59 protein-coding genes and 1 tRNA gene (1 of these 60 running past the window's edge) are annotated in these 56,462 nt (G+C 57.6%); 40 read left to right on the plus strand and 20 right to left on the minus strand.

Annotation, left to right across the window (positions count from 1 at the left end; translation table 11 throughout):
• Positions 1–173 precede the first annotated feature (173 nt).
• Positions 174–261, minus strand: a tRNA-Ser gene (locus tag AS136_RS21390).
• Between the two features lie 268 nt (positions 262–529).
• Here AS136_RS21390 and ghrA point away from each other — a divergent pair.
• The 6 genes from ghrA (at position 530) to AS136_RS21420 (ending at position 4,797) form a co-directional block, all read left to right on the plus strand.
• The gene (ghrA, locus tag AS136_RS21395; protein WP_008805955.1) at positions 530–1,468 is read left to right on the plus strand and encodes a glyoxylate/hydroxypyruvate reductase GhrA; all 939 of its coding nucleotides are present in this window, start codon (positions 530–532) and stop codon (positions 1,466–1,468) included.
• 88 nt (positions 1,469–1,556) lie between these two features.
• Complete coding sequence (locus AS136_RS21400; protein WP_008805956.1) at positions 1,557–2,294, plus strand: phosphatase; 738 nt, start codon at positions 1,557–1,559, stop codon at positions 2,292–2,294.
• A 22-nt stretch (positions 2,295–2,316) separates the two neighbouring features.
• On the plus strand, positions 2,317–2,871 hold the full coding sequence (locus tag AS136_RS21405; protein ID WP_008805957.1) for a TorD/DmsD family molecular chaperone: 555 nt from the start codon (positions 2,317–2,319) through the stop codon (positions 2,869–2,871).
• 103 nt (positions 2,872–2,974) lie between these two features.
• A complete protein-coding gene (locus AS136_RS21410) occupies positions 2,975–3,457 on the plus strand; it encodes a DUF1097 domain-containing protein (protein WP_008805958.1) in 483 nt (160 codons plus the stop codon).
• Positions 3,458–3,609: 152 nt separating this feature from the next.
• Entirely contained in the window at positions 3,610–4,137 is a 528-nt protein-coding gene (gene ymdB / locus AS136_RS21415; RefSeq protein ID WP_008805959.1) for an O-acetyl-ADP-ribose deacetylase, read from the plus strand.
• Between the two features lie 66 nt (positions 4,138–4,203).
• Positions 4,204–4,797: a TetR/AcrR family transcriptional regulator gene (locus AS136_RS21420; protein WP_008805960.1), complete on the plus strand. Its 594-nt coding sequence runs from the start codon at positions 4,204–4,206 to the stop codon at positions 4,795–4,797.
• 34 nt (positions 4,798–4,831) lie between these two features.
• Here AS136_RS21420 and mdoC read toward each other — a convergent pair whose 3' ends face one another.
• Positions 4,832–5,992, minus strand: a complete 1,161-nt coding sequence (gene mdoC, locus AS136_RS21425) for a glucans biosynthesis protein MdoC (protein WP_012968581.1) — start codon at positions 5,990–5,992, stop codon at positions 4,832–4,834.
• Positions 5,993–6,243: 251 nt separating this feature from the next.
• Here mdoC and mdoG point away from each other — a divergent pair, with 251 nt between their 5' ends.
• The 3 genes from mdoG (at position 6,244) to AS136_RS21440 (ending at position 10,612) form a co-directional block, all read left to right on the plus strand.
• On the plus strand, positions 6,244–7,797 hold the full coding sequence (gene mdoG, locus AS136_RS21430; protein WP_012968580.1) for a glucans biosynthesis protein MdoG: 1,554 nt from the start codon (positions 6,244–6,246) through the stop codon (positions 7,795–7,797).
• Positions 7,790–10,318, plus strand: a complete 2,529-nt coding sequence (gene mdoH, locus AS136_RS21435; RefSeq protein ID WP_008805963.1) for a glucans biosynthesis glucosyltransferase MdoH — start codon at positions 7,790–7,792, stop codon at positions 10,316–10,318. The genes mdoG and mdoH overlap by 8 nt, the downstream gene beginning before the upstream one ends.
• A gap of 66 nt (positions 10,319–10,384) precedes the next feature.
• Positions 10,385–10,612 carry a YceK/YidQ family lipoprotein gene (locus AS136_RS21440; RefSeq protein ID WP_008805964.1) on the plus strand — a complete coding sequence of 76 codons (228 nt, stop codon included), beginning with the start codon at positions 10,385–10,387 and terminating at the stop codon, positions 10,610–10,612.
• Here the strand turns inward: AS136_RS21440 and AS136_RS21445 are convergent, their stop codons facing one another.
• From AS136_RS21445 to AS136_RS21455, 3 genes are all read right to left on the minus strand, one after another.
• Positions 10,613–10,999: a MysB family protein gene (locus tag AS136_RS21445; RefSeq protein ID WP_012542251.1), complete on the minus strand. Its 387-nt coding sequence runs from the start codon at positions 10,997–10,999 to the stop codon at positions 10,613–10,615.
• A 91-nt stretch (positions 11,000–11,090) separates the two neighbouring features.
• On the minus strand, positions 11,091–12,329 hold the full coding sequence (gene mdtG, locus AS136_RS21450; RefSeq protein WP_008805966.1) for a multidrug efflux MFS transporter MdtG: 1,239 nt from the start codon (positions 12,327–12,329) through the stop codon (positions 11,091–11,093).
• Positions 12,330–12,499: 170 nt separating this feature from the next.
• Positions 12,500–13,420, minus strand: a complete 921-nt coding sequence (locus tag AS136_RS21455; protein ID WP_023297357.1) for a Kdo(2)-lipid IV(A) acyltransferase — start codon at positions 13,418–13,420, stop codon at positions 12,500–12,502.
• Positions 13,421–13,625: 205 nt separating this feature from the next.
• Between AS136_RS21455 and trhO the strand changes: the two genes are divergently transcribed.
• Entirely contained in the window at positions 13,626–14,690 is a 1,065-nt protein-coding gene (trhO, locus tag AS136_RS21460; RefSeq protein WP_008805967.1) for an oxygen-dependent tRNA uridine(34) hydroxylase TrhO, read from the plus strand.
• On the opposite strand, the gene AS136_RS26030 is transcribed toward trhO, so the two are convergent.
• The 7 genes from AS136_RS26030 to mdtH all read right to left on the minus strand — a co-directional run bounded on the left by AS136_RS26030 (position 14,676) and on the right by mdtH (position 20,047).
• A complete protein-coding gene (locus AS136_RS26030) occupies positions 14,676–14,789 on the minus strand; it encodes a DUF2770 family protein (RefSeq protein WP_002898988.1) in 114 nt (37 codons plus the stop codon). The two genes, trhO and AS136_RS26030, sit on opposite strands and share 15 nt — an antisense overlap.
• Positions 14,790–14,861: 72 nt before the next feature.
• Positions 14,862–15,980 (minus strand): N-methyl-L-tryptophan oxidase, encoded by a 1,119-nt coding sequence (gene solA / locus AS136_RS21465; protein ID WP_008805968.1) that lies wholly within the window; start codon positions 15,978–15,980, stop codon positions 14,862–14,864.
• 126 nt (positions 15,981–16,106) lie between these two features.
• The gene (bssS, locus tag AS136_RS21470) at positions 16,107–16,361 is read right to left on the minus strand and encodes a biofilm formation regulator BssS (protein WP_008805969.1); all 255 of its coding nucleotides are present in this window, start codon (positions 16,359–16,361) and stop codon (positions 16,107–16,109) included.
• A 304-nt stretch (positions 16,362–16,665) separates the two neighbouring features.
• Positions 16,666–16,917 carry a DNA damage-inducible protein I gene (gene dinI, locus AS136_RS21475; protein ID WP_002898994.1) on the minus strand — a complete coding sequence of 84 codons (252 nt, stop codon included), beginning with the start codon at positions 16,915–16,917 and terminating at the stop codon, positions 16,666–16,668.
• 73 nt (positions 16,918–16,990) lie between these two features.
• The gene (gene pyrC / locus AS136_RS21480; protein WP_008805970.1) at positions 16,991–18,037 is read right to left on the minus strand and encodes a dihydroorotase; all 1,047 of its coding nucleotides are present in this window, start codon (positions 18,035–18,037) and stop codon (positions 16,991–16,993) included.
• 125 nt (positions 18,038–18,162) lie between these two features.
• Entirely contained in the window at positions 18,163–18,723 is a 561-nt protein-coding gene (locus AS136_RS21485) for a lipoprotein (protein WP_063266964.1), read from the minus strand.
• 115 nt (positions 18,724–18,838) lie between these two features.
• Entirely contained in the window at positions 18,839–20,047 is a 1,209-nt protein-coding gene (mdtH, locus tag AS136_RS21490; RefSeq protein ID WP_012542248.1) for a multidrug efflux MFS transporter MdtH, read from the minus strand.
• 228 nt (positions 20,048–20,275) lie between these two features.
• Between mdtH and rimJ the strand changes: the two genes are divergently transcribed.
• From rimJ to murJ, 4 genes are all read left to right on the plus strand, one after another.
• A complete protein-coding gene (gene rimJ, locus AS136_RS21495; protein WP_008805973.1) occupies positions 20,276–20,860 on the plus strand; it encodes a ribosomal protein S5-alanine N-acetyltransferase in 585 nt (194 codons plus the stop codon).
• A 9-nt stretch (positions 20,861–20,869) separates the two neighbouring features.
• Complete coding sequence (locus tag AS136_RS21500; protein WP_063266965.1) at positions 20,870–21,523, plus strand: YceH family protein; 654 nt, start codon at positions 20,870–20,872, stop codon at positions 21,521–21,523.
• A 14-nt stretch (positions 21,524–21,537) separates the two neighbouring features.
• Positions 21,538–22,449: a Gfo/Idh/MocA family protein gene (locus tag AS136_RS21505; protein ID WP_155870612.1), complete on the plus strand. Its 912-nt coding sequence runs from the start codon at positions 21,538–21,540 to the stop codon at positions 22,447–22,449.
• Between the two features lie 111 nt (positions 22,450–22,560).
• Positions 22,561–24,096: a murein biosynthesis integral membrane protein MurJ gene (gene murJ / locus AS136_RS21510; protein WP_063266966.1), complete on the plus strand. Its 1,536-nt coding sequence runs from the start codon at positions 22,561–22,563 to the stop codon at positions 24,094–24,096.
• A gap of 53 nt (positions 24,097–24,149) precedes the next feature.
• Here the strand turns inward: murJ and AS136_RS21515 are convergent, their stop codons facing one another.
• On the minus strand, positions 24,150–25,364 hold the full coding sequence (locus AS136_RS21515) for an MFS transporter (protein ID WP_063266967.1): 1,215 nt from the start codon (positions 25,362–25,364) through the stop codon (positions 24,150–24,152).
• Between the two features lie 16 nt (positions 25,365–25,380).
• Here AS136_RS21515 and AS136_RS21520 point away from each other — a divergent pair, with 16 nt between their 5' ends.
• On the plus strand, positions 25,381–26,409 hold the full coding sequence (locus AS136_RS21520) for a LysR family transcriptional regulator (protein WP_008805978.1): 1,029 nt from the start codon (positions 25,381–25,383) through the stop codon (positions 26,407–26,409).
• Between the two features lie 38 nt (positions 26,410–26,447).
• On the opposite strand, the gene rne is transcribed toward AS136_RS21520, so the two are convergent.
• Positions 26,448–29,696: a ribonuclease E gene (rne, locus tag AS136_RS21525; protein ID WP_063266968.1), complete on the minus strand. Its 3,249-nt coding sequence runs from the start codon at positions 29,694–29,696 to the stop codon at positions 26,448–26,450.
• 699 nt (positions 29,697–30,395) lie between these two features.
• Between rne and rluC the strand changes: the two genes are divergently transcribed.
• Positions 30,396–31,349 carry a 23S rRNA pseudouridine(955/2504/2580) synthase RluC gene (gene rluC, locus AS136_RS21530; protein ID WP_012542245.1) on the plus strand — a complete coding sequence of 318 codons (954 nt, stop codon included), beginning with the start codon at positions 30,396–30,398 and terminating at the stop codon, positions 31,347–31,349.
• Between the two features lie 37 nt (positions 31,350–31,386).
• Here the strand turns inward: rluC and AS136_RS21535 are convergent, their stop codons facing one another.
• A complete protein-coding gene (locus AS136_RS21535; protein ID WP_008805982.1) occupies positions 31,387–31,971 on the minus strand; it encodes a Maf family protein in 585 nt (194 codons plus the stop codon).
• Between the two features lie 141 nt (positions 31,972–32,112).
• On the opposite strand from AS136_RS21535, the gene yceD reads away from it, so the two are divergent.
• The 22 genes from yceD to AS136_RS21645 all read left to right on the plus strand — a co-directional run bounded on the left by yceD (position 32,113) and on the right by AS136_RS21645 (position 51,087).
• On the plus strand, positions 32,113–32,634 hold the full coding sequence (gene yceD, locus AS136_RS21540; RefSeq protein WP_008805983.1) for a 23S rRNA accumulation protein YceD: 522 nt from the start codon (positions 32,113–32,115) through the stop codon (positions 32,632–32,634).
• Positions 32,635–32,650: 16 nt separating this feature from the next.
• The gene (gene rpmF, locus AS136_RS21545) at positions 32,651–32,824 is read left to right on the plus strand and encodes a 50S ribosomal protein L32 (protein WP_000290724.1); all 174 of its coding nucleotides are present in this window, start codon (positions 32,651–32,653) and stop codon (positions 32,822–32,824) included.
• Positions 32,825–33,027: 203 nt separating this feature from the next.
• A complete protein-coding gene (plsX, locus tag AS136_RS21550) occupies positions 33,028–34,125 on the plus strand; it encodes a phosphate acyltransferase PlsX (protein ID WP_012542244.1) in 1,098 nt (365 codons plus the stop codon).
• Between the two features lie 54 nt (positions 34,126–34,179).
• On the plus strand, positions 34,180–35,133 hold the full coding sequence (locus AS136_RS21555; protein ID WP_008805985.1) for a beta-ketoacyl-ACP synthase III: 954 nt from the start codon (positions 34,180–34,182) through the stop codon (positions 35,131–35,133).
• Between the two features lie 15 nt (positions 35,134–35,148).
• On the plus strand, positions 35,149–36,078 hold the full coding sequence (gene fabD / locus AS136_RS21560) for an ACP S-malonyltransferase (protein WP_012542242.1): 930 nt from the start codon (positions 35,149–35,151) through the stop codon (positions 36,076–36,078).
• Between the two features lie 12 nt (positions 36,079–36,090).
• Complete coding sequence (gene fabG, locus AS136_RS21565; RefSeq protein WP_002899294.1) at positions 36,091–36,825, plus strand: 3-oxoacyl-ACP reductase FabG; 735 nt, start codon at positions 36,091–36,093, stop codon at positions 36,823–36,825.
• A gap of 210 nt (positions 36,826–37,035) precedes the next feature.
• Entirely contained in the window at positions 37,036–37,272 is a 237-nt protein-coding gene (gene acpP / locus AS136_RS21570) for an acyl carrier protein (protein ID WP_000103754.1), read from the plus strand.
• An 89-nt stretch (positions 37,273–37,361) separates the two neighbouring features.
• The gene (fabF, locus tag AS136_RS21575) at positions 37,362–38,603 is read left to right on the plus strand and encodes a beta-ketoacyl-ACP synthase II (protein ID WP_012542241.1); all 1,242 of its coding nucleotides are present in this window, start codon (positions 37,362–37,364) and stop codon (positions 38,601–38,603) included.
• Positions 38,604–38,728: 125 nt separating this feature from the next.
• The gene (pabC, locus tag AS136_RS21580) at positions 38,729–39,538 is read left to right on the plus strand and encodes an aminodeoxychorismate lyase (RefSeq protein ID WP_063266969.1); all 810 of its coding nucleotides are present in this window, start codon (positions 38,729–38,731) and stop codon (positions 39,536–39,538) included.
• 1 nt (position 39,539) lies between these two features.
• Complete coding sequence (gene yceG / locus AS136_RS21585) at positions 39,540–40,562, plus strand: cell division protein YceG (RefSeq protein ID WP_063266970.1); 1,023 nt, start codon at positions 39,540–39,542, stop codon at positions 40,560–40,562.
• Positions 40,552–41,193: a dTMP kinase gene (tmk, locus tag AS136_RS21590; protein ID WP_008805990.1), complete on the plus strand. Its 642-nt coding sequence runs from the start codon at positions 40,552–40,554 to the stop codon at positions 41,191–41,193. The genes yceG and tmk overlap by 11 nt, the downstream gene beginning before the upstream one ends.
• Positions 41,190–42,194, plus strand: coding sequence for a DNA polymerase III subunit delta' (gene holB, locus AS136_RS21595; protein ID WP_012968571.1), 1,005 nt, complete (start codon positions 41,190–41,192; stop codon positions 42,192–42,194). Before tmk ends, holB begins: the two co-directional genes overlap by 4 nt.
• A gap of 10 nt (positions 42,195–42,204) precedes the next feature.
• On the plus strand, positions 42,205–42,999 hold the full coding sequence (locus tag AS136_RS21600; protein ID WP_008805992.1) for a metal-dependent hydrolase: 795 nt from the start codon (positions 42,205–42,207) through the stop codon (positions 42,997–42,999).
• 296 nt (positions 43,000–43,295) lie between these two features.
• Positions 43,296–44,729, plus strand: a complete 1,434-nt coding sequence (gene ptsG, locus AS136_RS21605) for a PTS glucose transporter subunit IIBC (protein WP_008805993.1) — start codon at positions 43,296–43,298, stop codon at positions 44,727–44,729.
• A 261-nt stretch (positions 44,730–44,990) separates the two neighbouring features.
• Entirely contained in the window at positions 44,991–45,347 is a 357-nt protein-coding gene (gene hinT, locus AS136_RS21610) for a purine nucleoside phosphoramidase (RefSeq protein ID WP_004204571.1), read from the plus strand.
• Between the two features lie 4 nt (positions 45,348–45,351).
• Positions 45,352–45,726, plus strand: coding sequence for a YcfL family putative periplasmic lipoprotein (locus AS136_RS21615; RefSeq protein ID WP_023322316.1), 375 nt, complete (start codon positions 45,352–45,354; stop codon positions 45,724–45,726).
• Between the two features lie 21 nt (positions 45,727–45,747).
• The gene (lpoB, locus tag AS136_RS21620) at positions 45,748–46,386 is read left to right on the plus strand and encodes a penicillin-binding protein activator LpoB (protein WP_162493324.1); all 639 of its coding nucleotides are present in this window, start codon (positions 45,748–45,750) and stop codon (positions 46,384–46,386) included.
• A complete protein-coding gene (gene thiK / locus AS136_RS21625; protein WP_016160619.1) occupies positions 46,367–47,194 on the plus strand; it encodes a thiamine kinase in 828 nt (275 codons plus the stop codon). Before lpoB ends, thiK begins: the two co-directional genes overlap by 20 nt.
• Before the next feature lie 23 nt (positions 47,195–47,217).
• Positions 47,218–48,228, plus strand: coding sequence for a beta-N-acetylhexosaminidase (gene nagZ, locus AS136_RS21630; RefSeq protein ID WP_162494430.1), 1,011 nt, complete (start codon positions 47,218–47,220; stop codon positions 48,226–48,228).
• A gap of 35 nt (positions 48,229–48,263) precedes the next feature.
• A complete protein-coding gene (ycfP, locus tag AS136_RS21635) occupies positions 48,264–48,806 on the plus strand; it encodes an alpha/beta hydrolase YcfP (protein WP_002900775.1) in 543 nt (180 codons plus the stop codon).
• Positions 48,807–49,050: 244 nt separating this feature from the next.
• Entirely contained in the window at positions 49,051–50,355 is a 1,305-nt protein-coding gene (locus tag AS136_RS21640; RefSeq protein WP_008805997.1) for an NAD(P)/FAD-dependent oxidoreductase, read from the plus strand.
• A 192-nt stretch (positions 50,356–50,547) separates the two neighbouring features.
• Positions 50,548–51,087 carry a glycine zipper 2TM domain-containing protein gene (locus AS136_RS21645; protein WP_008805999.1) on the plus strand — a complete coding sequence of 180 codons (540 nt, stop codon included), beginning with the start codon at positions 50,548–50,550 and terminating at the stop codon, positions 51,085–51,087.
• 57 nt (positions 51,088–51,144) lie between these two features.
• Here the strand turns inward: AS136_RS21645 and AS136_RS21650 are convergent, their stop codons facing one another.
• Positions 51,145–53,334 carry a TonB-dependent siderophore receptor gene (locus tag AS136_RS21650; protein WP_022065355.1) on the minus strand — a complete coding sequence of 730 codons (2,190 nt, stop codon included), beginning with the start codon at positions 53,332–53,334 and terminating at the stop codon, positions 51,145–51,147.
• A 69-nt stretch (positions 53,335–53,403) separates the two neighbouring features.
• Here AS136_RS21650 and AS136_RS28840 point away from each other — a divergent pair, with 69 nt between their 5' ends.
• Positions 53,404–53,526 (plus strand): hypothetical protein, encoded by a 123-nt coding sequence (locus AS136_RS28840; protein WP_012542233.1) that lies wholly within the window; start codon positions 53,404–53,406, stop codon positions 53,524–53,526.
• Between the two features lie 52 nt (positions 53,527–53,578).
• On the opposite strand, the gene AS136_RS21655 is transcribed toward AS136_RS28840, so the two are convergent.
• Together AS136_RS21655 and AS136_RS28845 are read right to left on the minus strand one after the other, a co-directional pair.
• Positions 53,579–54,214: a TetR/AcrR family transcriptional regulator gene (locus AS136_RS21655; RefSeq protein ID WP_008806001.1), complete on the minus strand. Its 636-nt coding sequence runs from the start codon at positions 54,212–54,214 to the stop codon at positions 53,579–53,581.
• Positions 54,211–54,330, minus strand: coding sequence for a hypothetical protein (locus AS136_RS28845; RefSeq protein ID WP_046622381.1), 120 nt, complete (start codon positions 54,328–54,330; stop codon positions 54,211–54,213). Before AS136_RS28845 ends, AS136_RS21655 begins: the two co-directional genes overlap by 4 nt.
• Before the next feature lie 133 nt (positions 54,331–54,463).
• On the opposite strand from AS136_RS28845, the gene bhsA reads away from it, so the two are divergent.
• On the plus strand, positions 54,464–54,721 hold the full coding sequence (gene bhsA / locus AS136_RS21660) for a multiple stress resistance protein BhsA (RefSeq protein WP_022065354.1): 258 nt from the start codon (positions 54,464–54,466) through the stop codon (positions 54,719–54,721).
• A gap of 128 nt (positions 54,722–54,849) precedes the next feature.
• On the opposite strand, the gene ldtC is transcribed toward bhsA, so the two are convergent.
• Both ldtC and mfd read right to left on the minus strand, forming a co-directional pair.
• Positions 54,850–55,809, minus strand: coding sequence for a L,D-transpeptidase LdtC (gene ldtC / locus AS136_RS21665; RefSeq protein WP_012542231.1), 960 nt, complete (start codon positions 55,807–55,809; stop codon positions 54,850–54,852).
• 163 nt (positions 55,810–55,972) lie between these two features.
• Positions 55,973–56,462, minus strand: partial view of a transcription-repair coupling factor gene (gene mfd, locus AS136_RS21670; protein WP_012542229.1) — the end only. The gene runs 2,957 nt beyond the window's last position; only the last 490 of its 3,447 coding nucleotides appear in the window; the start codon falls outside the window, past its right edge; its stop codon occupies positions 55,973–55,975.

Raw genomic sequence — 56,462 nt, forward strand, 5'->3', positions numbered from 1 at the left:
AGGGGGGGATTGACTCGCTTCGCTCGCCCCTGCGGGGCAGCCCGCTCGCGGGCTCGCGGTCTGTCCAACTGGCTGCGCCAGTTGTCGAACCCCGGTCGGGGGTTCTCATCCCCCCCGGCGGAGAATATAAAAGAAAAGAGCCCGTACTTGCGTACAGGCTCTCATCTCGAATATGGCGGTGAGGGGGGGATTCGAACCCCCGATACGTTGCCGTATACACACTTTCCAGGCGTGCTCCTTCAGCCACTCGGACACCTCACCATATTGTCTTTCCCGTTGTTGTCGGGAACGGGCGCTAATGTAGGGAAATACGTATCGCCCGTCAATCAACTTTTTGCAAAAAAAGCGCGTTTAGACAAACTTCGAGCAACTTGCTCCTTAAACGTGCGAAATCCGTTTTTTTTGTCGCCAGTGCCTTTTCCCTTTTCGCTCGGGGGAAATTTGTTATGCTGGCAAACCAATAGAAAACAATGAGTAAAATAAGACGCCAGCGTCAATCGGCCAAAGGCGTCTGCTATCAGGAGCCCCTATGGAGATTATTTTTTACCATCAGACCTTTGATACCCCATTCTGGATCCGTGAGCTGGAAAAACAGTTACCCGGGGCGCGGGTGCGCGAGTGGAAAGCGGGTGACAACCAGCCGGCGGACTATGCCCTGGTCTGGCATCCGCCGGTAGAGATGCTGCAGGGCCGGGCGCTGAAGGCCGTGTTTGCCCTCGGGGCGGGGGTAGATTCTATTCTCAGCAAGCTGCGTGACCATCCGGATATGCTGCCGCTGTCGATCCCGCTGTTTCGCCTCGAAGATACCGGTATGGGACGGCAGATGCAGGAGTATGCCGTGAGCCAGGTGCTGCACTGGTTCCGCCGCTTTGATGACTATCAGGCGCTGAAGCTGGCTTCCCGCTGGCAGCCGCTGCCCGAGTATCGCGCCGACGAATTCACTGTCGGGATTATGGGCGCCGGCGTGTTGGGGGCGAAGGTTGCGGAAAGTCTGCAACCCTGGGGGTTCCCGCTTCGCGTCTGGAGCCGTAGCCGCAAATCCTGGCCACAGGTACAGAGCTTCGCCGGTCAGGCCGAACTGGGCGAATTCCTGCAGGGCACTCGCGTGCTGATCAACCTGCTGCCGAATACCGCCGAAACCGCCGGTATTATTAACCAAACGCTGCTGGCGCAGTTGCCGGATGAGAGCTATGTCCTCAACCTTGCTCGCGGCGTGCATGTCGTTGAAGAGGATCTGCTGGCGGCGCTGAACAGCGGTAAGCTCAAAGGGGCGATGCTCGATGTCTTCAGTCGCGAACCGCTGCCGCAGGAGAGCCCGCTATGGGCACATCCGCGGGTGGCCATGACCCCCCATGTGGCGGCAGTGACCCGTCCAATGGAAGCTATCACCTACATTGCGGAGACCATTAGCCGGCTTGAGCGAGGGGAACCGGTAAGCGGTCAGGTTGACCGCCAGCGCGGTTATTAAGACGAGAGAACCCCGCCACGGCGGGGTTTTTGCTAATCAATAGCCCGGTTTCCTGCTATTCTTGCGGCAAACAGAAGAGGAGAATGTGATGTATCCCGTTGACCTGCACATGCATACCGTCGCCAGCACCCACGCCTACAGCACCCTGCACGATTATATTGCGGAAGCAAAGCGTAAAGGGATCAAACTCTTCGCCATCACCGACCATGGCCCGGATATGGCGGATGCCCCGCACTACTGGCACTTCGTTAATATGCGCATCTGGCCTCGCCTGGTAGACGGGGTGGGGATCCTGCGCGGTATTGAGTCGAATATTAAAAATATCGAAGGTGAGATCGACTGCTCCGGGCCGATGTTAACCTCGCTTGATCTGATCATTGCCGGATTCCATGAGCCGGTGTTCCCGCCGCAGGATCGAGACACCCATACGCAGGCGATGATTGCCGCGATGGCCAGCGGTAAGGTGCATATGATTAGCCATCCGGGTAATCCGAAATTCCCGGTGGATATCCCGGCCATTGCCGAAGCGGCGGCCCGCTATCAGGTGGCGCTGGAGATTAATAACTCCTCTTTTATTTCATCGCGCGTGGGCAGTGAAGATAACTGTCGAGCTATCGCAGCGGCGGTGCGTGATGCCGGGGGATGGGTGGCGCTGGGCTCTGACTCTCACACTGCCTTTACCCTCGGGGAATTTACCGAATGCCGCAAGATCCTTGATGCGGTCGATTTCCCGGAGGAGAGGATCCTCAACGTTTCTCCGCGTCGCCTGCTCAACTTCCTCGAGTCGCGGGGCATGCCGGCGATCCCGGAATTTGCTGACCTTTAATTTGTATAACTGGAATAACTGAATGAACGAGTTTTCAATCCTCTGCCGCGTGCTGGGTTCGCTGTATTACCGTCAACCGCAGGACCCGCTGCTGGTGCCGCTGTTTACCCTGATCCGTGAGGGCAAACTGGCTGCCAGCTGGCCGCTTGAGCAGGATGAACTGCTGGCGCGTCTGCAGAAAAGCTGTGAGATGCAGTCCCTGGCGACGGACTATAATGCGCTGTTCGTCGGTGAAGCCTGCAGCGTGCCGCCGTACCGTAGCGCGTGGGTGGAGGGTTCCTCGGAAGCAGAAGTACGGGCTTTTATGAGCGAACACGGTATCCCGACAGGGGAAGGTCCGGCGGATCATCTCGGATCGCTGCTGTTGGCCGCCTCCTGGCTGGAGGATCATGCTACAGAAGACCAGAGCGAGACGCTGGAGCTCCTGTTTGCTGACTATATCCTGCCATGGTGCGGGACGATGCTGGGCAAAGTCGAAGCCCATGCGCACACGCCATTCTGGCGCACCATGGCGCCATTGACCCGCGACGCCATCGCCGCGATGTGGGACGAGCTTCAGGAAGAAGATGAGCAATAATATGTGATGTTAATCACTATTTGAATGCAACTGAAATTAGGTTCATTCATATACTGTGTTTTAGATCTCATTCTTCCGGCGCGTATCTGCTAGGATACGCGCCATGAACATACTCTTCGCAATCGCATTAACGACGGGCATTCTCTCCGGAATTTGGGGATGGGTGGCGGTCGCTCTCGGCCTGCTGAGCTGGGCCGGTTTCCTCGGCTGTACGGCCTATTTCGCCTGCCCGCAGGGCGGTCTGAAAGGTCTGGCCATCTCCTCGTGCACGGTAATGAGCGGCGTGGTCTGGGCATTAGTGATTATCCACGGTAGCGCACTGGCCCCGCAGCTGCAGATCCTCAGCTATATGATGACCGGTATCGTCGCCTTCCTGATGTGCATTCAGGCGCGACAGACATTGCTGTCGTTTGTACCGGGCACCTTTATCGGCGCCTGCGCGACTTTTGCGGCAGACGGCGACTGGCGCCTGGTGGTGCCCTCCCTGGCGTTGGGTCTGGTTTTTGGCTATGCCATGAAGAATAGTGGCCTGTGGCTGGCGGCCCGCGCGGGCAAACATAAATCGTTCGCTAATGACAACGCCTGACTGGCGAAACAGCAGACTCAACAGGACCCTTAGGGTCCTGTTTTTTTTAGCTTCCCGTCGCCTGGGCTGAGGGATAATCTTGCTCCCGGGGGCGGGAATGCCCTAGTATCGGCAGAAAGCCGTATCCACGCGCTATGCCGACAGGAGGAGAAATGGCTGTTCAACCTGAGGTAATTCTCGGCGATATTACGACGCTTGAAGTCGATGTGATTGTTAATGCGGCAAACCCCTCGCTGCTGGGCGGCGGCGGGGTAGATGGCGCGATCCACCGGGCGGCCGGCCCGGCGCTGCTGGCGGCTTGCAAACAGGTATTGCAGCAGCAGGGCGAATGTCCTCCCGGTCACGCGGTGATCACTATTGCGGGCGATCTTCCCGCCAGCGCGGTGATCCACACCGTGGGCCCGGTCTGGCACGGCGGCGACCGCATGGAAGCGCAAACCCTGGCGGATGCTTACAAAAACAGTCTGCAGCTGGCCGCGGCAAACAACTATCGCTCCATTGCGTTTCCGGCGATCAGCACCGGCGTGTATGGCTATCCAAAAGAGGAAGCGGCGGAGATCGCCGTGCGCACCGTCACCGCGTTTCTCACTCGCTATAACCCCCTTGAGCGCGTCCTGTTCGTCTGTTTTGATGAGGAAACGGCGGCTATCTATCGCCGCCTGCTGGCGTCATACCCCTGATCCAGCAGAATAGGCTATGATAACCGCCGGTATTGACGGGAAAGATGGATAGCAGGAGGGAGCAGGGTGTCAGAAGGAAAAGTACAGCAGAAGCAGCAGGCGCGCCGCGCAGAGATCGTTGCCGCTGCGCAAAGGTGTTTTGCTGAAAAGGGGCTGCATGGCGCTTCCGTTGCCGATATTGCCCGCGAGGCGGGCCTGAGCGTTGGTCAGCTGTATCGTATTTTTGCCAGCAAAGAGGCGATCATCGAAGCGATTGTCAGCGAAATCGTCCACGCCAGGGTCGGGGAGATGATCGATGAGAACCACAATCTGGCGCGCAAAGCGGCGGTGCTGGCCGGCAGGATCCCGACGTCGGCAGCCACCAAAAGCGACAATTATCTGCTGATGGAGATCAACGCCGAAGCCTCGCGTAACCCACGCTTGCGCGAGATCCTGGTGCAGGCCGATCGGCGTTTGAAAGAGGAAGGAGGGCGTCTGTCGCAGCGCTACCATCCCGGGCTCAGCGATGCGCGACGCAATGCCGCATCAGAGCTCATCGCCGTTCTGACCGAGGGGGCCGCCTATCGCTGTGAGCTCTGCGCCTCGACCCCGGTCGATAAGGCAGATTTAGAAGCTCTGTATAATATGATTTTCGACCGGCTTTTTGACGAGCAGGCGTAATGCGACACGCCTGGCGTGCCGCACCCGCGGCAAATTAGCTGGCCGAAGCCGGGGTTTTGGCCGGTTTGTTCATCGGTTTACCGGAGAACAGGAAACGCAGCAGCGGAATGCGCAGATGAATTTCATACAGGATCAGCGCGATACCCACCACAAAAACCAGCCCGACAATAAAGCCTAAGGTATTGGACTTGATGGCCGGGGTGATCCACGCCCCGTACAGTAGCGTCAGCGGGTGGTGCACCAGGTAAATAAACAGCGAGGCATTGACGAAATAGGTCACGCGCGCTGACTGGAAGTTCAGCAGTCGATGGCCGAGCGAAAAGACCACATTGACCATCCACAGCCCCAACACCATAGTAATCACCGATTCGGTTTCATACATCCAGCCGTCGCCGGACCCATACTGCTGATTCAGTCGATAGGCGATAAACCCGAGCAGCGCTGCGGCGCAGCACCACGGCGACGGAGTGGTGAACATGGTCTTTAAGCGTGGGTTAATAAAGGTCTGCGCGCCCAGCACAAAGAAGGGCAGATAGAACAGCGTCTGCATCACCACAAAGTTAAACAGACCATTGCTCAGCAGGGGCGGATAGAGCAGGAACAAGGACCGGCGGATCAGCGCATAAAAGACCCCCAGCGCGAGGAAAATCATCGTCAGCTGGCCCATGGTGACAGTGTCACTGAAGGCGAGGCCGTGGCCAGCCGGACGGCGCGTCAGCCATTTAAACAGCACCACCCCCAGCGAGGTCAGCACCACCAGAACCAGTAAAAACCACAGGTGGGAAATGAGCTCCCAGGCCAGGGTATTAAATTTGTCGTACATCGAAAGGGTATGCCAGTTTTCCGCCTTGCCGTTGACGTATTGCAGCATAATAAATTGCGGCAGCGTCAGCAGTGGGATGGCGGTCAGCATCGGAATACCGACCCGTTCAACGCGCACTTTCCACCATTTTTTCAGCGGGTAGCGCAGGAACAGCATGTAGGAGAAATAGCCGGAGATGACGAAAAAGACCTGCATGCGAAAGGCATGGATGAAGTCATTAAACAGCGTCAACCACCACGAGGGTTCGGCGCTGTTGACATGCCAGCTGTGGCTGGAATAAATCAGCGAAATGTGGAAAGGGATCCCCAGCAGCATCAACCAGGCGCGGATGCTGTCGAAGAAATATTCACGCTGTACCGGAGTATTATTCATACGATTCACGACAATCTCAGATAATTCGTCTTATCACTCAAGGTGATAACGCTTACATTATCAGCAACCCTACATGAACTCGGGGTAACTGTCTCCAGGATAAGCACTCAAAGTGCAAACGGGACAGCGAACTGTTTATTCCCTGTGCCGCCAGGCTGAACAAAGCAGGGATTATGTTGTCGGATTGCCTGAGTTTCCATTAAAATAGATCGGATCGATTTAAGCACACAAAGGGGGAAGTGCTTACTTATATGAAACATAAACCACAGATGATGAAAATGCGTTGGTTAAGCGCAGCCGTAATGTTGTCCCTGTGTACTTCATCTGCATGGGCGTTTAGCATTGATGACGTTGCAAAAGAGGCCAAAACGTTAGCCGGGAAAGGCTATGAAGCGCCGAAGAGTAACCTGCCCTCCGCTTTCCGCGACATGAAATACGCGGACTACCAGCAAATTCAGTTTAATCACGATAAAGCTTACTGGAATAACCAGAAAACCCCATTCAAGCTTGAATTTTACCATCAGGGGATGTACTTCGACACGCCGGTCACCATCAATGAAGTGACGGCGACCAGCGTGCGCAAAATTAAATATAGTCCGGACTATTTCAACTTTGGTAACGTCCAGCACGATAAAGACACGGTGAAAGACCTCGGTTTCGCCGGCTTCAAAGTACTGTATCCGATCAACAGCAAAGATAAGAACGATGAAATCGTCAGCATGCTCGGTGCCAGCTACTTCCGCGTGCTGGGTCAGGGTCAGGTTTACGGTCTGTCCGCGCGTGGTCTGGCTATCGATACCGCGCTGCCGTCCGGCGAAGAGTTCCCGCGTTTTCGTGAGTTCTGGATCGAACGTCCAAAAGCCACTGACAAGCGTCTGACTATCTATGCGCTGCTGGATTCCCCACGGGCAACCGGCGCCTATCGCTTTGTCATCATGCCGGGACGCGACACCGTCGTGGACGTCCAGTCCAAAGTTTACCTGCGTGACAAAGTCGGCAAACTGGGTGTGGCGCCGCTGACCAGCATGTTCCTGTTCGGTTCCAACCAGCCTTCTCCGACGCTCAACTATCGTCCGGCGCTGCACGACTCCAATGGTCTGTCTATCCTGGCCGGTAACGGCGAGTGGATCTGGCGTCCGCTGAACAATCCGAAACACCTGGCTGTCAGCAGCTATGCGATGGAAAACCCGCAAGGGTTCGGCCTGCTGCAGCGCGGCCGTCAGTTCTCGCGCTTCGAGGATCTCGACGATCGTTATGACCTGCGTCCAAGCGCCTGGATCACCCCGAAAGGGGACTGGGGCAAAGGGAAAATCGAGCTGGTTGAAATTCCGACCAACGATGAAACGAACGATAACATCGTGACTTACTGGACGCCGGATCAGCTGCCGGAGCCGGGCAAGGAGATGAACTTCAAATACACCATCACCTTCAGCCGCGATGAAGACAAGCTGCATGCGCCAGATAACGCTTACGTTATGCAGACCCGCCGCTCTACCGGCGACGTGAAGCAGTCGAACCTGATCCGTCAGCCGGACGGTACGGTTGCCTTCATTGTCGACTTCACCGGCGCCGATATGAAGAAACTGCCAGCGGATACCCCGGTCGCTGCTCAGGCGAGCACCGGCGATAACGCGGAAATCGTTGAAAATACCGTGCGTTACAATCCAGTGACCAAAGGCTGGCGGATGATCCTGCGTTTGAAGGTCAAAGATCCGAAGAAAACGACGGAAATGCGTGCCGCACTGGTTAACGGTGATGACACGTTGAGCGAAACCTGGAGCTATCAGCTGCCTGCCAATGAATAAGATAACGAAGTACATTGACGCATTGCCGCTGTCGGACGCCGAAAAATCGGCGCTGCCGGACACCAGCCTGCAGGCCGTTCATCAGGCCCTGGATGACGAACATCAGACCTTCGCTCGCGAAGACGACTCTCCGCTGGGGTCGGTGAAGGCGCGTCTGGCGCACAGCTGGCCGGATTCGCTTTCTGGCGATCAACTGGTGAAGGATGACGAAGGTCGTACCCAGCTGCATGCTATGCCGAAAGCCAGGCGTTCCTCGATGATCCCGGACCCGTGGCGGACTAACCCGGTCGGCCGCTTCTGGGATCGTCTGCGCGGCCGCGATGTCACGCCGCGCTATCTCTCCCGCCTGACGCAAGAAGAGCGCGAGAGTGAGCAAAAATGGCGTACCGTCGGCACCATTCGTCGCTACATCCTGCTGCTGCTGACGCTGTCGCAGACCGTGGTGGCCACCTGGTATATGAAAACCATTCTGCCTTATCAGGGCTGGGCGCTGATCAACCCGGCCGACATGGTGGGGCAGAACCTGTGGATCTCGTTCATGCAGCTGCTGCCGTACGTGTTGCAGAGCGGCATTCTGATCCTCTTCGCGGTGCTGTTCTGCTGGGTTTCCGCCGGCTTCTGGACTGCGTTAATGGGCTTTCTGCAGCTGTTGATTGGCCGCGACAAGTACAGTATTTCCGCCTCGACGGTTGGTGACGAACCGTTGAACCCGGCGCACCGTACGGCGCTTATTATGCCGATCTGTAACGAAGACGTTGACCGCGTTTTCGCCGGGTTGCGGGCGACCTGGGAGTCGGTGAAAGCGACCGGTAACGCCGCTCATTTCGACGTCTATATTCTCAGCGACAGCTATAACCCCGATATCTGTGTGGCTGAGCAAAAGGCGTGGATGGAGCTGATTGCCGAAGTGCAGGGCGAAGGGCAGATTTTCTATCGTCGTCGCCGTCGTCGCGTGAAGCGTAAGAGCGGCAACATCGATGATTTCTGCCGCCGCTGGGGCAGCCAGTACAGCTATATGGTGGTGCTGGACGCAGACTCGGTGATGACCGGCGAGTGTCTGAGCAGCCTGGTGCGCCTGATGGAAGCGAACCCGAACGCCGGGATCATCCAGTCATCCCCGCGCGCTTCGGGCATGGACACGCTGTATGCGCGTTGCCAGCAGTTTGCCACCCGGGTGTACGGTCCGCTGTTTACGGCCGGTCTGCACTTCTGGCAGCTGGGGGAGTCCCACTACTGGGGACACAATGCCATTATCCGCGTGAAGCCGTTCATCGAGCACTGCGCGCTGGCGCCGCTGCCGGGCGAGGGTAACTTTGCCGGGTCGATTCTGTCGCACGACTTCGTCGAAGCCGCGCTAATGCGCCGTGCCGGCTGGGGGGTGTGGATTGCCTACGATCTGCCGGGCTCCTATGAGGAGCTGCCGCCGAACCTGCTGGACGAGCTGAAACGCGACCGTCGCTGGTGTCAGGGCAACCTGATGAACTTCCGCCTGTTCCTCGTCAGAGGGATGCACCCGGTTCACCGGGCGGTGTTCCTCACCGGCGTGATGTCGTACCTGTCGGCGCCGCTGTGGTTTATGTTCCTTGCCCTGTCGACGGCGCTACAGGTGGTGCATGCCCTGACCGAGCCGCAGTACTTCCTGCAGCCGCGTCAGCTGTTCCCGGTGTGGCCGCAGTGGCGTCCAGAGCTGGCCATCGCGCTGTTCGCTTCGACCATGGTGCTGCTGTTCCTGCCGAAGCTGCTGAGTATTATTCTGGTGTGGTGTAAAGGGCCGAAAGAGTATGGCGGATTTATCCGCGTCACGCTTTCTCTGCTGCTGGAGGTCCTGTTCTCGGTCCTGCTGGCGCCGGTTCGCATGCTGTTCCACACTGTCTTCGTGGTCAGCGCCTTCCTCGGCTGGGAAGTGGTGTGGAATTCGCCGCAGCGTGATGATGACTCCACGCCGTGGGGAGAAGCCTTTATGCGTCACGGCTCGCAGCTGCTGCTGGGGCTGGTATGGGCAGTCGGAATGGCATGGCTGGATCTGCGCTTCCTGTTCTGGCTGGCGCCGATCGTCGTCTCGCTGATCCTGTCGCCGTTCGTGTCGGCGATCTCCAGCCGGGCGACCGTGGGCCTGCGCACCAAGCGCTGGAAGCTGTTCCTGATCCCGGAAGAGTATTCGCCGCCGCAGGTGCTCAAGGATACCGACGCGTACCTGACGCTGAACCGTCAGCGTTCACTGGACGATGGCTTTATGCACGCGGTATTCAATCCGTCGTTTAACGCCCTCGCCACGGCGATGGCCACCGCGCGCCACCGTCATGGTCATATCCTTGAGATCGCTCGCGAGCGCCACGTTGAGCAGGCACTGAACGAAACGCCGGATAAGCTGAACCGCGATCGTCGACTGGTGCTGTTGAGCGACCCGGTGACCATGTCGCGTCTGCACTATCGCGTCTGGGCCGCGCCGGAGAAATATTCATCGTGGGTCAACGCCTATCAGCAGTTAGCGCTTAACCCGCTGGCGCTGAAAACGAAATAAGCCGTACGTAAAGGAAAATACCGGCAGCGATGCCGGTATTTTTTTATCTGAAACACGAGGTTGTGGATGCGAATATTATCGATCATTGCCATGGCGCTGCTGCTGAGCGGCTGCGGCAGCATTATCAGCCGGACGGTGCCCGGGCAGGGGCATGGCAATCAATATTACCCGGGCGTGCAGTGGGACGTTCGCGACTCGGCATGGCGCTATCTCACCGTTCTGGACCTGCCGTTCTCGCTGGTGTTCGATACGCTGCTGCTGCCGCTGGATGCCAGCCACGGGCCCTATAACTGATTAGCGCTCGTCCCACTCGTCGGCCGCCGTCTGTCCCTCTTCGGTGTCCAGCGAGGGCTCGAGCTGGAATTCGCCTTCATCCCACTCATGGAGGGTATTTTCCTCCAGCCACTCCTGGCGCAGCTCTATCTCATCATAATCCCCGTCGAAAACGCTCTGCGCAGCTTCGCCGCTGAGCATCGGTAAACATTCGCCTTGTTCGTCTTCGTCAGCAAAAAATTCGGCCTGCCAGGCGATATCGCCATCCTGCAGCACATACTTTTGAATATTAAGCTGCTCAACGTTAGCGCTCTCTTCATCGCTGTCAGGATTATTGGCGAGAAATTCTTCGCGTGCTGCATCAATAGCTTCTTCGAGCGTGGCATAGAACATCGAATCCTTTGGCATAGCGAATCTCCTGAGAAGAATATGAATTGAACACGATTCAATCTATAGAAGGCGGTAGCCAAAGCGTCAAGGGGCTGGGCCCCTCTGGACATTAATTTACTGAATGGCGGTCAGGCTGCGAGGCTTCCGCGGCAGGTCGGCGCAGGCTGAGGGTAGAATAAATGGCGTTAAAGAGCACCACGCCCGCGGTGACCAGGAATACCGCGCGGAAACCGTAGTTGGCGGACACCGAGGCGCCTATCAGGGGGCCGGTGACGTTGCCAATATCGCGGAACGACTGGTTATAGCTAAAGATACGCCCGGAGATCTGGCTGGTGGAATTATACACCAGCAGGGTTTGCACTGCCGGCAGCAGTGCCCCGTCTGCCGCGCCGAGCAGGAAACGCAGGATACCCAACTGCAGTGGGGTCTGAACGAACGACATCGGGATCAGCAATAGCACAGAGATAATTAGCGCGACGATGAGGATCTTTTCCGGCCCGATACGATCCCCGAGCCTGCCCAGCCGCGGGGCGCTCATCAGCGCGGCTATTCCCGGCACCGAGGCGATCATCCCGCTAATAAAGGCGATGTTACTGACGTTGCCCGCGAGATCGCGCACGTAAAGCGTCAGAATCGGCGCAATGGAGCCGGTGGCCACCTGGATGATCAGCGAGGTCACAAACAGGCTGAGCACCAGCTTGGGATTCTGTAGCGAGGAGAAAACCTCTCTGGCGCTGAGCATCTCTTTTTTGGCGATCGGCACAAAATTTTCACGGATTAAAAACAGGGTAAACAGGAAGCAGATAAACAGCACCGCCGCGGTCATAAAGAAGACGGTGCGCAGGCCCCAGTGGTCGGCCAGGAAGCCACCCGCCAGCGGGCCGAGCAGGGCGCCGCTCACCGCGCCGGTTGACAGCGTGCCCAGCGCCCAGCCGCTTTTGTGGCGCGGGATCTGGGTGGCAATCAGGGCGTTGGCGTTGGGAATAAAGCCGCCCAGCAGGCCGAGCAGTGCGCGTAGCAGCAGAAACTGCCAGATATTCTGTGCCATCCCCATCAGCATCATCACTACGGACATTCCGAGGGCGGAACGCAGCAGCATAATTTTTCGTCCTTTGCGGTCAGCAAGACCGCCCCAGAACGGTGAGGCAATGGCGGAGAAGAGGAAGGTGATACTAAAGACCAGCCCGGACCACATGTTCAGCGCGCTATGCCCGGTGACCCCGAGCTGTTCGACATAGAGTGGCAGAAAGGGCATAACCAGACTGAAGGCGGCGCCCGTTAAAAAGCAGCCGAGCCAGGTCACGGTCAGATTTTGTTTCCAGTTAATAGGGGTATCAGCAGAGGACATAGGGTTCCACTGGCCTGCGCGGCAGGTCAAATTAAGAGAAAATATGAGCCTGCTAATTATGCGCCTGGGAAATAAATGCCGCAATGGAGGAGAGCTTTTAAAGCTAAAGCAGAGCCTAAAGCATGAGCGAGAAGCGCATTCCCGGCCACATGCGCGGCCGGGAAAAGGGATCAGTAGCGGGAGGGCATGCCCTCGGGGCGGGTTTTGAAGCGGCGGTGGAGCCACATATATTGTTCCGGGGCCATCATGATGCACTGCTCAACAATCTTGTTCATCCAGGCGGCCGTGGTTTCCGCGTCGTCCAGCGGCGGGGAACACTCTGGCGGCAGGATAATCAGTTCATAACCTTTACCATCCGGTTTGCGACGCGGGACGAAGGGGACGATACAGGCTTTGGACATTTTCGCCAGCATCCAGGTGCCGGAGGTGGTCGCCGCCTGGTCGACAGCGAACAGTGGGACGAAGACGCTGGCGGTCGGACCGTAATCGTGATCCGGCGCATACCAGACCACTTCACCTTTTTTCAGCGCCCGGATCATCCCTTTCAGATCCTTACGGTCAATCATGTCCTTATTTGAGCGCAAGCGGCCCCATGTCTGCAGCCAGTCGATCACCGGGTTGTCGTTGGGACGGTAGACGCCAATCCCCGGCTCGTTCATGCCGAACATCCGCGCGCCCATCTCGAGAGTCAGGAAGTGAATACCGATCAGCAGAATGCCGCGCTGCTGCGCCTGCACATCGCGGATATGCTCAAAGCCGATGGTGTCGGTCCAGCGGGCGATACGACGAACCGGCCAGAACCAGGCCATCCCCGTCTCCATCAGTCCCATACCCACCGATTCAAAGTTCATCACCACCATTCGGTGACGTTCCTGCTCGCTTTTGTCGGGGAAGCAGAGCTCAAGGTTGCGATAGGCGATCTTCGCCCGACGCTTCATAAAGCGCATGGCCAGTCGGCCGATGGCATTTCCCAGGCGGTAAATCAGCGGATAGGGCAGTTGGACAACCAGCCACAGCAGGCCGATACCCAGCCACAGCAGCCAATAGCGCGGATGCAACAGCGCCGGAGAAAATTTAGGCAAATGAGTCATTTCATACCCGTATCAGTGAGCAACGTCTTATATTATCGCATTTTTTTACCGGCCAGCCAAAGGCGGCGACAGTCAGCTCGTTTTGTTAAGCGGGGCGCGACCGGGTGAGAGAAATGTAGCGTAAAATGTAGGGATGTAAATTAATTAGCTTTGCTATATCATGCCCGCCGTTTATTTCCTCATTTCTATGTCGAGCAGGTACACCATGCCAGTGTTACACAACCGCATTTCAAATGAGACGTTAAAGGCGCAAATGCTGGCTGAGACCGAGCCGCGCACGACGATCTCATTCTATAAATATTTCACCATTGTCGACCCACAAGCCACTCGCGATGCGTTATGGGTTGCCTTAACCCAGCTGAAGGTCTTTGGCCGTATTTATCTGGCCCGGGAAGGGATCAACGCGCAAATCAGCGTGCCGGAAAGCAACGTTGAAGCCCTGCGTGAGTTTCTCTATGGCTTCGATCCGGCGCTGGCGGGGCTGCGTTTCAATATCGCCCTTGAGGACGATGGGAAATCTTTCTGGGTGCTGCGCCTGAAAGTGCGTGACCGTATTGTCGCCGATGGCATCGACGATCCCTCTTTCGATGCCTCCAATGTTGGGGATTATCTCAAGGCGGCGGACGTCAATGCCATGCTTGACGATCCGGATGCGGTATTTATCGATATGCGTAACCACTATGAATATGAGGTGGGTCATTTCGAAAACGCGCTGGAGATCCCGGCGGATACCTTCCGCGACCAGCTGCCGAAAGCCGTGGAAATGATGCAGGACCACAAAGACAAGAAAATTGTTATGTATTGCACCGGCGGTATTCGCTGTGAAAAAGCCAGCGCCTGGATGAAGCATAACGGTTTCAATAAGGTCTGGCATATCGAGGGCGGGATTATTGAGTACGCCCGCCGCGCACGTGAGCAGGGGCTGCCGGTCCGTTTTATTGGCAAAAACTTTGTCTTTGATGAGCGGATGGGCGAGCGTATCTCCGATGACGTCATCGCGCACTGTCATCAGTGTGGCGCGCCGTGCGATACCCATACCAATTGCCTGAATGATGGCTGTCATCTGCTGTTTATACAGTGCCCGAGCTGCGCTGAGAAGTTTGCCGGTTGCTGTAGCGAAGCGTGCATGGAAGAGCATAAGCTGCCGGAAGAGGAGCAGCGCAAACTGCGCGCCGGACGCGAAAACGGCAATAAAATCTTTAACAAATCGCGTGGCCGACTGAACACCAAACTCGGGATCCCCGAGCCGGAGTCGTCAGAAAAACCATAACCAGACGAGATCGATGATCGCCAGCAGCAACCACAGCGCAAGGTAGATCATAAAGTGCTCGCGCACGTTGTTAACCAGCATATTAAACAGGCGACGCATAACCGTTCTCAATGACTAACGGCCTCGACACAGAGGCCGTTTTTTTTCCGGCGGCAAGCGTGCCGCATTCCGTTATGAGCTAAAGCGCGCCAGCGAGAAAGGCGTCAGGTTAAAGGTCGACGTCTGTCCCTGGGCAAACTGACTGGCAATTTCTCCCAGCACCGGCGCAAACTTAAAGCCATGGCCGCTCAGACCGGTGATCAGCAGTGTGTCTGGTCTGCCAGGGAGCGTATCGATAATAAAATCTTCATCGACCGTGTTGTCATAGGTGCAGGAGGCGCCGTGCAGACAGCCGCCGATCCCGGGCAGGACGTTACGTAAAAACGGAAAGGATTCGGAACCATCGCTGGCGACAGCGCCAAACGCCGATCGCTCCTGCGGCGTGGAGACAGGCTGACCGCCGTTATGCTTGCCGATCTTTAGCTCGTTATCTTCCGCCGGGAAACCGTAGTATTGATCGCCGTTGGGTAGCTCGCCGGTGAATGCCGGGAAATGATTCTTGCTGCTGTAACGGCCATCGGCCTGGAACCAGGCAAAAACCTTACGTACCGGCTGGATGGGGAGGTCCGGAAGCAGGCGGGTGACCCAGGTACCGGCGCTAATCAGCAATTTCTTGCCGTGATATTCACCGTCAAGGGTATCAATGGTGACCCCGTCTGCATGGTGATGAATGGCTGAGACCGGGCAGTTGAATAGCTGCGCGCAGCCAGCTTCCCGTGCCAGACGTATCCAGGTCTCGACAGCCAGCTCACTGCGCAGTACGCCGGACGCCGGTTCGAAAATCGCCCGATAGTCGTCGGGAAGGCGTATCTCCGGCCAGCGCTGCATGACGGCCTGAGCATCTAACTCTTCAACCTCAAGATCGAACGCCCTGGCGCTGGCGGCGACGTTGGCCAGGAAAGGAGAGCTGGCGGGGCCGAGGTTAATGACGCCGGTGCGTTCAAAAACGGCTTCGCCGCTGATTTCAGCCAGTTCATCCCACAGCTGCTGGGCGCGCAGCACCAGCGGAACATACTTTTCACCTTCGCCATAAGCGTGACGGATAAGACGGCTACTGCCATGATGGCTGCCCTCCTGATGGGGAGGTTGGTGGGCATCGGTCATCAGAACATTGAGTCCGGCACGACGCGCATAATAGCCAGCGGCAGCGCCGACCGATCCGCTGCCGATAATGATAAGATCGTATTGCATGGTGAGTTCCGGGTAATTGCCTTATTAGCAGGGTAATTAACTCCCTGCGCTTATACAAGCCCGAAAATAATTCAGGCACCCGCAGGTGCCTGTTAAGACTATTGTTTAGTCATTCCCCGTATCGCGTTAATGTCGGCGGTACTCGTTTTCCTGGTATTCGCCAGATTCAATCTTCGCAATGCCTGCTTCCAGGATTGAAATAAATTGACGTGCGACGTCCGTCGTTAGCCATAGCGTCTGGCCAATTTCAGCATCATGACTGTTTTCTTGAGTGGGGTTCTGGTAGTGCAGGCGCAACATCAGCGCATCGTAGCTATCAACGGTGCTGATGTCCCATCCAACGAGGGGATGGGTCTGAATGACTTCATTATTTTTTTCCATCATAACCCCTTATTCATATGTTAAAAGACAACAATTCTCGAGGTTTAATGCATGTTTTTTGAAGCAAGTTAATTATATCAGGGATCAAGAATAAACTCGAGAAATTAAATGAAAGGCAGCATGATTTTCTTGTTTTCGCCGCTTTTTTACGCAAGATAAGCGCGGGAAATGGCCATTTTAGCCGATATTAAGCAGAATAATCAGGAATATTCTGAACAAGAGGCGGGGACAAAAAAGCCGGGGCGACCCGGCAAAGAAAAGCACAATGAGGGAGCAAACCAGAGTAACTGGATCCCGCCATGCTTCAGGAGAGATCGTGGACAAACCAGTCGTCCGCACTTTCCCAGGTTTCCTGCAGGATTTCGCTTATCCGGTCTTTGTCTTCTTTCAGGGCGCCGAACACCGAGAGCTGGTTGCCGGTGGCGTAGCGCACGCTCACCTGACTGTCGATGGCCGGGAATTGCTCGGCGATACGCCGGGAGAGTTCGTTATTCAGCGCTTCCAGCGCGCCGTTGGGTAAGGCGGTCGTTTTGGCGATAGACACTTCGATGCGCATAATTGCCCCCTGTGTTTGATACTGGTTATTTATACAGTATCTGGTGGGCGTTGACAACAGGGGGCTACGTTTTTTATCGCTTCATCGTCCAGCGAACGGTTTCACCTGCCAGGAACGGGACCAGGCTATCATTGGGCAGCGCAATGCTGTCAACGACCGTGGTCTCTTCACGCACCAGCTCAACATAGCTTTCATTGACCGGCAGACCGTAGAAGCGCGGGCCGTTCAGCGAGCAGAAGGCTTCAAAGTGCTGCAGAGCGTTCATTTCTTCAAACACGGTGGCGTAGCTGCCGAGGGCGGTCGGGGCGTTGAAGCAGCCGGCGCAGCCGCAGCTGGCTTCCTTACGATGGCGGGCGTGTGGTGCGGAGTCGGTGCCAAGGAAGGCGCGGCTAAAGCCGCTGGCGACCAGTTCGCGCAGCGCCTGCTGATGAATATTGCGTTTGAGTACCGGCAGGCAGTACAGGTGAGGACGAATACCGCCGACCAGCATATGGTTGCGGTTGAACATCAGGTGCTGCGGGGTAATAGTGGCCGCCAGCAGTTCATTACCGTCACGCACATATTCGGCGGCATCTTTGGTAGTAATATGCTCAAAGACCACCTTCAGACCGGGCAGGCGCTGGCGCAGGGGCTCCATCACCGTGTCAATAAAGCGCGCTTCACGATCGAAAATATCAATCTCGGCGTGGGTGACTTCCCCATGTACCAGCAGCGGCATGCCCAGTTTTTCCATCCGCTCCAGCACCGGCATAATGGCGTCGGTGCTGGTGACACCGTGGCTGGAGTTGGTCGTGGCGTTGGCCGGGTAGAGCTTGGCGGCGGTGAACACACCTTCGTTAAAGCCGCGCTCCAGCTCCGCCGGGTCGAGGGAATCTGTCAGATAGCAGGTCATCAACGGGGTAAAATCGTGCCCGGCCGGGACGGCGTCCATAATGCGCTGGCGATAGGCGATAGCCGCCGCGACGGTGGTGACAGGCGGCACCAGATTCGGCATCACGATCGCCCGGCCATAAAACTCACTGGTGTAAGGCACGACGGTTTTCAGCATATCGTCATCACGCAGATGGATATGCCAGTCGTCTGGGCGGCGGATTTTCAATACCTGGGGTTGTGCTGTCATGGAAGGCTCCGGCTAATAGGTTCAGTCATCAGGGCTGTTTTTTGCCGGGCACTAAGGATAAGCGTAAACGTTTTCCTTTGCACTCATTTCCGTAAAAAATTCAGGGCGCCGTAGCGCCCTGGAGATTAATTGGTAAAGGGGATGACAATTTCGCCCGGTTTCACCTCTATGCCCTTGGCATATTTCTTCGCCAGCGCTTCGCCGGTGCTGGCGTCTTCACGCAGGACATAGGCCGGTTGCTGGCTGAAGTAGCTGCGCAGCGACTGATTCAGATAGGGGAGCAGGGCCTGAATCACCGACTGCAGCTTCTCGGGCGCCACTTTGGCATCGACCACCTCCATTTCCTGCAGGAAGATAGCGCCTTTCTCTCTGTCAAAGGTTGGCAGCGCTTTGAGCTTCAGATCGATCGTCGCTTTCTGGGTGCCGAACAGGGAGTTCAGATCGACGTTGGCGACCCCGGTCAGCGTGACTTTGCCCGGCTCTTTACGGCCAATAGCGCTGGTCAGGTTCTGCAGTTCAATATGGGCGTCGGCAACGCCTTTCAGACCAATATCTTTGGCGAAATGGTTACGCTTCTGCAGCGCCTGGTTTATCTCCTGCTCGCTTACCGTGTATTGGGTCAACTGGTTACAGCCGCTCAGCAGACCGCTGACAATCAGCGCCGCGGCGATCAATATTTTTTTCATGGGGTTCCTCAAGCTCGTACCATCATTCATCCTGACACAAAGCATCATGACCTGTCAGCATTCTTCATGCCAGCAGAATAGGCTGAAAGGCAGGAGAGACCGCGGACCTACGCGCTTAGGTGCGCGGCTCCAGCATACCGGAGGCGGAGCGTTTTGGACTGAATTGCCACCACAGGGCAAGGAAAGTGATAAACCCAATGGCGCCGAGCATCAGCCACGGCAGTTCGGGCTGGCCCACGGCTTTGCCGGCATCAAACAGCCAGCCGCCGCCCGCGTAACCCAGCGCGCCGCCGAAGGCGAGACCCAGGCGGCTGAACCCCATATAGCTGCCGCGCGCCCGGGCATCCGCCAGCGAGGCGCCCAGCGTCTCCCTGGCGGGTTCCGCGATGATCGAACCGATGTAAAACAGGCAGATCAGGGTAAATAACTGCTGCAAACTGCTGGTCATGCCAATCGGCAGCATCGCCAGCGTCATCACCAGCAGACCGGCCATCAGCCGGTGCTCAAGGCGGTAGCGTTTCTCGCTCCAGCGGGCAATGGGATAGAGCAGGGTCAGCGAAATGGTGGCTTCGATGGCGTACATCCACTTCACGGCGGCCGGCGAACCGGCAATGTCGTTCACCATGATCGGCAGCATCAGCATCACCTGCACCGCCAGCATGTAATAGCCTGTTAACGTCAGGACATAGGTGACGAAGCGCTTATCCCGCAGCACCCGTCCCAGCCCCTCGCGGACTGGCGTTTTCACCGTGGACAGTTTCCATGCTGGCAGATACCAGGCGTTAAACGCGGCGCAAGCGATAAACAGCGCGGCGCCGGCGCTGCACACCAGACGGAAGTCATACTGTAGCAGCCAACTGCCCAGCAGGGCGCCAATCACCGCGCCGGCGCTGTCCTGCATCATCAGGAGGGAGAAAAAGCGGCCGCGCTGATGCGGGCGCACCAGTTTGACCACCAGCGCGGCTCGTGGCGGATCGAACAACGTGCCGCCCAACCCGGACAAGATACAGGAGAGCCAGAGCACCCAGGGCTCATGGGCGACGGCCATCGCCGCGAAGCCGCCGGCGCGCATCAGCATGCCGGTGACAATCATGGGTTTCGCGCCGAAGCGGTCGGCAATGGCGCCGCCAAAAATGCCTAATCCCTGCTGCACCAGCTGGCGCAGGCCGAGCGCAATGCCGACCATCAGCGCTGCCCAACCCATCTGATCGACAAAGCGGATGGAAATCAGCGGAAAAACGACAAAAAAGCCCAGCACGACCAGCATGTTATCGACTAACAGGAAATATTTACCCAGGCTCCTTGCCTGCGAGACGCGGGACATTTCCCCTCCAGGGAAAAATAGAGATAAGCGAGGATATTCTGCGGGCAATCTGCTGCTTTTCCCAGCACCCTTGCGACAATATTTTTTTATCAAAAAGCAAGTTCGATTGAGCCTATTCATCGAAAAGAGGAGATGGCGCAGAAAATGGTATGTTGCTGTTTTCACACTATCGTGCAGGACAGGTATAGTGATGAGAGCAAGATTGAAGTCAGGGGGACTGAAAAGGAAATGTTTGGCTATCGCAGTAACGTGCCGAAGGTGCGTTTGACGACGGACCGGCTGGTGGTGCGCCTGGTCCACGATCGTGACGCCTGGCGTCTGGCCGATTATTACGCCGAGAATAAAGTGTTCTTAAAACCCTGGGAGCCGGTACGTGACGACAGCCACTGCTATCCCTCCGGGTGGCAGGCGCGTCTGTCAATGATCGGCGAGTTTCATAAGCAGGGGTCTGCATTTTATTTCGCGCTGCTCGATGCGGAGGAAAAAGAGATCGTTGGCGTGGCGAATTTCTCCAACGTAGTTCGCGGTTCATTCCATGCCTGTTATCTCGGCTACTCCATTGGCGAGAAGTGGCAAGGGCAGGGGCTGATGTTTGAAGCGTTGACCGCCGCGATTCGCTATATGCAGCGCACGCAGCATATCCATCGCATTATGGCCAACTATATGCCGCATAATCAGCGCAGCGGCGCGCTGCTGGCGCGGTTGGGGTTCGAAAAAGAGGGTTACGCCAAAGATTATCTGCTGATTGATGGGCAGTGGCGTGACCATGTACTGACGGCGCTAACGACGCCGGACTGGTCAGCAGGGCGCTAAGGAGAGAGGATGAAATATCAGTTAACCGCGCACGAAGCGCGCGTCATTGGCTGTCTGCTGGAAAAGCAGGTTACCACGCCCGAGCAGTACCCGCTGTCGGTGAACGCCGTGGTGACCGCCTGCAATCAGAAAACCAACCGCGAACCGGTGATGTCGCTGAGCGAAGGCGAGGTCCAGACGCTGCTGGATACCCTGGTGAAGCGCCACTATTTACGCACGGTCAGCGGATTCGGCAATCGAGTGACCAAGTATGAGCAGCGCTTTTGCAACTCTGAATTTGGCGATCTGAAACTCAGCGCCGGCGAAGTAGCGGTGGTGACGACGCTGCTGCTGCGCGGCGCCCAGACGTCGGGTGAACTCCGTAGCCGCGCGCAGCGGATGCATGAGTTCAGCGATATGGCGGAAGTGGAAAGCGTGCTGGAAGGGTTAGCGACGCGCGAGGATGGTCCTTTTGTTGCCCGCCTGCCACGGGAACCGGGGAAACGGGAAAGCCGCTATATGCATCTGTTTTGCGATGACATGGACACGCTGATCACCACGGTGGAAGCACTCTCGCCGCTGGAAGACGATGACGATCTGCGTGCCCGGGTTGAAGCACTGGAAGGCGAGGTGGCGGAATTGAAAGCGCGCCTTGACTCGCTGTTACACCATCTGGGGGACTAAACGTGGGGACAAGACTGCGTATTGGGGTGGTTGGCTTAGGGGGCATCGCGCAAAAAGCGTGGCTGCCGGTGTTAGGCGCTGCGGAAAGCTGGACGCTGCAGGCAGCCTGGTCGCCGGGAAAAGAGAAGGCGTTGCGCATCTGCGAAACCTGGCGGATCCCGTATGCTGATTCGCTGGATGCCCTGGCGGCGCAGTGCGATGCGGTCTTTGTCCATACGTCGACGGCTTCACATTATGAAGTCGTGAATCACTTGTTGAATGCCGGGGTTCATGTTTGTGTGGATAAACCGCTGGCGGACAAGCTGAGCGAGGCGGAAGCGCTGGTCGAGCTGGCTGCCCGGCGTCATCTGACGCTGATGGTCGGTTTCAATCGCCGCTTTGCGCCACTCTATCGTGAACTGAAGGGGCGGCTGGGCGAGGCGGCCTCGCTGCGGATGGATAAGCATCGTAGCGACAGCGTAGGCAACGATCTGCGCTTTACCCTTCTCGATGACTATCTGCACGTGGTGGATACTGCGTTGTGGCTGGCTGATGGTCAGGCGCGCCTGCGCGGCGGCACGTTGCAGATCACTCCTCAGGGTGAAATGCTCTATGCCGAACACCAGTTCAGTTCGCCCCGGCTGCAGGTTACCACCAGCATGCACCGCCGTGCCGGAAGCCAGCGTGAGTGGGTGCAGGCGGTCACCGATGGCGGGTTATATGCGGTGAGTGAGATGCGCGAATGGCAGGAGGAGTGTGGTCTTGGCGTGGTCCAGCGCCCGGTGGCGGGCTGGCAAACCACCCTCGAGCAGCGCGGTTTTGTCGGCTGCGCGCGACATTTCATCGAATGCGTGCAAAATCAGACGGTTCCGGAAACCGCTGGCGAACAGGCGCTGCTGGCTCAGCGGGTGGTTGACAAACTCTGGCGTGACGCCATCAGCGAATAATCCGTTGTAACAACTGACAGTAGTAATTCATATTGAACCCGGTAGACTATCGCCACTTTCCAGCGCCCGCATTTGCGGGCGTTTTACTCCAGGGTTTGGAATAACAGCGTAATGAATCTTTTAAAATCACTGGCGGCCGTCAGTTCGATGACCATGTTTTCGCGCGTGCTGGGCTTTGCCCGCGATGCGATTGTGGCGCGCATTTTTGGTGCCGGGATGGCGACCGATGCCTTTTTTGTCGCCTTCAAACTGCCTAATCTGCTGCGGCGTATTTTTGCCGAAGGCGCCTTCTCGCAGGCGTTTGTGCCGATCCTTGCCGAATATAAAAGCAAGCAGGGCGAAGATGCCACCCGGGTGTTTGTCTCGTATGTCTCCGGATTACTGACCCTGGCCCTGGCGATCGTCACCGTTATCGGGATGCTGGCGGCGCCGTGGGTGATCACCATCACCGCCCCCGGGTTTGCTGATACCGCCGATAAATTTGCGCTGACCACCCAATTGCTGCGCATTACCTTCCCCTATATTTTGCTGATCTCCCTGGCCTCGCTGGTGGGGGCGATCCTCAATACCTGGAACCGTTTCTCGGTGCCGGCCTTTGCCCCGACGTTCCTCAACGTCAGCATGATTGGCTTTGCGCTGTTTGCCGCGCCGTACTTCCATCCGCCGGTGCTGGCGCTGGCCTGGGCGGTGACGGTCGGCGGCGTGCTGCAGCTGGCCTACCAGTTGCCGCACCTGAAGAAGATTGGCATGCTGGTTCTGCCCAGAATTAATCTGAAAGATGCTGGCGCGATGCGGGTAGTGAAGCAGATGGGGCCGGCGATCCTTGGCGTGTCGGTAAGCCAGATCTCCCTCATCATCAATACCATCTTCGCCTCGTTTCTCGTGTCGGGATCGGTGTCATGGATGTACTATGCCGACCGTCTGATGGAGTTTCCGTCAGGTGTCCTGGGCGTGGCGCTTGGCACCATCCTGCTGCCGTCGTTGTCGAAAAGCTTCGCCAGTGGTAACCATGACGAGTATTGCCGCCTGATGGACTGGGGCCTGCGACTCTGCTTCCTGCTGGCGCTGCCGAGCGCGGTGGCGCTGGGGATCCTCGCTAAACCGCTGGCCGTGGCCCTGTTCCAGTACGGTAAATTCAGCGCCTTTGACGCGGCGATGACCCAGCGCGCGCTGGTGGCCTATTCCGTGGGGCTGATGGGGCTTATCGTGGTGAAAGTGCTGGCGCCGGGCTTCTATTCCCGTCAGGACATCAAAACGCCGGTGAAGATTGCCATTGTCACCCTGATTATGACCCAGGTGATGAACCTGGCGTTTATCGGCCCGCTCAAGCACGCGGGCCTGTCACTGTCCATAGGGCTGGCGGCCTGCCTGAACGCCGCGCTGCTCTACTGGCAACTGCGTAAACAGAAAATTTTCACCCCACAGCCCGGCTGGCTGACTTTCCTGCTGCGTCTGGTCGCGGCGGTGGTGGTGATGGCCGCGGCGCTGCTGGGCGTCATGCATCTCATGCCGGAGTGGTCTCAGGGGACGATGCCGTTCCGCCTGATGCGCCTGCTGGTGGTGGTGGTCGCCGGAGTAGTGGCTTATTTCGCTACGCTGCTGGTGTTGGGCTTCCGCGTAAAAGAGTTTGCCCGTCGCACAGCGTAAGCCATTGCGACGGAAAGAGGAAACCCGCTTCGCTCAGGCGAAGCGGGTTTTTTTTATGATGTGCGGCGTTCGGCTGCGATGAGGCGCGCATTCTCCAGCAGGCGGATCGCCAGGGCAATTGCCCCGCTGACGACGGCGAGGGTGACCACTCCGTTCCAGCCGGCCAGCACGTACAGCTTGCTGCCCAGCACCGACCCCAGCGACATCCCGATAAAGACCACGGTGAACAGCAGAGCGTTCAGGCGGCCACGGGCCTGCGGCTCCAGGCTGTAAACCAGGTTCTGATGTGCCACCAGGCTTGACTGCAGGCCGAGATCGAAGCCAATAGCCGAGAGAGCAATCAGCGCCAGCTGGCCATGCAGAGGGAGCAGCGGCAGCATAAACATCAGGGCGAAGGAGAGGGTGACCAGCGCCGCGCCCATCTGAGTCACTTTACCGGCGCCAAACTTATCGGCCAGTCCGCCGGCCAGCGGTGCCGCCAGCGCCCCGGCGGCACCGGCGATACCAAAGCCACCCGCTACTGCGCTCCCCATGTGATAGTGTTCTGAGAGCATCACCGCCAGCGTCGACCAGAAAGCGCTAAAGGCGACAGAGAGCGCCCCTTGAGCCAGCGCAGCGCGGCGTAACGCCGGATAACGCAGCCACAGATGCGCCATTGAGGCCATCAGCTGCGGATAGCTCAGCGTCGAGTGAATGGCGAAGCGCGGCAGGACCCGCCACATCACCAGGCCAATCAGCGCCACGCTGACTGCAGCCGCCTGATACATCACCCGCCAGCCGAATACGGCGCCCACTACGCCGCTGACCGTCCTGGAAAGCAGGATCCCCAGCAGCAGCCCGGTCATCACCGTGCCCACCATTTTTCCCTGCTTGCCTGCCGGAGCGAGGATCGCCGCCGCCGGGACGATATCCTGCGCCATGGTGGCCGCCATACCGATCAGCAGACTGACCACCAGCAGTGAGGAGAGCTGGCCGGTAAGGCTGCACAGGAACAGCAGGATCGCCAGCATTGCGCTCTTCAGCAGGATCAGCCGGCGGCGATCGTGACGGTCGCCGAGCGGGAGCAGGAAGAGAATGCCGAGCGCGTAGCCAGCCTGCGTCAGGGTAGGAACCAGCCCCATCCCTTCTACCGACAGATGGAGGTTGGCGCCCATCAGCGGCAGTAGCGGCTGCGCATAATAGATAGAGGCGACGCTAAAGCCGGCGCCGAGCGCGAGAATGAAGATAATCCAGCCTGCGTCGCGGGTGGAAAGGGAAGTCGGTGTCATGATCGGTACCTCATAGATGCGATGGCGCTATTTTTCCCTGAATGCAGCTGGCGCGGTAGCCGGGCTGGTGGTAAAACGGTTATACGTAGCACGTATAGGCAAAAGAAAAATGAAAAGACAGGAGCGTATAGACCGCATTGAGCTGATGCGCACCTATATTCGTATTATAGAGGCCGGCTCACTCTCCGCCGCCGCGGGGCAGATGGATACCACCCAGGCAACCGTCAGCCGCCGCCTGCAGTCCCTGGAAGGACTGCTGGGGGTGAAGTTGATCCTGCGCACCACTCATGCGATGAAGCTCACTGACGATGGCGAACGCTGTTATCGCCATGCCCGTCAGGTCGTGGACGCCTGGCTGGCGCTGGAGGATGATCTGCGTATTGCTGACGATCAGCCCGTGGGGGTGCTGCGGGTACGGGCGCCCCATGCTTTTGGCCAGCAACAGCTGCTGGCGCCGCTGGTCGCATTTCTGCAGCGTCATCCGCAACTGTCGGTCGAGTGGATGCTGAATGATAATACCGTCGACTTTCTCAGCGATAATATCGACTGCGCCATCCGCGTGGGCGCGGAGGTGGATCCGGCCACGGTATCCGTGCTGCTGGCGGAAGTGCCGCGCTGCGTGGTGGCTTCCCCTGAACTCCTGGCGAAGTACCCGCCGTTAACCTCGCTGGAGGCGCTATCCGGCCTGCCGTGGATCGCCATTAATACCTTTTATCAGCATGAGGTACGGCTCCGGCATCTGGAAAGTGGGCAAATCGTCTCGACGGCCATCACCCCCTGCCTGAGCACTGACAGCCTGTACGTCGCGCGAAATACCGCGCTGGCGGGGCTGGGAGTGGCGATGGTGTCCAGCTGGACGGTCGTGGAGGATATTGCCGCCGGACGGCTGATTGAGCTGTTCCCACAGTGGCGCCCCGCCTCGCTACCGGTTCATCTGGTTTATCCCTGGGCGCGCTATTATCCGACACGCCTGCGTAAGTTCCTTGACCTGATGCGGGAGATCATGCCGGATCTGGCCGGGATGCAGCGTCCGCAAAGCGCATAAAAAAACCGGCCAGAGGCCGGTTTTTTTATTAAGCACGCTTATTCGACGGGCTGTGGGCGGGTCGGTTCTGCGGTGGCTTTACGCGTCGCACTATGACCACCGGCGGCGCCTTTACCTTCAAAAGCGAACGGCGGGCGCACCCAGGTGCTGTGGCGCGGCGCTTCCGGGACATAGTCCGGAGCAGGCGCCCGGGTCATCGGCGCGGTAGCATGGCGATCGCCAGCCACAACCACGGGTTTGCTTACCGGCGTTTCAGCTTTGACCGGTTCGGCAGGGGCTGTTGGGGCGGCTTCGGTCACCGGTGCTTCCACCACGGTTTCCGTGGCCGGAACGATGGTTTCCACTGGCGCTTCAACGACAGGCGCCGTTTCCACCACTTCAGGTTCAACCGTGACCGGCTCGGCGTCGATCGTCACTGGCGCAATAGCCTGAGGCGCTTCGACAGCTGGCGCTTCGACCGGCGCTGGCTCGACAGCGGCTGGCTCGACAATTTCCGGAGTATCAACGATAACCGGCTCGGCGGCTACGACAGGTTCGACGACCACCGGCTCAGCGGTAACGGGCTCCATGGTCGCCGGCTCGACGGTAACTGGCGCGGCAGTGACGGTTTCAACCACGGCAACCGGTGTCGCAATAGCTTCGACGGCTTCAATGGCGCTGGTGTCCTGAACCGGAACCTCTTCCGGCTGCTGGTCCTGCGGACGAACGACCGGGTAGCGGATCCAGACTTTACCGGAAGCCATCTCCGGCGAGGCGCAGGCGACGGTCAGCGGCATCGGCGACTGGGTCGGATAGCGTTCGTCACGATAGCGACGACGGCGCTGACCGCTCACGCGCAGATGACGCGGGGAACGACGAGAGCGGCGCGGCATACCGTTCGCTTCACGGGATTCGCCGTTTTCATCGTGTTCCACTACGTTTTCCACTACCGCCGGCAGTTCGGCTTTCACCGGCTCGCTGCGCGGGGTGGCGACTTCAGCCACAACGGTCTCAGGCGCGATCTCGGCAGTCTGCTCGGCAACGGCTGACTCAATGCGTACTTTCTGGGAGAGCTGACGCGGTTTACGACGCGGCAGAGTCTGCACACGCTCTTCCTGCTCAGTCTCCTGTACTTCCGGCTCTTCACGCGTCTGCACCTTGGCTTCCTGCTGCGCCTGACGTTTATCGTCATTGCGGCGGCGGGAGCGTTCGCGGCGCGGCTGCTGCTCGTCGCGGGATTTGGCTTTGTCCGCGTCATCGCCGACGGTCTGGCGAGCGTCACGCGCTTCTACGTTTTGCGGCTGCTTTTCGCGACGATTGCGACGGTTTTCTTCACGCGATTCGCGCGGCTCACGACCCTCGGCATTGTCCGCACGGGTGTCGCGATTGTCACGGTTATCGCGGTTGTCACGATTGTCACGATTGTCGCGGTTATCACGGCGATCGTTGCGGTCGTTGCGATCGCGGCGGTTGTTGCTCCGCGGTTTACGGCGCTCCTGCTGACGCTCCGGTTTTTCTTCCGCTTTCTTCTCGACCGGAACTTCAACCGGTTTGGCTTCTTCAGTGCCAGAGAAGATATTTTTCAGCGCGCTGAAGAAGCGTGAGAGCAGTCCCGGCTGGGCCGGCGCGGCGGCCGCGACCGGGGCAGCGGCGACCGCAGGGGCAGCCACAGGCTCTTCCAGCATCGGTGCCGGTGGGGCGTCAGGCATCACAAAGGCAGCCAGCGCAGGCTGCTCCGGACGTTTACGTTCTGCTGGCTCCTCGTCACCAGGCAGCGCCATCTCTTCTTCATGCAGCTTCGGCAGCAGATAGCTCAGCGTTGAGGTCTCTTCACCTTTACGCACGCGCAGGACGGAGTAGTGCGGCGTCTGCATCTCGTCGTTTGGCACGATAATGACGCGGACATCGCCCTGACGGGATTCGATTGCGCTCACTGCGGCACGTTTTTCGTTCAGCAGATAAGAGGCGATCGGTACCGGAACGATGGCGTGGACTTCTTTGGTGTTCTCTTTCAGCGCTTCTTCTTCAATCAGACGCAGAATAGAGAGCGACAGCGACTCGTTATCACGCACGGTACCGGTGCCGGAGCAGCGCGGGCAGACGTGATGGCTGGATTCGCCCAGCGACGGGCTCAGGCGCTGGCGAGACATCTCCAGCAGGCCGAAGCGCGAAATATGACTAATCTGAATGCGCGCGCGGTCCTGACGAACGGCTTCACGCAGACGGTTTTCCACCGCACGCTGGTGGCGAACCGGGGTCATATCGATGAAGTCGATAACGATCAAGCCGCCGAGGTCGCGCAGACGCAGCTGGCGGGCAATCTCGTCAGCCGCTTCAAGGTTGGTATTGAAGGCTGTCTCTTCGATATCGCCGCCGCGAGTGGCGCGGGCGGAGTTGATATCGATCGCGGTCAGCGCTTCGGTGCTGTCGATAACGATAGACCCACCGGAAGGCAGGCGCACTTCACGCTGGAAGGCGGACTCAATTTGCGATTCAATCTGATAATGGCTGAACAGCGGGATTTCACCGGTGTACAGTTTGATTTTGCTGCTGAAATCCGGACGACCCAGTGCGGCGATATGCTGGCGCGCCAGCTCGAGCACTTTCGGGTTATCGATCAGGATTTCGCCGATGTCCTGGCGCAGATAATCGCGGAATGCGCGGACAATCACGTTGCTTTCCTGGTGGATCAGGAACGGCGCCGGACGGCTTTCCGCGGCTTTCTGAATCGCTTCCCAGTGCTTCAGGCGGAAGCTCAGGTCCCACTGCAGGGCTTCGGCAGATTTGCCGACGCCAGCGGTGCGAACGATAAGACCCATGCCGTCCGGAAGCTCCAGGCTCGCCAGCGCTTCTTTCAGTTCAGTGCGGTCGTCGCCCTCGATACGGCGGGAAATTCCCCCCGCGCGCGGGTTGTTCGGCATCAGGACCAGATAGCTGCCTGCCAGGCTGATAAAGGTGGTGAGCGCAGCGCCTTTGTTGCCGCGTTCTTCTTTATCAATCTGCACGATAACTTCCTGACCTTCACGCAGCACGTCTTTGATATTAGGACGACCGTGCGCATTGTAGTTAGCGGGGAAGTATTCGCGGGCGATTTCTTTGAGGGGGAGGAAACCATGACGCTCGGCGCCGTAATCGACAAACGCGGCTTCAAGGCTAGGTTCAATGCGGGTGATTTTGCCTTTGTAGATGTTCGCTTTTTTCTGTTCGTGCCCGGGGCTTTCGATATCCAGGTCGTACAGGCGCTGCCCATCAACAAGGGCGACGCGCAACTCTTCCTGCTGAGTTGCGTTGATTAACATTCTTTTCATCGTAACTTACTCATTATTCTTACATTGACGACTAAGCTGCGGGCAGAGTAATGCCTTTCCGGGGGAAAACCGATGGCCTCGTGTCTGGTTCACGTCGCCAACCTCACGGTTGTCGCGCGCTTAAGAGGCGCAGAGTGTCGGTCGCCTGTGTTTCAAACGGAAACACAGCGCAATTATTCAGGGGAACAGCCTGGGATGTATCACCAGAGAATATTCCATTTATACTCGTCGTCTTTCGCGTTGCAGGCATGGTGGCTTAACCTGCTCACCTCGATCAAAGGATCCAGATGAGCTCCCGGGAGTCCCGGAGTTGACGCCTTCCTGCGACTTGAAATCCATAGAGCCTGTACCGGTAAGGACTGCAACCCGCAGCCCGCTAACTGTCTGAAAGATCACAACGTCTTACGCCATTGCTGCGTGGGCGATCGGTCAGACAAAATTGGTCATTCCGCTAATGTCTTGTTCTAACAAGATGCAATACGGAAAACGGTCTCATTATTCCATTGCTAACCTTGTTATAGCAAGTTGACTTTCACCTTTTATCACCCGGTTACTCACAGTTTTATCACCTGCCCATACAGATTGTTCTAATAACAAACAAAATGGCGGTCAGGTAAACCGTGAAAACAGGATAATGATAAATATAAGCATATAAAAATGAGTGGCGCTAATGCGTCCGGCTATTTAGAATCGCGCACCATGAAAACTGAGACCCCAACCGTAAAAATGGTTGCCATTGCTGCTGATGAAGCGGGGCAACGTATCGACAACTTTTTGCGTACCCAATTGAAAGGTGTACCGAAGAGCATGATTTATCGCATCCTGCGTAAAGGCGAGGTGCGGGTAAACAAAAAGCGCGTGAAGCCGGAGTATAAGCTGGAAGCGGGTGATGAAGTCCGTATCCCGCCGGTGCGCGTGGCGGAGCGTGAAGAAGAGGCGGTATCGCCGCATCTGCAGAAAGTGGCCGCGCTCTCTGAGGTGATCCTCTATGAAGACGATCATATTCTGGTACTCAACAAACCTTCCGGTACTGCGGTACACGGCGGCAGCGGACTGAGCTTTGGCGTGATTGAAGGGCTGCGCGCCCTGCGCCCGGAGGCACGTTTCCTTGAGCTGGTGCATCGTCTCGACCGCGATACCTCCGGCGTGCTGCTGGTGGCGAAAAAGCGCTCGGCGCTGCGTTCGCTGCACGAGCAGCTGCGCGATAAAGGCATGCAGAAAGACTACCTGGCGCTGGTGCGCGGCCAGTGGCAGTCGCATACCAAAGTGGTCCAGGCCCCGCTGTTGAAGAATATTCTGCAGAGTGGGGAGCGTATCGTTCGCGTGAGTCAGGAAGGCAAGCCGTCGGAGACGCGCTTTAAAGTGGAAGAGCGTTACGAATTCGCCACGCTGGTGCGCTGCAGCCCGGTCACCGGCCGCACGCATCAGATCCGCGTTCATACCCAGTATGCCGGGCATCCTATCGCTTTTGACGATCGCTATGGCGACCGCGAGTTCGACAAGCAGCTGTCCGGTACCGGCTTAAACCGCCTGTTCCTGCACGCGGCGGCGCTGAAGTTTACCCACCCGGGGAGCGGGGAGGTGATGCGCGTTGAGGCGCCGCTGGATAACCAGCTGAAGCACTGTTTACAGGTGCTACGTAAGAGCAAATAAGCGCAACGGCGGAATCAGTTCCGCCGTTTTTTTTGCTTTAACCTAACAGCGGATTGTTATTCTCGCGGCGCAGCATCTGACAGAGCGCGATTAAGGGTAAACCGACCAGAGTGTTCGGGTCGCGGCCTTCCAGTCGTTCAAATAGCGTAATCCCTAACCCCTCGCTCTTGAAACTCCCGGCGCATTGCAGCGGGTTCTCTTTGCGGACGTAGCCTTCAATCTCTTTATCGCTGAGATGGCGAAAGTGAACGTCAAAGGGCTCGCATTCGGTTTGCAGATGGCCGGTGGCGGAGTTGTATAGCGCCAGACCGGTATAAAAGGTGACGATGGTCCCGCTGGCCTTTCGCAACTGCCGGCGGGCATTTTCTTCGGTGTGCGGTTTGCCGGTGATTTCACCGTCTAATACGCAAACCTGATCGGAGCCTATAATAAGGTGGTGCGGATAGCGGGAGGCCAGGCTTTGCGCTTTGGCTTGCGCCAGTCGGGCGACAAGCTGACGCGCGGATTCTTCCGGCAGCGGCGTTTCGTCAACGTCAGGCGCGGCACATTCAAACGGTAACCCCAGTTTTTCCAGCAGCATGCGCCGCCAGGGAGAGGTTGACGCGAGGATAAGTTCAGACATATTTTTTCATCCACATATAGCGCTTCGCAGAGCATCATCTTAAACTATGCGCCGCAATGTGTGCGAATAAATGGCAAAAGGCAACCTGAGGCTGCCTTTTTCTTTGACTCTATGACATTACAAAGTTAATATGCGCGCCCTATGCAAAAGGTAAAATTACCCCTGACTCTTGATCCGGTCCGCACGGCTCAAAAACGCCTTGATTACGAAGGCATCTATGCCCGCGATCAGGTTGAACGTGTAGCCGATTCTGTAGTCAGCGTGGACAGCGATGTGGAATGCAGCATGTCGTTCGCTATCGATAACCAGCGTCTCGCCGTCATTACTGGCGATGCAAAGGTAACGGTAACCCTCGAATGCCAGCGTTGCGGGAAACCGTTCCCTCATCACGTCCACACCACGTATTGTTTTAGCCCCGTCAGAAATGACGAACAGGCCGAAGCACTACCGGAAGCGTATGAGCCGATTGAGGTTAACGAATTCGGTGAAATCGACCTGCAGGCAATGGTCGAGGATGAAATTATCCTCTCCCTGCCCGTAGTTCCGGTGCATGATTCTGAACACTGTGAAGTGTCCGACGCGGACATGGTCTTTGGCGAACTGCCTGAAGAGGCACAAAAACCAAACCCATTTGCCGTATTAGCCAGCTTAAAGCGTAAGTAATTGAGGAGTAAGGTCCATGGCCGTACAACAGAATAAACCAACCCGTTCCAAACGTGGCATGCGTCGTTCCCATGACGCGCTGACCGCAGTCACCAGCCTGTCTGTAGACAAAACTTCTGGTGAGAAACACCTGCGTCACCACATCACTGCCGACGGTTTCTACCGCGGTCGCAAGGTTATCGCTAAGTAATCACGCGATACTCGCAGGATTTCCCGTTGCAGGCCATGGCGGGCGTGTGCGTCCCTGGACATTCGGTTAACCCGATCACCAGGGGCATCAATGCCCGAATTGTTGCGTCTGCAGCGTGAACATTCGCGAGTGCCAGCGTGATGAAGCTTAGTGAGGACTCCCCGGGCAACTGGGGAATCACCGAACCGGGCAGCGACGATACCTTGACACGTCTAACCCTGGCGTTAGATGTCATGGGGGGCGATTTTGGCCCATCCGTGACGGTGCCTGCAGCACTGCAGGCACTGAACTCTAATTCGCAACTCACACTTCTTTTAGTCGGCGACCCCGACGCCATCACGCCACTACTTGCCAAAGCTGACTTCGAACAACGTTCGCGTCTGCAGATTATTCCTGCGCAGTCAGTTATTGCCAGTGATGCGCGACCCGCACAGGCTATCCGCAGCAGTCGCGGAAGCTCAATGCGCGTGGCGCTGGAGCTTGTGAAAGAAGGGCGGGCGGAAGCCTGCGTCAGCGCCGGCAACACCGGCGCGCTGATGGGACTGGCGAAACTGTTGCTCAAACCGATCGAAGGTATTGAGCGGCCGGCGCTGGTGACGGTTCTGCCGCACCAGCAGAAGGGCAAAACCGTGGTGCTGGATCTCGGCGCCAACGTCGATTGCGACAGCACGATGCTGGTGCAGTTCGCCGTCATGGGCGCGGTGCTGGCGGAGGAAGTGGTTGGCATGACCAACCCGCGCGTCGCCTTGCTGAATATCGGCGAAGAAGAGATGAAAGGCCTCAGCAGCATTCGCGATGCTGCCGCAGTGCTGAAAACGCTGCCTTCCCTCAACTACATCGGCTATCTTGAAGCCAATGAACTGTTGACCGGAAAAACCGATGTGCTGGTTTGTGATGGATTCACGGGCAACGTCACATTAAAAACCATGGAAGGTGTTGTCAGAATGTTCCTTTCACTGCTGAAATCTCAGGGAGAGGGCAAAAAACGGTCGTGGTGGCTGCTGTTATTAAAACGTTGGTTACAAAAAAGCCTGGCGAGGCGATTCAGTCACCTCAACCCCGACCAGTATAATGGCGCCTGTCTGTTAGGATTGCGCGGTTCCGTGATCAAGAGTCATGGTGCTGCCAATCAACGCGCCTTTAGCGTCGCGATAGAGCAGGCAGTGCAGGCGGTGCAGCGGCAAATTCCTCAACGGATCGCCGCGCGCCTGGAATCTTTATACCCAGCTGGTTTCGCGCTGCCGGAAAGCGACAGTGACGTGAACTCCCGACAGCAAAGCGGGACGAATGGCCACGATTGACGCCGCGGCAGGTTGAAAGAGGCGGGTATATTACCCAAGAGTGACTGAGCGTACATGTATACGAAGATTATTGGTACCGGCAGCTATCTGCCCGAGCAAGTGCGTACAAACGCCGACCTGGAAAAAATGGTAGAGACCTCTGACGAGTGGATTGTCACCCGCACAGGTATCCGTGAGCGTCGTATTGCCGCAGCGCATGAAACAGTTGCTACGATGGGCTTTGAAGCCGCAAAGCAGGCGCTGGCGATGGCGGGCGTGTCCGCGGAGCAGATTGGTCTGATTATCGTTGCGACCACCTCCGGCACGCACGCGTTTCCGAGTTCGGCATGCCAGATCCAGTCTATGCTGGGCGTTAAGGGTTGCCCGGCGTTTGATGTCGCGGCCGCCTGCGCCGGTTTCACCTATGCGCTGAGCGTCGCCGATCAGTACGTGAAGAACGGCGCGGTGGATTATGCGCTGGTGATTGGCGCCGATGTGCTGGCGCGTACTTGCGATCCCACCGATCGCGGCACGATCATTATTTTCGGTGACGGCGCGGGCGCGGTAGTGCTTGGCGCGTCTGAAGAGCCAGGCATTATCTCGACGCATCTGCATGCTGACGGCAGCTATGGCGAACTGCTGACCCTGCCGAACGCCGATCGCGTCGATCCGGAAAACCCGATCTATCTGACGATGGCCGGCAATGAAGTCTTCAAAGTGGCGGTCACCGAGCTGGCGCACATCGTTGATGAGACGCTGGCAGCGAATAATCTTGAACGTTCAGCGCTGGACTGGCTGGTGCCGCACCAGGCAAACCTGCGTATTATCAGCGCGACGGCGAAGAAACTGGGCATGTCGATGGATAACGTCGTTGTGACCCTCGACCGCCATGGCAACACCTCCGCGGCGTCAGTCCCTTGCGCGCTGGATGAAGCCGTTCGCGATGGCCGTATCCAACGCGGTCAGTTGATTCTGCTGGAAGCCTTTGGTGGCGGTTTCACCTGGGGTTCCGCGCTGGTTCGTTTTTAGTATAAGGATTTAAACATGACGCAATTTGCTTTTGTGTTCCCGGGACAAGGTTCCCAGGCCGTAGGCATGCTGGCCGATATGGCTGCCACCTGGCCGGTGATTGAAGAGACCTTCGGTGAAGCGTCCGCAGCGTTGGGTTACGATCTGTGGGCGCTGGCTCAACAGGGCCCGGCAGAAGAACTGAATAAAACCTGGCAGACTCAGCCGGCGCTGCTGACCGCCTCCGTGGCGCTATACCGCGTCTGGCAGCAGCAGGGCGGCAAAGCGCCGACCCTGCTGGCGGGCCACAGCCTCGGCGAATACTCCGCGCTGGTTTGCGCAGGGGTTATCGGTTTCGCTGATGCCGTTCGTCTGGTTGAACTGCGCGGGAAATTCATGCAGGAAGCCGTACCGGAAGGTACCGGCGCCATGTCCGCGATTATCGGCCTGGATGACGCTTCTATCGCCAAAGCCTGTGAAGAATCGGCCGAAGGGCAGGTTGTCTCTCCGGTGAACTACAATTCCCCGGGCCAGGTGGTTATCGCCGGGCATAAAGAGGCCGTTGAACGCGCTGGCGCCGCTTGTAAAGCCGCCGGCGCCAAACGCGCGCTGCCGCTGCCGGTGAGCGTGCCGTCCCACTGCGCGCTGATGAAGCCAGCTGCAGAAAAACTGGCGCTGGAGTTGCAGAAAATCACCTTCAACGCGCCGACGATTCCGGTAGTGAATAACGTCGACGTGAAATGCGAAACCACGCCGGACGCCATTCGCGACGCGCTGGTACGCCAGCTGTACAGCCCGGTCCAGTGGACCAAAACCGTTGAGTTTATGGCGGCGCAGGGCGTAACGCATCTGTATGAAGTTGGCCCGGGTAAAGTCCTCACCGGCCTGACCAAACGTATTGTTGACACCCTGACCGCTTCCGCGCTTAACGAGCCGGCGGCGATGTCTGCGGCGCTTGAGCAATAAAAGAGGAAAACCATGAGTTTTGAAGGAAAAATCGCGCTGGTTACCGGTGCAAGCCGCGGTATTGGCCGTGCAATCGCTGAAACGCTCGTCGCTCGTGGCGCGAAAGTTATCGGTACTGCGACCAGCGAAAGCGGCGCGCAGGCCATCAGCGACTATTTAGGCGCCAACGGTAAAGGTCTGATGTTGAATGTGACCGACCCGGCATCTATTGAATCTGTTCTGGAAAATGTGCGCGCAGAGTTTGGCGAAGTGGATATCCTGGTGAATAATGCCGGGATCACTCGCGACAATCTGTTGATGCGCATGAAAGATGACGAGTGGAACGATATTATCGAAACCAACCTGTCATCGGTTTTCCGTCTGTCAAAAGCGGTAATGCGCGCTATGATGAAAAAGCGTCATGGACGTATTATCACTATCGGTTCTGTGGTTGGTACCATGGGAAATGCGGGTCAGGCCAACTACGCTGCGGCGAAAGCGGGTCTGATCGGCTTCAGTAAATCACTGGCGCGTGAAGTTGCGTCCCGCGGTATTACTGTAAACGTTGTTGCTCCGGGCTTTATTGAAACGGACATGACGCGTGCGCTGACCGATGAGCAGCGTGCGGGTACGCTGGCGGCAGTTCCTGCGGGGCGCCTTGGCACCCCAAATGAAATCGCCAGCGCGGTTGCATTTTTAGCCTCTGACGAAGCAAGTTACATCACTGGTGAAACGCTGCACGTCAACGGCGGAATGTACATGGTCTGACCGAGATTTGTGCAAAACGTTCAGGAACCGCGCACTTCGCACGGTTCCCTGTGCGGTTTTGTGCGAAAAGATTTGCGTTCTTAGGGCAAACGGCCTCAAAATAGCGCAAAATCGTGGTAAGACCTGCCGGGATTTAGTTGCAAATTTTTCAACATTTTATACACTACGAAAACCATCGCGAAAGCGAGTTTTGATAGGAAATTTAAGAGTATGAGCACTATCGAAGAACGCGTTAAGAAAATTATCGGCGAGCAGCTGGGCGTTAAGCAGGAAGAAGTTACCAACAATGCTTCCTTCGTTGAAGACCTGGGCGCTGATTCTCTTGACACCGTTGAGCTGGTAATGGCTCTGGAAGAAGAGTTTGATACTGAGATTCCGGACGAAGAAGCTGAGAAAATCACCACCGTTCAGGCTGCCATTGATTACATCAACGGCCACCAGGCGTAAGTGAACATCTCCAGGCGGTCATTCGACCGCCTGAGTTTTATCTTTTTATTGTCCCACAAGAATCTATTTTCCCTCCCTGGAGGACAAACGTGTCTAAGCGTCGTGTAGTTGTGACCGGACTGGGCATGTTGTCTCCTGTCGGCAATACCGTAGAGTCTACCTGGAAAGCTCTCCTTGCCGGTCAGAGTGGCATCAGCCTGATCGACCATTTCGATACTAGCGCCTATGCAACGAAATTTGCTGGCTTAGTAAAGGATTTTAACTGTGATGACATTATCTCGCGCAAAGAACAGCGCAAGATGGATGCCTTCATTCAATATGGAATTGTCGCTGGCGTTCAGGCCATGCAGGATTCTGGCCTTGAAGTGACGGAAGAGAATGCAACCCGTATTGGCGCCGCTATCGGCTCCGGTATTGGCGGTCTCGGCTTGATCGAAGAAAACCACAGTTCGCTGGTTAACGGCGGACCGCGTAAGATCAGCCCATTCTTCGTTCCTTCCACAATTGTTAACATGGTGGCCGGGCATCTGACCATCATGTTTGGTCTGCGTGGGCCAAGCATCTCTATCGCGACCGCGTGTACTTCAGGCGTGCACAACATCGGCCAGGCCGCGCGCATCATCGCCTATGGCGATGCCGATGCGATGGTGGCAGGCGGTGCGGAAAAAGCCAGTACCCCGCTTGGCGTGGGCGGCTTCGGCGCGGCGCGTGCGCTCTCCACGCGCAATGACAACCCGCAGGCGGCGAGCCGTCCGTGGGATAAAGATCGCGACGGCTTCGTGCTGGGCGACGGCGCGGGTATGGTGGTGCTGGAAGAGTACGAGCATGCTAAAAAACGCGGTGCCAAAATCTACGCCGAGATCGTTGGCTTCGGCATGAGCAGCGATGCTTACCACATGACGTCACCGCCGGAAGATGGCGCAGGCGCCGCGCTGGCGATGGTGAATGCCATTCGCGATGCGGGCATCGAACCGGGCCAGATTGGCTACGTCAACGCCCACGGCACCTCGACGCCGGCGGGCGATAAAGCAGAAGCGCAGGCCGTTAAGTCAGTCTTCGGTGATGCGGCGAGCCGCGTCATGGTGAGCTCCACCAAATCCATGACCGGGCACCTGCTGGGCGCGGCAGGGGCCGTAGAGTCGATCTACTCTATCCTGGCGCTGCGCGACCAGGCGGTTCCGCCGACGATCAACCTCGACAACCCGGATGAGGGCTGCGACCTCGATTTCGTGCCACACGAAGCGCGTCAGGTTTCCGGTATGGAGTACACCCTGTGCAACTCCTTCGGTTTTGGCGGCACTAACGGTTCGCTGATCTTCAAAAAAGTGTGACAGGGCTTGCCCCGGTACTGCTTTAACAAAAGGCCCGTTCGTCGGGCCTTTTTTATTCGGCTTTCTCCGCTTGTCCTCTGCTCCGTGTCCTGAGACACTCACCGACCAGTGAAAAGGAGTCCTTTATGTTCTTGATAAATGGCGTTGAACAGGACACGCTGGCGGCGAACGATCGCGCCGCCCAGTTTGGCGACGGCTGTTTTACCACCGCCCGCATCCAGCAGGGGCAGGTTGCGCTACTGGACGCCCATCTGCAGCGTTTGCAGACAACCTGTGAAAAATTACAAATACCATTTCACGACTGGCTGACGCTGAGCGAAGAGATGCAACGTCTGGCGCGGCCGCACGCGCAGGGCGTGTTGAAGGTGATCCTCACCCGCGGCGTTGGGGGAAGGGGATACAGTACGGCGGGCTGCGTGTCGCCCACCCGCATTCTCAGTGTCTCTCCATTCCCGGCGCATTATGCGCGCTGGCGGGAGGAGGGCATTACCCTGACCCAGAGCCCGGTGCCCCTGGGGCGCAACCCGTGGCTTGCCGGACTGAAGCATCTTAATCGCCTTGAGCAGGTACTGATCCGCTCTCATCTTGAGCAGACGGACGCCGATGAGGCGCTGGTCCTTGACAGTGACGGGTGGCTTACGGAATGCTGTGCCGCGAATTTATTCTGGCGTCAGGGACGGGATGTATTTACTCCGCGGCTCGATTACGCCGGGGTCAACGGCATTATGCGGCAGCGCTGTATCGCACAGCTGGCACCATCGGCGTTTCGCGTTGTCGAAGTGACAGCGCGTCCTAAGGTATTGCGTGAAGCCGATGAAGTGCTGATCTGCAATGCGCTGATGCCGCTGGTGCCGGTTCGTCGCTGGGAGGAGACCGTCTGGTCCTCGCGCGAGCTTTACCATTTTTTAGCCCCTTTGTGTGAGCTGTCTGGTTAGTATGAAGAAAATGTTACGTTTTATTCTGCTGTTAGTGGTGGTGCTGGGCATCGCCGCGGCGGCAGGCATGTGGAAAGTACGCCAGCTGGCGGACAGCAAGCTGCTGATTAAAGAAGAGACCATTTTCACCCTGGAGCCCGGTACCGGCCGTCTGGCGCTGGGCCAGGATCTTTATCGCGAGAAGGTGATCAACCGCCCGCGCGTTTTCCAGTGGCTGCTGCGGGTGGAACCTGAGCTGTCTCACTTCAAAGCCGGGACCTATCGCTTCACGCCGCAGATGACGGTGCGCGAGATGCTGCAGCTGCTGGCCAGCGGTAAAGAGGCGCAGTTTCCGCTGCGCTTTGTCGAAGGTATGCGCGTCAGCGACTACCTGCGCCAGCTGCGCGATGCCCCGTACGTGAAGCACACTCTCGAGGATGATAGCTACGCGACGGTGGCTAAGACGTTAGGTCTTGAGCATGCCGACTGGGTGGAGGGCTGGTTCTGGCCGGATACCTGGATGTACACCGCCAATACCAGCGATATCGCCATCCTCAAGCGCGCGCATCAGAAAATGGTCGCCGAAGTGGCGAAGATCTGGGAAGGACGGATGGACAATCTGCCCTATGCCGATCAGAACCAGCTGTTGACCATGGCCTCGATTATTGAGAAAGAGACCGCGGTGGCGGAAGAGCGCGACCGCGTCGCGTCGGTATTTATCAATCGCCTGCGCATCGGTATGCGCTTACAGACCGATCCGACCGTGATCTACGGGATGGGCGAGGGGTATACTGGTAAGTTAACGCGTAAGGATCTCGAGACGCCGACCGCATACAACACTTATACCATCAGCGGCCTGCCGCCTGGTCCTATCGCAGTGCCGGGCGAGGCGTCGCTGAAGGCGGCCGCCCATCCGGCGAAAACGTCATACCTCTATTTTGTCGCCGACGGGAAAGGGGGCCATACGTTTACCACAAACCTGGTCAGTCATAACCGTGCGGTGCAGGACTATCTGAAAGTACTTAAGGAAAAAAATGCGCAGTAACTATATCGTCATCGAGGGGCTGGAGGGCGCCGGGAAGACCACCGCACGTCAGCTGGTGGTGGAGACGCTGCAGTCGGCAGGTATTCACGATATGGTGTTTACCCGCGAGCCGGGGGGCACTGTCCTTGCCGAAAAACTGCGTAGCCTGGTGCTGGATATCCAGTCCACGGGTGATGAGGTCATTAATGATAAAGCGGAAGTGCTGATGTTTTACGCGGCGCGCGTCCAGCTGGTGGAGACCGTGATTAAGCCCGCGCTGGCCCGCGGCCAGTGGGTGATCGGCGATCGTCACGATCTGTCGACTCAGGCTTATCAGGGCGGCGGCCGGGGAATCGACCGTACGATGCTGGCGACGCTGCGCGACGCGGTACTCGGCGATTTCCGCCCCAATCTGACGCTGTACCTCGACGTCACGCCGGAAGTGGGGCTGCAGCGCGCCCGGGCCCGCGGCGAACTGGATCGCATTGAGCAGGAGTCCATGAACTTCTTCAATCGCACCCGCGCGCGCTACCTTGAGCTGGCCGCTGCAGACCCGTCGATCCGTACGGTTGACGCGACCCAGCCGCTCGACGCCGTCGCTCGCGACATACGCGCCACAATCGCCCAGTGGATGGCGGAGCAACCGGCATGAAATGGTATCCGTGGCTGCGCCCGTCGTTCGAGCAACTGGTCGGAAGCTATCAGGCCGGACGAGGCCACCACGCCTTGCTGTTACAGTCTCTGAGCGGGATGGGCGGTGAGGCGTTGATTTACGCGCTGTGCCGCTTCCTGATGTGCCGCCAGCCCGAAGGACATAAAAGCTGCGGCCGCTGCCATAGTTGCCAGCTGATGCAGGCCGGCACACATCCCGATTACTATCCGCTGATCCCCGAAAAGGGCAAGAGTGCGCTGGGCATTGATGCGGTGCGCGATGTCAATGAAAAGCTCTATGAGCGCGCGCGCCTCGGTGGGGCGAAAGTGGTGTGGATTAGCGATGCCGCTTTGCTGACCGATGCCGCCGCCAACGCGTTGCTGAAAACGCTGGAGGAGCCGCCGGAGAATACCTGGTTCTTCCTCGCCTGCCAGGAGCCGGCGCGTCTGCTGACGACTCTGCGCAGCCGTTGTCGCCTGCACCACCTGGCGCCGCCGTCGGAGTCTTATGCCCTGGCCTGGCTGGAGCGAGAGGTGAACCTGCCGCAGGAGTCGCTGTTGACCGCGTTGCGTCTGTGCGCCAGCGCGCCGGCCGCGGCGCTCGAACTATTACAGGAACCGCAGTGGACGGCGCGGCAGCAGCTGTGTCAGGCGCTGGCGGCCACCCTGGCGAGTGGTGACTGGCTGGCATTGCTGCCGATACTCAATCATGAACAGGCGGCGGTTCGCCTGCACTGGCTGGCATCGCTGCTGGTCGATGCGCAAAAACGACAGCAGGGGATTGCCCTGGTGAGTAACCCGGACGTCTGGCCGCTGCTGGAGCAGCTGGCGCACAGCCTGCCCGCCGCCCGGCTGCAGGCGATCGCCCATGACGTCTGTACCTGCCGTGAGCAATTGCTGAACGTCGTCGGCGTCAACCGCGAACTGCTGCTCACCGAGCGCCTGCTGCGCTGGGAACATTACCTGCAACCCGGGACGGTTTTACCCGTATCCCACCTCTGAGTGAGACATTATGTTTTTAGTCGACTCCCACTGCCATCTTGATGGTCTGGATTATCAAACTCTGCACAAAAACGTCGACGACGTGCTGGCAAAAGCGGCCGCACGCGATGTGAAATTCTGCCTGGCGGTCGCCACGACCTTGCCCGGCTACCGCAGTATGCGTGAGCTGGTGGGGACGCGTGACAACGTCGTCTTCTCCTGCGGCGTGCATCCGTTAAACCAGGACGAAGCCTACGAGGTGGAGACCCTGCGCACGCTGGCGGCGGAAGAGGGCGTTGTGGCGATGGGGGAGACCGGTCTGGATTATTTTTATACCCCGGAAACCAAAGCCCAGCAGCAAACCTCGTTTCGCGACCACATACGCATTGGCCGCGAGCTGAATAAGCCGGTGATCGTCCACACCCGTGACGCGCGCGCCGATACCCTGGCCATTTTACGCGAAGAAAAGGTGACGGATTGCGGTGGCGTACTACACTGTTTCACTGAGGACAGGGAGACAGCGGGTAAATTGCTCGACATGGGGTTCTATATCTCGTTTTCCGGTATCGTCACTTTTCGTAACGCCGAGCAGCTGCGCGATGCGGCGCGCTATGTTCCGCTGGATCGCCTGCTGGTGGAGACCGATTCGCCGTACCTGGCGCCAGTCCCCCATCGCGGCAAAGAGAACCAGCCGGCGCTGGTCCGTGACGTTGCGGAATACATGGCGGTACTGAAAGGCGTGTCGCTGGAGCAACTGGCCCAGCAGACCACCGATAATTTTGCCACTCTGTTCCATATTGACCCCGCCCGCTTACAACCTGCTTGATCTGCTTATTATTTTAAGGCTCGTAATTAATAACCAAAGCGAGTAAAGTTCACCGCCACAAAAGTGGCGGTGAAGGTTTTTTGGCAACATCTGGATACAACTTATGTAAGCTGATGTAAATTTTTACCGTAAGGCTGATTGAAACGTGATAGCCGTCAAACAATCATCCCGTTAATTATTTTACTCTGTGTAATAAATAAAGGGCGCTTAGATGTCCTGTCCACGGCACGGTTCTCCCCCCGGGCCAATGCGTGAAAACGTAAAAAAGTACCAAATACTCAGGAGCACTCTCAATTATGTTTAAGAATGCATTTGCTAACCTGCAGAAGGTCGGTAAATCGCTGATGCTGCCGGTATCCGTACTGCCTATCGCAGGTATCCTGCTGGGCGTCGGTTCCGCAAACTTCAGCTGGCTGCCAGCCGTGGTCTCCCACGTTATGGCAGAAGCAGGCGGTTCAGTTTTCGCCAACATGCCGCTGATCTTCGCTATCGGTGTGGCCCTCGGCTTCACCAATAACGACGGTGTATCCGCACTGGCTGCAGTCGTGGCTTACGGCATCATGGTGAAAACCATGGCGGTGGTTGCGCCGCTGGTGCTGCATTTACCTGCTGAAGAGATTGCGGCAAAACACCTGGCTGATACCGGCGTGCTTGGCGGTATTATCTCCGGTGCTATCGCCGCGTACATGTTCAACCGCTTCTATCGTATCAAGCTGCCAGAATACCTGGGCTTCTTTGCGGGCAAGCGCTTTGTACCGATTATCTCTGGTCTGGCCGCTATCTTCACCGGCGTGATCCTCTCCTTCATTTGGCCGCCGATCGGTTCCGCGATCCAGACCTTCTCCCAGTGGGCTGCTTATCAGAACCCGGTGGTAGCGTTTGGTATCTACGGTTTCATCGAGCGTTGCCTGGTGCCGTTTGGTCTGCACCACATCTGGAACGTTCCTTTCCAGATGCAGATCGGCGAATACACCAACGCGGCTGGTCAGGTGTTCCACGGCGATATCCCGCGCTACATGGCAGGCGACCCGACCGCGGGCAAACTGTCTGGCGGCTTCCTGTTCAAAATGTACGGTCTGCCGGCAGCGGCAATCGCGATTTGGCACTCTGCTAAACCGGAAAACCGCGCCAAAGTGGGCGGTATCATGATCTCCGCCGCACTGACCTCGTTCCTGACCGGTATCACCGAGCCGATCGAGTTCTCCTTCATGTTCGTGGCGCCGATCCTGTACGTTATCCATGCCATTCTGGCGGGTCTGGCGTTCCCGATCTGTATCCTGCTGGGTATGCGTGACGGTACCTCGTTCTCTCACGGCCTGATCGACTTTATCGTCCTGTCCGGTAACAGCAGCAAGCTGTGGCTGTTCCCGATTGTCGGTATCTGCTATGCGATCGTGTACTACGTCATTTTCCGCGTGCTGATTAAAGCCCTGGATCTGAAAACACCGGGTCGTGAAGATACCACCGAAGAGAGCAAAGCTGGCGCAACCAGCGAGATGGCTCCGGCTCTGATCGCCGCTTTCGGCGGTAAAGAGAACATCACCAACCTCGACGCATGTATTACTCGTCTGCGTGTTAGCGTGGCGGATGTAGCGAAAGTTGACCAGGCTGGCCTGAAAAAACTGGGCGCCGCTGGCGTGGTAGTGGCAGGTTCTGGCGTACAGGCCATCTTCGGTACCAAGTCCGATAACCTGAAAACTGAAATGGATGAGTACATCCGTAACAGTTAAGACGTAGTATCGGGGAGACTAAGGCAGCCTATTGGCTGCCTTTTTTACGTTACGAGGTGAGGTTTTCTGAGGCGATAACCCTGAAGAGTATCCGGCAAATGCTTAATCCCTCAGCAGCTAAGTCTATAGTTGAATAAGAAAAACTGCTTTCAGGTTGAAAGAGAGGGAGGATGTCGCTCATACTCTTATCTGAACCTGTGCGTCCGCGTTTATCTGCAGAAGCAGGCCAGCGTATGGGATAAAACTAATAAGGAATCAGTCATGGCAGAAGAAACGATTTTCAGCAAAATCATTCGCCGGGAGATCCCGTCGGATATTGTCTATCAGGATGAGCTTGTGACCGCTTTTCGCGACATCTCCCCGCAGGCACCCACCCACATTCTGATTGTCCCGAATGTTCTGATTCCTACCGTGAATGACGTCACCACCGAACATGAGCTGGCGCTGGGCCGGATGATGACCGTCGCGGCGAAGATCGCCCGCGATGAAGGTCTTGCCGACGATGGCTACCGTTTGATCGTTAATTGCAACCGCCACGGCGGCCAGGAAGTTTACCATATCCACATGCATCTGCTGGGCGGTCGTCCGCTGGGCCCGATGCTGGCGCATAAAGGCTAACGCCATGCTCAGGACCCTTTTGGGCGCTTGCCTGGCGGCGGGACTGCTGGCCGGGTGTAGTTCACATCCGGAGATCCCGGTTTCTGACCAGCAGGCGCTGGTGATGGAGTCGAGCGTGCTGGCGGCCGGGATCAGCGCCAGCGAGCCTGCCGTGGTGGCGACGGAGATTCAGGCTACCGCCTCCTCAACGCTGTATAACGAGCGCCAGCAGCCGGTCACCGTGCACTATCGTTTTTTCTGGTATGACGCCCGAGGGCTGGAGATGCATCCGCTGGAAGCGCCGCGCACCATCGTGGTTCCGGCACGCTCTTCGGTGACATTGTATGGTAGCGCCAATATCCTGGGGGCGCATAAGGCCCGCCTTTATCTTTATCTGTAAGGGGTAATTATAATGATGAAAATGTGTCGCTATGCGTTAATCACAGCACTGGCGATATTCCTCGCAGGCTGTGCGGGGTTACGTGAGCAGCCTGCGCCGGTCGAAGAGGCCAAACCGCAGCCGCAGCAGCCTGCGCAGCCGCAGCCCACGGTGCCGACGGTACCGGCGGTTCCTGCCGTACCGTCGCAGCCGGGGCCCATTGAGCATCAGGATCAGCAGTCTGGTCAGCCGGCGCCGCGCGTGCGTCATTATGACTGGAACGGCGCGGTCCAGCCGCTGGTGGGGCAGATGCTGCAGGCCAGCGGCGTCAATGCGGGCAGTATTCTGCTGGTTGACAGCGTGAACAACCGCACCAATGGTACGCTGAATGCGGGAGAAGCCACTACCGCGCTGCGTAATGCGCTGGCCGGCAACGGTAAGTTTACGCTGGTCTCGGCGCAGCAGCTTGGGGTCGCCAAACAGCAGCTGGGCCTGTCGCCGCAGGACAGCCTCGGCAGCCGCAGCAAAGCCATGGGGATCGCCCGCAACGTGGGCGCGCAGTATGTGCTTTACTCCAATGCCACCGGCAACGTCAACGCGCCTGAACTGAAGATGCAGTTGATGCTGGTGCAAACCGGCGAGATTATCTGGTCAGGTAAAGGTGCTGTTCAGCAACAATAAGCTGACGCGCGATGAGCTCTTGTCGCGCTTCTTCCCCCGCTATCATCCTGTCGCCTCGCTGAGCCAGAATGGCCTCAGCGGCGGCAGTGTGATTATCAGCGACGGCGACCAGCGGCACGTGCTACGTCAGCCGCACGACCCGTCAGCCGCTTCCTGTTATTTCCGCCGTCAGTATCGCGCGCTCCGCCGACTGCCTGCCAGGCTGGCGCCAGCCCCGCTGTTTTACTCACCCTGCTGGATGGTGGTGGAATATTGCGCAGGGGAGGTGAAAAGCGAGTTACCGGCCTGCCCTATGCTGTCAGACTTATTGTATGACGTGCATCAGCAACCGCGATTCGGCTGGCGTGTTACCCTCGCACCGCTGCTGGCCCAGTACTGGCAGACGTGCGATCCGGCACGGCGCACGCCGCGCTGGCTGCGCTGGCATCAGCGGCTGCGCCGCCGGGGCGAGCCCCGTCCTCTGCGGCTGGCGCCGCTGCATATGGACGTCCATGCCGGCAATATTATCCACAGCGAGTCCGGCCTGAGGCTGATCGACTGGGAATATGCCGGCGATGGCGATATCGCGCTGGAGCTGGCCGCGGTGTGGATTTCCCCTCACCAGCGCCGCCAGCTGGTGGCGGCGTATGCCCGGCGGGCGGCCATCGACGCGCAGCAGCTTTGGCGGCAGGTTGTACTTTGGCGCCCGTGGGTATTGCTGCTGATGGCGGGATGGTATGAAATGCGCTGGCAGCAGAGCGGCGATCGGCAATTTATCACGCTGGCAGATGAAATATGGTGTCAGTTAGACAACGAACGTAAAGGATAAGAGAGGTCAGTGTGGGCCCAGTCATGTTGGATGTCGAAGGGTATGAACTGGATGCGGAAGAGCGAGAGATTCTGGCGCATCCGCTGGTGGGAGGGTTGATCCTCTTTACCCGTAATTATCACGATCCGGCGCAGCTGCGGGAGCTGGTGCGCCAGATCCGCGATGCCTCCCGGAACCATCTGGTGGTGGCGGTCGATCAGGAAGGGGGACGCGTTCAGCGTTTCCGCGAAGGCTTTACCCGTTTACCGGCGGCCCAGTCTTTCGCCGCGCTGCTGGGGATGGAAGAGGGGGGTAAACTGGCCGCCGAGGCCGGCTGGCTGATGGCCAGCGAAATGATCGCCATGGACATCGATATTAGCTTTGCGCCGGTGCTGGACGTCGGCCACATCAGCGCCGCGATCGGCGAACGTTCTTATCATGAAGATCCGCAGAAAGCGCTGACGATGGCGCGTCACTTTATTGACGGGATGCACGCCGCGGGTATGAAAACCACCGGTAAACACTTCCCGGGGCACGGGGCGGTGACTGCCGATTCGCACAAAGAGACCCCGTTCGATCCGCGGCCGGCATCGGTGATTCGCGACCACGATATGGCGGTATTCAAAAGCCTCATCGCCGAACAGCGTCTGGATGCCATCATGCCCGCGCATGTGATTTACCCGGAGCTCGACCCGCGTCCGGCCAGCGGCTCAGCGTACTGGTTAAAAACGGTGCTGCGCGGCGAGCTGGGCTTCGACGGGGTGATTTTCTCCGACGATCTGTCGATGGAAGGGGCGGCGATCATGGGCAGCTATGCCGAACGCGGTCAGGCGTCGCTTGACGCCGGTTGCGATATGATACTGGTCTGCAATAATCGTAAAGGCGCGGTCAGTGTGCTGGATAACCTGTCGCCGATCAAAGCAGAGCGTGTTACGAAATTGTATCATAAAGGTTCCTTTTCCCGTCAGGAGTTAAGGGATTCAGCCCGTTGGAAAACGGTGAGTGCCCAGCTGGAGCAGCTTCATGCGCGCTGGCAAGAGGCGAAGTCCGCGTAACGCTCTGCGGGGCGTTGTTGTCTGGTGAGGATGCGATGATTATCTATTTACACGGTTTTGACTCGAACAGCCCCGGTAACCATGAGAAGGTGATGCAGCTGCAGTTTATCGACCCGGACGTGCGGTTGATTAGCTATAGCACGCGCCACCCCAAGCACGATATGCAGCATCTGCTGAAAGAGGTCGATAAAATGCTGCAGCTTACCGCCGATGACCGGCCGCTGATCTGCGGCGTCGGTCTTGGCGGCTACTGGGCGGAGCGGATTGGTTTTCTGTGCGATATCCGCCAGGCGGTGTTCAATCCAAACCTGTTTCCGCATGAAAACATGGAAGGCAAAATCGACCGCCCGGAAGAGTATGCTGACATCGCCACCAAGTGTGTGACCAACTTCCGTGAGAAGAATCGCGATCGCTGCCTGGTGGTGCTCTCCCGGCAGGACGAAGCGCTGGACAGCCAGCGTTCCGCCGATCTCCTGCACCACTATTATGAAATTATCTGGGATGAAGAGCAGACCCATAAGTTTAAAAACATCTCGCCGCACCTGCAGCGGCTGAAAGCGTTTAAAACCCTCGGTTAAGCCTTTTCCCCTGTCGCCAAACCCGCGCCGTGTTCACCGCGCGGGTTTTTTTATGCCTACACTTATTGGTTTCGCTGAAAAAATACGCGACAAAACTTGATGCATATCAATTTTGGTATGACCAATGCACCGTTCATGGTATTCTCGACGGTGCTGAATGGTTTCATTGACGTAACCTGTTGTTAAATAAAGGCTATTATCATAACTTTTATTTAACAATTGGTTAATAATTTTAGGGGTACACATGACTACGCCATTGAAAAAAATCGTAATTGTGGGTGGCGGCGCTGGCGGACTGGAACTGGCAACTCAGCTGGGGAAAAAGTTAGGGCGCCATAAAAAAGCGAAAATCACCCTGGTGGACCGTAACCACAGCCATCTGTGGAAGCCGCTGCTGCATGAAGTGGCCACCGGTTCTCTGGATGAAGGTGTCGATGCGCTGAGCTATCTGGCCCATGCCCGCAACCACGGTTTCCAGTTCCAACTGGGTTCGGTGGTGGATATCAACCGCGAAGGGAAGACCATCACCCTCGGCGAGCTGCGTAATGAAAAAGGCGAGCTGCTGGTGGCTGAGCGTAAACTGCCGTACGACACGCTGGTGATGGCGTTGGGCAGTACCTCGAATGACTTCAACACCCCTGGCGTGAAAGAGAACTGCATTTTCCTCGACAACCCGCATCAGGCGCGTCGTTTCCATCAGGAAATGCTCAACCTGTTCCTCAAATACTCCGCCAACCTGGGTGCCAACGGTAAAGTGAACATCGCCATTGTCGGCGGCGGCGCCACCGGCGTGGAACTCTCCGCTGAACTGCATAATGCGGTGAAACAGCTGCACAGCTACGGCTACAAAGGGCTGACTAACGAAGCGCTGAACGTCACGCTGGTCGAGGCGGGCGAGCGTATTCTGCCCGCACTGCCGCCGCGCATTTCCGGGGCGGCGCATAATGAGCTGACCAAGCTGGGCGTACGGGTGCTGACGCAGACCATGGTCACCAGCGCGGATGCAGGCGGTCTGCACACCAAAGATGGCGAATATATTGAAGCGGATCTGATGGTCTGGGCGGCCGGGATCAAAGCGCCAGATTTCATGAAAGAGATCGGCGGCCTCGAAACCAACCGTATCAATCAGCTGGTGGTCGAGCCGACGCTGCAGACCACCCGCGATGCGGATATTTTCGCCATCGGCGACTGCGCCTCCTGTGCGCGTCCGGAAGGCGGCTTTGTCCCTCCGCGGGCCCAGGCGGCGCACCAGATGGCTACCTGCGCGCTGAACAACATCCTGGCGCAGATGAAAGGCAAACCGCTGAAGGCATACACCTATAAAGACCATGGCTCGCTGGTGTCGCTGTCTAATTACTCCACTGTCGGCAGCCTGATGGGTAACCTGATGCGCGGCTCGATGATGGTGGAAGGGCGTATTGCGCGCTTCGTGTACATCTCCCTGTACCGTATGCATCAGATCGCCCTGCACGGCTATTTCAAAACCGGCCTGATGATGCTGGTCGGGCGCATCAACCGCATCATTCGCCCGCGTCTTAAGCTGCACTAATACGCTGTCTTTACCCGGAGCCGCCCTGACGGCGCTCCGGGCTCTTCTGCTGAAACCGCGGCGATCCCGCTCGGAATCCTCTGAATCCCCTTGATTTGCTGCGAATTCTCGCACTTTTCATCCGCTATCTGATTTGCGCCCTCCCGGCTCCGGTTGCAAAATTGTATCAACAGCAACAAAGGAGGATCTCCCGTGAATAAATCTATGTTGGCGGGTATAGGGATAGGCGTGGCTGCCGCGCTGGGCGTTGCAGCTGTCGCTGGTCTCAACGTGTTAGATCGCGGCCCGCAGTATGCGCAAGTGGTCTCCAGTACACCGATTAAAGAAACCGTGAAAACGCCGCGTCAGGAATGCCGCAATGTCACGGTGACCCATCGTCGTCCGGTCCAGGATGAAAACCGTATCGCCGGTTCGGTACTCGGCGCGGTGGCCGGTGGGGTGATTGGCCACCAGTTTGGCGGCGGTCGCGGACGTAGTGTAGCGACAGTGGTAGGTGCGCTGGGCGGCGGCTATGCCGGCAACCAGCTGCAGGGGGCGATGCAGGACAACGATACCTACACTACCACCCAGCAGCGTTGTAAAACGGTATATGACAAATCCGATAAAATGCTGGGCTACGATGTGACCTATAAAATAGGCGATCAGCAGGGGAAAATCCGTATGGATCACAATCCTGGCAGCCAGATCCCGCTGGACAACAACGGCCAGCTGGTCCTGAACAACAAAATCTAAAAACAGATTTATGTAGTGATTAGCCCCTCAATCGCTCAGGCTGAGGGGCTTTTTTTATCAGAAGGTTAACGCGTAATTCAGACCGAAGGTACGGCCACGGCCTTTGTATTCGTACAGCGATGAACTGCCGTAGGTCGGGCTGTAGAGCAGCGGCGCCCGCTGGCCCCAGATGGTGACATAGTCTTCGTTAAGCAGGTTTTCGATACTGAAGGTCAGTTTCCCCACCGGCAGCGCGTAACTGCCAATAAAATCAACGGTGTTATAGCCTTCCAGCTTGTTACCGGCGGCGTCGCTGAGGTCAAACACCTGCTGGCTCTGCACGCGCAGGCTCCACGGATCCGGCGCCCAACCCACCCAGGCGGTGGCTTTGGACGGTGAGGCGAGGGTGACATCCCATTTTTGCCAGCGGCCGTCGGTCTGCACCTGTGATTTCAGCACGTTGAAGTTACCGCCGACGCTCCAGTCGCTGTCCGGAATAAAGTAATCGACCGCTCCCTCAACGCCGTAAATACGCCGTTTGTCGGACTGCACGTCGATGGTCATGTCGGTGCGGTTGACGACGATGGTCTTATCCGAAGTCGAGTAATATGCCGCCAGCTGGGTGCGCAGGTTATCGCCGGTGTAGCGCCAGCCCAGCTCATACGAGTTAACTTTGATCCCCTGCAGCGGCGAGTCATCGACGTTGACGCTGGAGATCAGCGGCAGATGGCCATTGACCGCCGCGCCGTATTTACCGATGCCGTAGTATTTACCGGGGTCCGGCAGCTCGACGCCCTGCGAGAAGTTAAACCAGGTCTGCTGACGCTCGGTCAGATGCGCCACGATCCCGGCGTTAAACAGGAAGTTATCGTAATCGGTTTTGCCGCCTTTGATGGCGTCGGCGGAGCGCGCTTTGCCGTTGGCGATATCCTGTTGCTGGGCGTAGCCGACAAAGTCGTCAACCCGGTTTTCGGTCCACTGGTAGCGTACCCCGCCGCTGACGGTAAAGATCTCGTTCAGATCGTAGCTGGACTGCAGGAACGGCGCGACGTTGGAGATGCTGTATCCCGGATAGCGGCCGGTGGTGTAGATCGATTCGTTGTGCAGCCCGCCGGACGCCAGCGATTGCTGCAGATCGAAGAACATCTGGTTGGCATTGAAGGTCTCATGATCGGCGTCGAGACCCCAGGTGAGATCCCATCCCGCCAGCGGCTGGCTGTTAAGGGTCAGCTTTGCCCCATACTGATCGGTATCCTGCTGCGACGAGGAGAAGCTACTGACCTGGCCTTTCGTAAGCGTCGGGAACGGATAGAAGGTGAGGGACTCATCGCGATAGTACACCTGGCTCACCAGATTCTGGCCGAAGAAGTCGGCATCGGAGTACTGGAGGCTGATTAAGTGCCGCTCTGTACCGGGGATACGGTCGGAATTGAGCCCGTCGGTGGTGTACGCTTTGCCGCCGCTGGTGACCGCGGACATGTTCTTCCCGAGCCACAGGCCGTAGTCATCATCCCCCTGGCTTTTATAATACTGGGTGACAAGCTGCAGCTGGCGGTTGTCATCGATCTCAATCGTCCCCGTCCCCATCACGTCGAGGCGGTCAGAGTGCTGGAGCCCCGTTTGGGTGTTATCGAGGATCAGCGCATCGTTATTGCCATCGTACCAGCCGCCGAAACGCTGATAGGCTACCGATAAGCGCCCAGATGCATGGTCTGTCCCGCCGCTGACGGCCGCCGCGATGCGCTCATCGTGATCGTTACTGTTCGCAAACCCGCTCTTGCTGCCCACCTCGAGATCGACCTGGCGATCCTGCTGCCCTTTCTTGGTGACGATGTTGATAAGCCCGCCGGTACTGCCTCCGCCGTACAGCGAGGTCGCCCCGGAGATCACTTCGATATGTTCGATGTTAAAGGGGTCGATGGCGTCGAGCTGGCGACTGTCGGTGCGTGAGGAATTGAGCCGGACGCCGTCGATCAGCACGACGATGGCGCGCCCGCGCATGTTCATCCCGTAATTGGTGCGCCCCTGGCTGCTGACATCGATGCCCGGGATCAGCTGCGCCAGCACGTCTTTGAACTCTTTCCCGCCCTGGACCTGCTGCTCAATCTCCTGGCCCTCAATGACCCAGGTGGTTTGGGCCATTTCGGCCACGGTGCGATGGGTGCGGTTTGCACTAACGATGATGCTGTCTTCATCAGACTGAGCCGCCAGCGCAGGCAGCGAGCTGACCAGCAGCAGGGGGTGGAGCACCCAGAGGCGCTTTTTCATATCCATTCCTTTTATGAGCAAGTTGCTTTGTCGTTGTTATAGGCCGACGCCGGGTCGGCATTAGTTACAATGCGAAACATCTGGAAAAACTCAAAAAAGGATTTTGCACATAATGAATATCGCAATCAATATCATTTGCGTTTATCTTGCACGAGAAAAGGTAATAAAAATCAATCTATTTTGTGGGGATAAAGCCAACAGGAGAGTGGATCCGGCGGCAGAACACCGCCGGAGGCAGGGCACATCAGGACTCGAGGATCTGCGGCCAGAGACGGAGAGTGGTGTCGGTGATTTGCATCAGCTTGTCGAAATCCGCGCCTTCCCGCGCGCTAATCGACATCCCCTGCAGGACACAGTTGAGAAACTGCGCCAGCGGCGCGACGTCGCGGCCCGCGGGGAGTTCGCCCTGCGCTTGCCGCTGCTGCAGAAACTGAGTGAGCGCCTGCTCCTGCATCGCATGGCGGGATTTGATGGTATTGGCGATATCCGTCGAGGAGGCGGCCAGCGCGGCGGAGGTATTGATAATAAAGCAGCCGGCCGGCGTCTCTTTGCTGGTAAAGCAGGTGGCGACCGCCGTGAAGTAGTCGCGCAACGCCTGATCGACGGATTTCCCTTCGGCCAACAGCACGGCTTCGTGCTTCGCGGCAAAGCGCGAAATGTAACGATCCAACACTGCGCGGAACAGGCCTTCTTTATTCACAAATTCCGCATACAGGGTGGGGGCTTTTGCTCCTGTCGCCTCGACCAGATCGGCGAGCGAGGTCGCCTCATAGCCGTGCTGCCAGAAGAGTGTCATGGCTTTGTCCAGCGCCGCATCCCTGTCGAACACCTTCGGTCGGCCACGGCTTTTTTTGGCGCAACTTTGAACGTCAGTTGTCATGGTGCCGTTGTACCTATGTTGGTTTGGTGAAAGGCCATTATAAAAATAAACGATCGCCGGGGCCAGCGCTGTTGGTTTAAAAATAAATAAATCATATGCGTATGAAATTTAAGCATTTTATAAATAGTTAAACGATCGTTATAAAAATGCGTTGACGTGTGATGTAGATCACATTACTATTTACCTATCGATCGTTAAGTTAATACTTACGGCCCTACTAAAAAATTCATCTGCACAGGTATAATAATCATGAAAACCGTTAATACTCTGGCTATTGCCGCCGTTCTTAGCTCACTCTCTTTCGCCAGCTTTGCCGCTGTTGAGGTGCAGTCCACCCCAGCGGGTCAGCATAAAGTAGGCACCATCTCTGCTTCTGCCGGGACCAACCTGGGCTCGCTGGAAGATCAGCTGGCGCAGAAAGCAGAAGAGATGGGCGCCACCTCATTCCGTATTACTTCGGTAACCGGTCCGAATACCCTTCACGGCACCGCTGTTATCTACAAGTAAGCCCGATGCGTCGTTGCCCGGCCCCCTTCACCGGACAGCGATGAGTAAGACCCTGTTGTACCCCTGTTTGACCCTTGCCAACAAAAAACCCGCCATCAGGCGGGTTTTTTGTTTTCTGCAGCGTAAGACTACAACGACTGCGGTCCAGGGGCAGCATGACGCGTGACGTCAATGGGCATGCCCGAGCGGTAATTCATCGCGCGCTCCATCACCGTCCCGTCGGTTTGCGGCGCCTGTTTGAACTCCGTCATGGTCGCGTTAAGCGTAATGGGCAAGGTCTGCGGGTCGTCATCGATATGCTCAGACAGCGGCTGATGGACTTCAACCAGACGGCGGCCATCCGGCTCTACCGATACCTTGATCGGCGTGTTAATGATATTCACCTTAGTGCCTGGCGAAATGGCGTTGTACAGCGCCTTGATATCGTTGTCGCGCAGACGAATGCAGCCGGAGCTGACGCGCATGCCGATGCCGAAATCGGCATTGGTGCCGTGCAGGAGATAGACTCCGCCATAGGCGGCGAGGCGGATGGCGTGATGGCCCATCGGGTTGTCAGGACCGGCTGGCACCACCGCCGGCAGCTCAATCCCCATTGCCTTATAGCGGGCGCGAATGTTAGCGGTGGGCGTCCAGGTCGGATTGGCCCGCTTGTCAGACACGGTCGTGACCATCGTCGGCGTGATGGTGGTTCCGCCCAGCTGGCCGATGCCGATCGGGTAGACGGTCACTTCATTTTTACCCGGCGGGTAATAGTAGAGGCGCAGCTCGGCAAGGTTAATCACCAGCCCTTCGCGCGGCGCATCGGGCAGCAGCGTCTGCAGGGGGATGGTCAGCACGCTGCCGGCGCGGGGAACATAGGGGTCAACCCCGGGATTGGCCTGCAGCAGGGCCAGAAAGCCGACATTGTACTTTTTGGCAATCGCCTCCAGCGAACCGCCGTTATCCTGCACCACGTGGAACGTATTCTGACCTACCAGCCGGCTGCCCGGCGGGGGAAGGGGCCAGGTGTTGGCGCGCGCGGGCAGAGCCAGCGCGGCGACCAGCGCGACCAGCGCCAGCCAGAGCGTAACGGGGAAACGGTTTCTCATTACCATAACTCCAAAATATATAAGTGGTTATTTTTATATGAAAAGCAGATGAGATTATGGCGTGAGTCTGTGTGGGGAAATCCAGGCGGATTGCAAAATGTTTGTAAAGATTGCCAGGTATGTAAGAAGGGAGATACGGCCAGGGGGCCGTATCTCCTGCCAGTCAGGCGACGGCGTTCTCTTCCAGCTGACGCATAAACTGGCGAACCCAGTCCATCCGCGTTTTACGCTCTTCCAGATCCTGCATGAATTTCAGGCGCGTCGGCCCGTCCAGCCGGAAGTGCTGGGGCTGCTTCTGCAGCAGGCCGATCAACCACACCGGATTGACGTTGTTTTTCTCGTTAAATTCAATCACGCCGCCTTTTTCGTTGCTTTCCAGTTTGCGGATCCCCAGTTTCTGCGCCTGCTGACGCAGACGGGCAATATCCAGCAGGTTGCGGGCGGCATCGGGCAGGCGGCCAAAACGATCGATCAGCTCGACTTTGATCTCCTCCAGATCGAGTTCGTTTTTGGCGCTGGCAATGCGCTTATAGAATGACAGTCGCGTATTGACGTCAGGGATGAAATCGTCAGGCAGCAGGGAAGGCATGCGCAGTTCGACCTCCGTCTGCTGGCTGGTGAGATCTTCCAGCGAGGGTTCGCGTCCGGCTTTC

Origin of the sequence: Klebsiella sp. D5A (assembly GCF_001620885.1) — a bacterium.
Classification (GTDB): Bacteria; Pseudomonadota; Gammaproteobacteria; order Enterobacterales; family Enterobacteriaceae; genus Klebsiella; species Klebsiella variicola.

Bases quoted from the DNA above. Each gene is read 5' to 3' on its own strand.
- ghrA (WP_008805955.1), top strand. From the start codon at position 530: ATGGAGATTATTTTTTACCATCAGACCTTTGATACCCCATTCTGGATC.
- AS136_RS21400 (WP_008805956.1), top strand. From the start codon at position 1,557: ATGTATCCCGTTGACCTGCACATGCATACCGTCGCCAGCACCCACGCC.
- AS136_RS21405 (WP_008805957.1), top strand. From the start codon at position 2,317: ATGAACGAGTTTTCAATCCTCTGCCGCGTGCTGGGTTCGCTGTATTAC.
- AS136_RS21410 (WP_008805958.1), top strand. From the start codon at position 2,975: ATGAACATACTCTTCGCAATCGCATTAACGACGGGCATTCTCTCCGGA.
- ymdB (WP_008805959.1), top strand. From the start codon at position 3,610: ATGGCTGTTCAACCTGAGGTAATTCTCGGCGATATTACGACGCTTGAA.
- mdoC (WP_012968581.1), bottom strand. From the start codon at position 5,992: ATGAATAATACTCCGGTACAGCGTGAATATTTCTTCGACAGCATCCGC.
- mdoG (WP_012968580.1), top strand. From the start codon at position 6,244: ATGAAACATAAACCACAGATGATGAAAATGCGTTGGTTAAGCGCAGCC.
- mdoH (WP_008805963.1), top strand. From the start codon at position 7,790: ATGAATAAGATAACGAAGTACATTGACGCATTGCCGCTGTCGGACGCC.
- AS136_RS21440 (WP_008805964.1), top strand. From the start codon at position 10,385: ATGCGAATATTATCGATCATTGCCATGGCGCTGCTGCTGAGCGGCTGC.
- AS136_RS21445 (WP_012542251.1), bottom strand. From the start codon at position 10,999: ATGCCAAAGGATTCGATGTTCTATGCCACGCTCGAAGAAGCTATTGAT.
- mdtG (WP_008805966.1), bottom strand. From the start codon at position 12,329: ATGTCCTCTGCTGATACCCCTATTAACTGGAAACAAAATCTGACCGTG.
- AS136_RS21455 (WP_023297357.1), bottom strand. From the start codon at position 13,420: ATGACTCATTTGCCTAAATTTTCTCCGGCGCTGTTGCATCCGCGCTAT.
- trhO (WP_008805967.1), top strand. From the start codon at position 13,626: ATGCCAGTGTTACACAACCGCATTTCAAATGAGACGTTAAAGGCGCAA.
- AS136_RS26030 (WP_002898988.1), bottom strand. From the start codon at position 14,789: ATGCGTCGCCTGTTTAATATGCTGGTTAACAACGTGCGCGAGCACTTT.
- solA (WP_008805968.1), bottom strand. From the start codon at position 15,980: ATGCAATACGATCTTATCATTATCGGCAGCGGATCGGTCGGCGCTGCC.
- bssS (WP_008805969.1), bottom strand. From the start codon at position 16,361: ATGGAAAAAAATAATGAAGTCATTCAGACCCATCCCCTCGTTGGATGG.
- dinI (WP_002898994.1), bottom strand. From the start codon at position 16,917: ATGCGCATCGAAGTGTCTATCGCCAAAACGACCGCCTTACCCAACGGC.
- pyrC (WP_008805970.1), bottom strand. From the start codon at position 18,037: ATGACAGCACAACCCCAGGTATTGAAAATCCGCCGCCCAGACGACTGG.
- AS136_RS21485 (WP_063266964.1), bottom strand. From the start codon at position 18,723: ATGAAAAAAATATTGATCGCCGCGGCGCTGATTGTCAGCGGTCTGCTG.
- mdtH (WP_012542248.1), bottom strand. From the start codon at position 20,047: ATGTCCCGCGTCTCGCAGGCAAGGAGCCTGGGTAAATATTTCCTGTTA.
- rimJ (WP_008805973.1), top strand. From the start codon at position 20,276: ATGTTTGGCTATCGCAGTAACGTGCCGAAGGTGCGTTTGACGACGGAC.
- AS136_RS21500 (WP_063266965.1), top strand. From the start codon at position 20,870: ATGAAATATCAGTTAACCGCGCACGAAGCGCGCGTCATTGGCTGTCTG.
- murJ (WP_063266966.1), top strand. From the start codon at position 22,561: ATGAATCTTTTAAAATCACTGGCGGCCGTCAGTTCGATGACCATGTTT.
- AS136_RS21515 (WP_063266967.1), bottom strand. From the start codon at position 25,364: ATGACACCGACTTCCCTTTCCACCCGCGACGCAGGCTGGATTATCTTC.
- AS136_RS21520 (WP_008805978.1), top strand. From the start codon at position 25,381: ATGCGATGGCGCTATTTTTCCCTGAATGCAGCTGGCGCGGTAGCCGGG.
- rne (WP_063266968.1), bottom strand. From the start codon at position 29,696: ATGAAAAGAATGTTAATCAACGCAACTCAGCAGGAAGAGTTGCGCGTC.
- rluC (WP_012542245.1), top strand. From the start codon at position 30,396: ATGAAAACTGAGACCCCAACCGTAAAAATGGTTGCCATTGCTGCTGAT.
- AS136_RS21535 (WP_008805982.1), bottom strand. From the start codon at position 31,971: ATGTCTGAACTTATCCTCGCGTCAACCTCTCCCTGGCGGCGCATGCTG.
- yceD (WP_008805983.1), top strand. From the start codon at position 32,113: ATGCAAAAGGTAAAATTACCCCTGACTCTTGATCCGGTCCGCACGGCT.
- rpmF (WP_000290724.1), top strand. From the start codon at position 32,651: ATGGCCGTACAACAGAATAAACCAACCCGTTCCAAACGTGGCATGCGT.
- AS136_RS21555 (WP_008805985.1), top strand. From the start codon at position 34,180: ATGTATACGAAGATTATTGGTACCGGCAGCTATCTGCCCGAGCAAGTG.
- fabD (WP_012542242.1), top strand. From the start codon at position 35,149: ATGACGCAATTTGCTTTTGTGTTCCCGGGACAAGGTTCCCAGGCCGTA.
- fabG (WP_002899294.1), top strand. From the start codon at position 36,091: ATGAGTTTTGAAGGAAAAATCGCGCTGGTTACCGGTGCAAGCCGCGGT.
- acpP (WP_000103754.1), top strand. From the start codon at position 37,036: ATGAGCACTATCGAAGAACGCGTTAAGAAAATTATCGGCGAGCAGCTG.
- pabC (WP_063266969.1), top strand. From the start codon at position 38,729: ATGTTCTTGATAAATGGCGTTGAACAGGACACGCTGGCGGCGAACGAT.
- yceG (WP_063266970.1), top strand. From the start codon at position 39,540: ATGAAGAAAATGTTACGTTTTATTCTGCTGTTAGTGGTGGTGCTGGGC.
- tmk (WP_008805990.1), top strand. From the start codon at position 40,552: ATGCGCAGTAACTATATCGTCATCGAGGGGCTGGAGGGCGCCGGGAAG.
- holB (WP_012968571.1), top strand. From the start codon at position 41,190: ATGAAATGGTATCCGTGGCTGCGCCCGTCGTTCGAGCAACTGGTCGGA.
- AS136_RS21600 (WP_008805992.1), top strand. From the start codon at position 42,205: ATGTTTTTAGTCGACTCCCACTGCCATCTTGATGGTCTGGATTATCAA.
- ptsG (WP_008805993.1), top strand. From the start codon at position 43,296: ATGTTTAAGAATGCATTTGCTAACCTGCAGAAGGTCGGTAAATCGCTG.
- hinT (WP_004204571.1), top strand. From the start codon at position 44,991: ATGGCAGAAGAAACGATTTTCAGCAAAATCATTCGCCGGGAGATCCCG.
- AS136_RS21615 (WP_023322316.1), top strand. From the start codon at position 45,352: ATGCTCAGGACCCTTTTGGGCGCTTGCCTGGCGGCGGGACTGCTGGCC.
- lpoB (WP_162493324.1), top strand. From the start codon at position 45,748: ATGTGTCGCTATGCGTTAATCACAGCACTGGCGATATTCCTCGCAGGC.
- nagZ (WP_162494430.1), top strand. From the start codon at position 47,218: ATGTTGGATGTCGAAGGGTATGAACTGGATGCGGAAGAGCGAGAGATT.
- ycfP (WP_002900775.1), top strand. From the start codon at position 48,264: ATGATTATCTATTTACACGGTTTTGACTCGAACAGCCCCGGTAACCAT.
- AS136_RS21640 (WP_008805997.1), top strand. From the start codon at position 49,051: ATGACTACGCCATTGAAAAAAATCGTAATTGTGGGTGGCGGCGCTGGC.
- AS136_RS21650 (WP_022065355.1), bottom strand. From the start codon at position 53,334: ATGAAAAAGCGCCTCTGGGTGCTCCACCCCCTGCTGCTGGTCAGCTCG.
- AS136_RS28840 (WP_012542233.1), top strand. From the start codon at position 53,404: ATGCGAAACATCTGGAAAAACTCAAAAAAGGATTTTGCACATAATGAA.
- AS136_RS21655 (WP_008806001.1), bottom strand. From the start codon at position 54,214: ATGACAACTGACGTTCAAAGTTGCGCCAAAAAAAGCCGTGGCCGACCG.
- AS136_RS28845 (WP_046622381.1), bottom strand. From the start codon at position 54,330: ATGCTTAAATTTCATACGCATATGATTTATTTATTTTTAAACCAACAG.
- bhsA (WP_022065354.1), top strand. From the start codon at position 54,464: ATGAAAACCGTTAATACTCTGGCTATTGCCGCCGTTCTTAGCTCACTC.
- ldtC (WP_012542231.1), bottom strand. From the start codon at position 55,809: ATGAGAAACCGTTTCCCCGTTACGCTCTGGCTGGCGCTGGTCGCGCTG.